The 53,761-nt window shown below is 67.8% G+C and carries 53 protein-coding genes, 1 tRNA gene and 1 pseudogene (1 of these 55 cut by a window edge); 25 read left to right on the top strand and 30 right to left on the bottom strand.

All coding sequences use genetic code 11. The features are described 5' to 3' along the window. A protein-coding gene (gene dnaE / locus L0C60_RS07245) for a DNA polymerase III subunit alpha (protein ID WP_243092633.1) crosses the window boundary here: on the bottom strand, positions 1 to 4,860 show its 5' portion. It extends 84 nt beyond the left edge of the window; the window shows 4,860 of its 4,944 coding nt (coding positions 1–4,860); the start codon lies at positions 4,858 to 4,860; its stop codon lies beyond the left edge, outside the window. Positions 4,861 to 4,912: 52 nt separating this feature from the next. Between dnaE and L0C60_RS07240 the strand changes: the two genes are divergently transcribed. Then, complete coding sequence (locus L0C60_RS07240) at positions 4,913 to 5,473, top strand: 5-formyltetrahydrofolate cyclo-ligase (protein ID WP_234506859.1); 561 nt, start codon at positions 4,913 to 4,915, stop codon at positions 5,471 to 5,473. Here L0C60_RS07240 and L0C60_RS07235 read toward each other — a convergent pair. Together L0C60_RS07235 and L0C60_RS07230 are read right to left on the bottom strand one after the other, a co-directional pair. After that, a complete protein-coding gene (locus L0C60_RS07235) occupies positions 5,460 to 5,780 on the bottom strand; it encodes an FUN14 domain-containing protein (protein WP_234506861.1) in 321 nt (106 codons plus the stop codon). The genes L0C60_RS07240 and L0C60_RS07235 overlap by 14 nt on opposite strands. Before the next feature lie 36 nt (positions 5,781 to 5,816). After that, positions 5,817 to 6,368, bottom strand: coding sequence for an HD domain-containing protein (locus tag L0C60_RS07230; RefSeq protein WP_234506862.1), 552 nt, complete (start codon positions 6,366 to 6,368; stop codon positions 5,817 to 5,819). 16 nt (positions 6,369 to 6,384) lie between these two features. Between L0C60_RS07230 and ispF the strand changes: the two genes are divergently transcribed. Further along, positions 6,385 to 6,843: a 2-C-methyl-D-erythritol 2,4-cyclodiphosphate synthase gene (gene ispF, locus L0C60_RS07225; protein WP_234506864.1), complete on the top strand. Its 459-nt coding sequence runs from the start codon at positions 6,385 to 6,387 to the stop codon at positions 6,841 to 6,843. Next, positions 6,836 to 7,437 (top strand): annotated as a pseudogene (locus tag L0C60_RS07220) (trimeric intracellular cation channel family protein). The gene ispF and the pseudogene L0C60_RS07220 overlap by 8 nt, the downstream one beginning before the upstream one ends. A 3-nt stretch (positions 7,438 to 7,440) precedes the next feature. Here the strand turns inward: L0C60_RS07220 and L0C60_RS07215 are convergent. Continuing rightward, positions 7,441 to 8,142, bottom strand: a complete 702-nt coding sequence (locus tag L0C60_RS07215) for a tetratricopeptide repeat protein (protein ID WP_234507175.1) — start codon at positions 8,140 to 8,142, stop codon at positions 7,441 to 7,443. A gap of 57 nt (positions 8,143 to 8,199) precedes the next feature. On the opposite strand from L0C60_RS07215, the gene L0C60_RS07210 reads away from it, so the two are divergent. Next, positions 8,200 to 9,660 (top strand): tetratricopeptide repeat protein, encoded by a 1,461-nt coding sequence (locus L0C60_RS07210; RefSeq protein ID WP_234506865.1) that lies wholly within the window; start codon positions 8,200 to 8,202, stop codon positions 9,658 to 9,660. A 1-nt stretch (position 9,661) separates the two neighbouring features. Then, complete coding sequence (locus L0C60_RS07205) at positions 9,662 to 10,444, top strand: SAM hydrolase/SAM-dependent halogenase family protein (protein ID WP_243092632.1); 783 nt, start codon at positions 9,662 to 9,664, stop codon at positions 10,442 to 10,444. Here the strand turns inward: L0C60_RS07205 and surE are convergent. The 3 genes from surE to L0C60_RS07190 all read right to left on the bottom strand — a co-directional run bounded on the left by surE (position 10,431) and on the right by L0C60_RS07190 (position 12,025). Further along, positions 10,431 to 11,180 carry a 5'/3'-nucleotidase SurE gene (surE, locus tag L0C60_RS07200; protein WP_243092631.1) on the bottom strand — a complete coding sequence of 250 codons (750 nt, stop codon included), beginning with the start codon at positions 11,178 to 11,180 and terminating at the stop codon, positions 10,431 to 10,433. The genes L0C60_RS07205 and surE overlap by 14 nt on opposite strands. 56 nt (positions 11,181 to 11,236) lie before the next feature. After that, entirely contained in the window at positions 11,237 to 11,443 is a 207-nt protein-coding gene (locus L0C60_RS07195) for a cold-shock protein (RefSeq protein WP_016330342.1), read from the bottom strand. 114 nt (positions 11,444 to 11,557) lie between these two features. Next, positions 11,558 to 12,025, bottom strand: a complete 468-nt coding sequence (locus L0C60_RS07190; protein WP_071676999.1) for an FKBP-type peptidyl-prolyl cis-trans isomerase — start codon at positions 12,023 to 12,025, stop codon at positions 11,558 to 11,560. A gap of 81 nt (positions 12,026 to 12,106) precedes the next feature. Between L0C60_RS07190 and cysK the strand changes: the two genes are divergently transcribed. Further along, entirely contained in the window at positions 12,107 to 13,021 is a 915-nt protein-coding gene (gene cysK / locus L0C60_RS07185; RefSeq protein ID WP_243092630.1) for a cysteine synthase A, read from the top strand. Here the strand turns inward: cysK and L0C60_RS07180 are convergent. Genes L0C60_RS07180 through L0C60_RS07160 form a run of 5 tightly spaced genes read right to left on the bottom strand, consistent with a single transcriptional unit; the run spans position 13,018 to position 16,996 of the window. After that, the gene (locus L0C60_RS07180; protein ID WP_234506874.1) at positions 13,018 to 13,665 is read right to left on the bottom strand and encodes an outer membrane lipoprotein carrier protein LolA; all 648 of its coding nucleotides are present in this window, start codon (positions 13,663 to 13,665) and stop codon (positions 13,018 to 13,020) included. The two genes, cysK and L0C60_RS07180, sit on opposite strands and share 4 nt — an antisense overlap. Beyond that, positions 13,662 to 14,453 (bottom strand): hypothetical protein, encoded by a 792-nt coding sequence (locus L0C60_RS07175; protein ID WP_234506876.1) that lies wholly within the window; start codon positions 14,451 to 14,453, stop codon positions 13,662 to 13,664. Before L0C60_RS07175 ends, L0C60_RS07180 begins: the two co-directional genes overlap by 4 nt. Continuing rightward, positions 14,450 to 15,571 carry an ABC transporter permease gene (locus L0C60_RS07170; protein WP_234506878.1) on the bottom strand — a complete coding sequence of 374 codons (1,122 nt, stop codon included), beginning with the start codon at positions 15,569 to 15,571 and terminating at the stop codon, positions 14,450 to 14,452. The genes L0C60_RS07175 and L0C60_RS07170 overlap by 4 nt, the downstream gene beginning before the upstream one ends. Then, complete coding sequence (locus L0C60_RS07165; RefSeq protein ID WP_243092629.1) at positions 15,568 to 16,425, bottom strand: ABC transporter ATP-binding protein; 858 nt, start codon at positions 16,423 to 16,425, stop codon at positions 15,568 to 15,570. Before L0C60_RS07165 ends, L0C60_RS07170 begins: the two co-directional genes overlap by 4 nt. Further along, positions 16,412 to 16,996 (bottom strand): TetR/AcrR family transcriptional regulator, encoded by a 585-nt coding sequence (locus L0C60_RS07160; RefSeq protein WP_234506882.1) that lies wholly within the window; start codon positions 16,994 to 16,996, stop codon positions 16,412 to 16,414. Before L0C60_RS07160 ends, L0C60_RS07165 begins: the two co-directional genes overlap by 14 nt. Positions 16,997 to 17,060: 64 nt before the next feature. On the opposite strand from L0C60_RS07160, the gene L0C60_RS07155 reads away from it, so the two are divergent. From L0C60_RS07155 to L0C60_RS07125, 7 genes are all read left to right on the top strand, one after another. Continuing rightward, positions 17,061 to 17,723: a PspA/IM30 family protein gene (locus L0C60_RS07155; protein ID WP_234506884.1), complete on the top strand. Its 663-nt coding sequence runs from the start codon at positions 17,061 to 17,063 to the stop codon at positions 17,721 to 17,723. A gap of 62 nt (positions 17,724 to 17,785) precedes the next feature. Beyond that, complete coding sequence (locus tag L0C60_RS07150; RefSeq protein ID WP_234506887.1) at positions 17,786 to 18,430, top strand: hypothetical protein; 645 nt, start codon at positions 17,786 to 17,788, stop codon at positions 18,428 to 18,430. A gap of 7 nt (positions 18,431 to 18,437) precedes the next feature. Next, a complete protein-coding gene (dxs, locus tag L0C60_RS07145) occupies positions 18,438 to 20,285 on the top strand; it encodes a 1-deoxy-D-xylulose-5-phosphate synthase (protein ID WP_234506889.1) in 1,848 nt (615 codons plus the stop codon). Beyond that, entirely contained in the window at positions 20,272 to 20,886 is a 615-nt protein-coding gene (locus L0C60_RS07140; RefSeq protein WP_234506891.1) for an MBL fold metallo-hydrolase, read from the top strand. The genes dxs and L0C60_RS07140 overlap by 14 nt, the downstream gene beginning before the upstream one ends. Then, positions 20,883 to 21,872 (top strand): DUF4139 domain-containing protein, encoded by a 990-nt coding sequence (locus L0C60_RS07135; protein WP_234506893.1) that lies wholly within the window; start codon positions 20,883 to 20,885, stop codon positions 21,870 to 21,872. Before L0C60_RS07140 ends, L0C60_RS07135 begins: the two co-directional genes overlap by 4 nt. Before the next feature lie 37 nt (positions 21,873 to 21,909). Further along, on the top strand, positions 21,910 to 22,980 hold the full coding sequence (locus tag L0C60_RS07130) for a TIGR04053 family radical SAM/SPASM domain-containing protein (protein ID WP_234506895.1): 1,071 nt from the start codon (positions 21,910 to 21,912) through the stop codon (positions 22,978 to 22,980). A 28-nt stretch (positions 22,981 to 23,008) separates the two neighbouring features. Beyond that, complete coding sequence (locus L0C60_RS07125; protein WP_234506897.1) at positions 23,009 to 23,437, top strand: c-type cytochrome; 429 nt, start codon at positions 23,009 to 23,011, stop codon at positions 23,435 to 23,437. 46 nt (positions 23,438 to 23,483) lie between these two features. Here L0C60_RS07125 and pyk read toward each other — a convergent pair whose 3' ends face one another. From pyk to dnaA, 4 genes are all read right to left on the bottom strand, one after another. Next, positions 23,484 to 24,908, bottom strand: coding sequence for a pyruvate kinase (pyk, locus tag L0C60_RS07120; protein WP_234506899.1), 1,425 nt, complete (start codon positions 24,906 to 24,908; stop codon positions 23,484 to 23,486). After that, on the bottom strand, positions 24,895 to 26,163 hold the full coding sequence (gene eno / locus L0C60_RS07115; protein ID WP_243092628.1) for a phosphopyruvate hydratase: 1,269 nt from the start codon (positions 26,161 to 26,163) through the stop codon (positions 24,895 to 24,897). The genes pyk and eno overlap by 14 nt, the downstream gene beginning before the upstream one ends. Positions 26,164 to 26,213: 50 nt before the next feature. Then, positions 26,214 to 27,329 (bottom strand): DNA polymerase III subunit beta, encoded by a 1,116-nt coding sequence (gene dnaN, locus L0C60_RS07110; protein ID WP_234506903.1) that lies wholly within the window; start codon positions 27,327 to 27,329, stop codon positions 26,214 to 26,216. 301 nt (positions 27,330 to 27,630) lie between these two features. After that, a complete protein-coding gene (dnaA, locus tag L0C60_RS07105) occupies positions 27,631 to 28,944 on the bottom strand; it encodes a chromosomal replication initiator protein DnaA (protein WP_234506905.1) in 1,314 nt (437 codons plus the stop codon). Here dnaA and mnmG point away from each other — a divergent pair. From mnmG to L0C60_RS07085, 4 genes are read left to right on the top strand one after another with little or no spacing between them, the layout of a single operon-like run. Then, entirely contained in the window at positions 28,841 to 30,799 is a 1,959-nt protein-coding gene (gene mnmG, locus L0C60_RS07100; RefSeq protein ID WP_341474658.1) for a tRNA uridine-5-carboxymethylaminomethyl(34) synthesis enzyme MnmG, read from the top strand. The two genes, dnaA and mnmG, sit on opposite strands and share 104 nt — an antisense overlap. Before the next feature lie 28 nt (positions 30,800 to 30,827). Continuing rightward, a complete protein-coding gene (rsmG, locus tag L0C60_RS07095) occupies positions 30,828 to 31,553 on the top strand; it encodes a 16S rRNA (guanine(527)-N(7))-methyltransferase RsmG (RefSeq protein WP_243092636.1) in 726 nt (241 codons plus the stop codon). After that, positions 31,547 to 32,296 (top strand): chromosome-partitioning ATPase Soj, encoded by a 750-nt coding sequence (gene soj, locus L0C60_RS07090; RefSeq protein ID WP_234506909.1) that lies wholly within the window; start codon positions 31,547 to 31,549, stop codon positions 32,294 to 32,296. The genes rsmG and soj overlap by 7 nt, the downstream gene beginning before the upstream one ends. After that, positions 32,280 to 33,086: a ParB/RepB/Spo0J family partition protein gene (locus L0C60_RS07085; protein ID WP_234506911.1), complete on the top strand. Its 807-nt coding sequence runs from the start codon at positions 32,280 to 32,282 to the stop codon at positions 33,084 to 33,086. Before soj ends, L0C60_RS07085 begins: the two co-directional genes overlap by 17 nt. Here L0C60_RS07085 and L0C60_RS07080 read toward each other — a convergent pair. From L0C60_RS07080 to L0C60_RS07070, 3 genes are read right to left on the bottom strand one after another with little or no spacing between them, the layout of a single operon-like run. Beyond that, positions 33,074 to 35,107 carry a DNA internalization-related competence protein ComEC/Rec2 gene (locus L0C60_RS07080; RefSeq protein WP_234506913.1) on the bottom strand — a complete coding sequence of 678 codons (2,034 nt, stop codon included), beginning with the start codon at positions 35,105 to 35,107 and terminating at the stop codon, positions 33,074 to 33,076. The genes L0C60_RS07085 and L0C60_RS07080 overlap by 13 nt on opposite strands. After that, positions 35,094 to 35,402 (bottom strand): ComEA family DNA-binding protein, encoded by a 309-nt coding sequence (locus L0C60_RS07075; protein WP_234506915.1) that lies wholly within the window; start codon positions 35,400 to 35,402, stop codon positions 35,094 to 35,096. The genes L0C60_RS07080 and L0C60_RS07075 overlap by 14 nt, the downstream gene beginning before the upstream one ends. Then, positions 35,375 to 36,013 (bottom strand): YcxB family protein, encoded by a 639-nt coding sequence (locus L0C60_RS07070; protein ID WP_234506917.1) that lies wholly within the window; start codon positions 36,011 to 36,013, stop codon positions 35,375 to 35,377. The genes L0C60_RS07075 and L0C60_RS07070 overlap by 28 nt, the downstream gene beginning before the upstream one ends. Before the next feature lie 22 nt (positions 36,014 to 36,035). Between L0C60_RS07070 and L0C60_RS07065 the strand changes: the two genes are divergently transcribed. From L0C60_RS07065 to pfkA, 5 genes are all read left to right on the top strand, one after another. After that, positions 36,036 to 36,665: a glycerophosphodiester phosphodiesterase gene (locus L0C60_RS07065; protein ID WP_234506919.1), complete on the top strand. Its 630-nt coding sequence runs from the start codon at positions 36,036 to 36,038 to the stop codon at positions 36,663 to 36,665. Positions 36,666 to 36,675: 10 nt separating this feature from the next. After that, positions 36,676 to 37,203 carry an inorganic diphosphatase gene (locus tag L0C60_RS07060; RefSeq protein ID WP_234506921.1) on the top strand — a complete coding sequence of 176 codons (528 nt, stop codon included), beginning with the start codon at positions 36,676 to 36,678 and terminating at the stop codon, positions 37,201 to 37,203. A 73-nt stretch (positions 37,204 to 37,276) separates the two neighbouring features. Further along, a complete protein-coding gene (locus tag L0C60_RS07055; RefSeq protein WP_243092627.1) occupies positions 37,277 to 37,771 on the top strand; it encodes a TFIIB-type zinc ribbon-containing protein in 495 nt (164 codons plus the stop codon). A gap of 1 nt (position 37,772) precedes the next feature. Continuing rightward, positions 37,773 to 38,570: a 16S rRNA (cytidine(1402)-2'-O)-methyltransferase gene (gene rsmI / locus L0C60_RS07050; protein WP_234506924.1), complete on the top strand. Its 798-nt coding sequence runs from the start codon at positions 37,773 to 37,775 to the stop codon at positions 38,568 to 38,570. Continuing rightward, positions 38,567 to 39,535 carry a 6-phosphofructokinase gene (pfkA, locus tag L0C60_RS07045; RefSeq protein ID WP_234506926.1) on the top strand — a complete coding sequence of 323 codons (969 nt, stop codon included), beginning with the start codon at positions 38,567 to 38,569 and terminating at the stop codon, positions 39,533 to 39,535. The genes rsmI and pfkA overlap by 4 nt, the downstream gene beginning before the upstream one ends. On the opposite strand, the gene L0C60_RS07040 is transcribed toward pfkA, so the two are convergent. The 4 genes from L0C60_RS07040 to L0C60_RS07025 are packed head-to-tail and all read right to left on the bottom strand — an operon-like array spanning position 39,503 to position 44,071. Then, a complete protein-coding gene (locus L0C60_RS07040) occupies positions 39,503 to 39,976 on the bottom strand; it encodes a sodium/proton-translocating pyrophosphatase (RefSeq protein ID WP_234506928.1) in 474 nt (157 codons plus the stop codon). The two genes, pfkA and L0C60_RS07040, sit on opposite strands and share 33 nt — an antisense overlap. A 9-nt stretch (positions 39,977 to 39,985) precedes the next feature. Next, the gene (gene pheT, locus L0C60_RS07035) at positions 39,986 to 42,334 is read right to left on the bottom strand and encodes a phenylalanine--tRNA ligase subunit beta (protein ID WP_234506930.1); all 2,349 of its coding nucleotides are present in this window, start codon (positions 42,332 to 42,334) and stop codon (positions 39,986 to 39,988) included. Further along, complete coding sequence (pheS, locus tag L0C60_RS07030; protein ID WP_234506932.1) at positions 42,331 to 43,386, bottom strand: phenylalanine--tRNA ligase subunit alpha; 1,056 nt, start codon at positions 43,384 to 43,386, stop codon at positions 42,331 to 42,333. The genes pheT and pheS overlap by 4 nt, the downstream gene beginning before the upstream one ends. A gap of 25 nt (positions 43,387 to 43,411) precedes the next feature. Beyond that, positions 43,412 to 44,071 carry a DUF5639 domain-containing protein gene (locus tag L0C60_RS07025; protein ID WP_234506934.1) on the bottom strand — a complete coding sequence of 220 codons (660 nt, stop codon included), beginning with the start codon at positions 44,069 to 44,071 and terminating at the stop codon, positions 43,412 to 43,414. 105 nt (positions 44,072 to 44,176) lie between these two features. Between L0C60_RS07025 and L0C60_RS07020 the strand changes: the two genes are divergently transcribed. Continuing rightward, entirely contained in the window at positions 44,177 to 44,524 is a 348-nt protein-coding gene (locus L0C60_RS07020) for a phage holin family protein (protein WP_234506935.1), read from the top strand. On the opposite strand, the gene L0C60_RS07015 is transcribed toward L0C60_RS07020, so the two are convergent. From L0C60_RS07015 to L0C60_RS07000, 4 genes are all read right to left on the bottom strand, one after another. Further along, positions 44,521 to 44,952, bottom strand: coding sequence for a CBS domain-containing protein (locus L0C60_RS07015; protein WP_234506937.1), 432 nt, complete (start codon positions 44,950 to 44,952; stop codon positions 44,521 to 44,523). The genes L0C60_RS07020 and L0C60_RS07015 overlap by 4 nt on opposite strands. A 49-nt stretch (positions 44,953 to 45,001) precedes the next feature. Then, entirely contained in the window at positions 45,002 to 45,808 is an 807-nt protein-coding gene (locus L0C60_RS07010; protein ID WP_234506940.1) for a universal stress protein, read from the bottom strand. Positions 45,809 to 45,817: 9 nt separating this feature from the next. Further along, a complete protein-coding gene (locus L0C60_RS07005; protein ID WP_234506942.1) occupies positions 45,818 to 46,951 on the bottom strand; it encodes an MFS transporter in 1,134 nt (377 codons plus the stop codon). A gap of 83 nt (positions 46,952 to 47,034) precedes the next feature. Further along, positions 47,035 to 47,111 (bottom strand) — tRNA-Arg (locus L0C60_RS07000). A gap of 44 nt (positions 47,112 to 47,155) precedes the next feature. Between L0C60_RS07000 and L0C60_RS06995 the strand changes: the two genes are divergently transcribed. After that, the gene (locus tag L0C60_RS06995) at positions 47,156 to 48,961 is read left to right on the top strand and encodes a peptidylprolyl isomerase (protein ID WP_234506944.1); all 1,806 of its coding nucleotides are present in this window, start codon (positions 47,156 to 47,158) and stop codon (positions 48,959 to 48,961) included. Between the two features lie 55 nt (positions 48,962 to 49,016). Continuing rightward, positions 49,017 to 50,591: a phosphoglucomutase gene (locus L0C60_RS06990; protein ID WP_234506946.1), complete on the top strand. Its 1,575-nt coding sequence runs from the start codon at positions 49,017 to 49,019 to the stop codon at positions 50,589 to 50,591. Here the strand turns inward: L0C60_RS06990 and L0C60_RS06985 are convergent. From L0C60_RS06985 to L0C60_RS06975, 3 genes are read right to left on the bottom strand one after another with little or no spacing between them, the layout of a single operon-like run. Further along, entirely contained in the window at positions 50,588 to 51,430 is an 843-nt protein-coding gene (locus tag L0C60_RS06985; RefSeq protein WP_234506949.1) for a carbohydrate ABC transporter permease, read from the bottom strand. The genes L0C60_RS06990 and L0C60_RS06985 overlap by 4 nt on opposite strands. Next, a complete protein-coding gene (locus L0C60_RS06980; RefSeq protein WP_234506951.1) occupies positions 51,427 to 52,302 on the bottom strand; it encodes a carbohydrate ABC transporter permease in 876 nt (291 codons plus the stop codon). Before L0C60_RS06980 ends, L0C60_RS06985 begins: the two co-directional genes overlap by 4 nt. Positions 52,303 to 52,352: 50 nt before the next feature. Next, positions 52,353 to 53,642, bottom strand: coding sequence for an ABC transporter substrate-binding protein (locus L0C60_RS06975; protein ID WP_234506953.1), 1,290 nt, complete (start codon positions 53,640 to 53,642; stop codon positions 52,353 to 52,355). Between the last annotated feature and the right edge of the window lie 119 nt (positions 53,643 to 53,761).

The following is a 53,761-nucleotide window of genomic DNA, read 5'->3' as shown; positions in this document are numbered from 1 at the left end:
GAAGCCCTCGGCCTCGAGGGCCCTAAGGGCCTCCTCCGCCACCCGGGCCTCCCGGAGGGCGAAAAGGGCCTCGCCAAAGGGCCCCTGGACCTTCACGTAGAGGGGAAGGGTCCCCGGGTGCTCGTCCAAAAGGCTCTTGAGGTGGGTAATCCCCTTCTCGTCCAGAAGGGCGTGGTCCACCTCCACCTCCAAGGCCTTGGGGGCCTCCGCCACCTCCTCGTGGGTCCAGACCGCCTGGGCGATGACCCTAAGCCCCCCCTCCTCCCGCTCCACCTCCGCCAGGACCAAGAGGGGCATATCCTCTTTGAGCTTGGGGGAAACCCCCTCGTAGGCCCGGCCGAAGGCCACCACCTCCAAGGCCCCGGTCTCGTCGGAAAGGGTGAAGCGGGCCATCATCCCCCCGCTTTTGGTGGGCTTGCGCACCACCTCCTCCACCATGCCCGCAAGGAGCACCTTGGACCTCGGGGGAAGCCCCCGGGTGAAGGGCTCTAGCTCCTCCAAGGCGCAGCTTGCCGCCTCCCTAAGCCCCGGGTAGCGGAGCACGGGGTGGCCGGACACGTAGATGCCCAAGGCCTCCTTCTCGTAACGGAGCCTGGTGATCTCGTCCAAGGGCTCGGCCTCCGCCAAGGGGGGCTCTTCCACCTCGGCGAAGAGGCCCAGCATCCCCGAGCGGGCCCGCTCCCGGCTTTCCGCCGCCCAGCGCAGGAGGGGCTCCAGGGAGGCGAGGAGGCGCGCCCGGTCCCCAAAGGCGTCAAAGGCCCCCGCCTTGATGAGGGACTCGAGGGTGCGCTTGTTCACCACCTTTTCGTCCAGGCGCTTCAGGAAGTCCCCCAGGCTCTTAAAGGGCCCTCCCCGCTCCCTTTCCTTCAGGATGGCTTCCGCCGCAGCGTCCCCCACGTTCTTCACCGCCGAGAGGCCGAAGAGGATCTCCTCCCCCACCACCTTGAAGTCAAAGCCCGAGCGGTTGATGTCCGGGGGCAGGACGGGGATGCCCATGGCCCGGGCATCCCGGATGTACTCCGCCACCTTGTCCGAGTCACCCCGTTCCACGCTGAGGAGGGCGGCCATGAACTCCACGGGGTAGTGGGCCTTCACGTAGGCGGTCTGGTAGGAGAGGAGGCTATAGGCGGCGGCGTGGGAGTTGTGGACGATGACGTCCTGGGCCACGAAGGTGTGGGTGCCCTCCACCGTGAGGTCAAACACCTCCTCCTCGCCCAAAGCCTCCAAGGCCTCCACCCGGTCCCAGTAGATCTCGGCCGCAGCCAGGCGCCAAAGGGCAAGGCTTTCCGTGAGGGTGGCCAGGCGCTTGAGCGTGGCCTGGGATAGGCCCCTCCGCCCCTTACCCGGGCGCAGGAGTCCTTGGGCCAAGCCCCCTTTCGCCAGAAAGGCCCCCACACCCTGTGGGGAAGCCTGCGCCACCGCCTCCCGCACCAGGGGCAAGAAGGCGAGGGGAAGGACGTCCTTCGTGCTCCGCCCGCCCTCCTCCCAAGCGGAGAGGAGTTCCTCCAGGTCCCGGGCCCGCTTGCCCACCAGGTAGGGCCCCACCCAAAGGGCGAAGCGGCGGGCGGCCTCGAGGCCCCCCAGCAGGTAGACCACCCACCCCTTGCGCCCCTCCCGGTAAGGAAACTCCTTGGCCACCAACCGGCTCTGCAAACCCAGGCGCAAGAGAAGGTGCTGCACCCCACGGGCCAAAGCCTCCGAGGCGGTGGCGTAGTGGATGAGCCGCCCTTTCTTGTCTATCCCCCCATCCCCGACCCAAAGCCGGCCCAGGAAGCGGGCCACCTCCCCTGGGGGAAGCCCATAGACCTCCTCGGGAAGGCGCTTTTCCCGAGCGGAAAGGCCGAGAAGGCCCAGCCTCGCCAAAAACTCCACGGCCTCCGCCGGGCGCCTCCGGTCCTCCCGCCCCACGTAAACGTGGGCCACCCCCCGCCGCCAGGCCACCTTGGCCCGGGTGTTGGCGAAGGCCTCTAGGGCCGTCAGCATAGCGCAGAGCTCCTCCTCCGAGGAGGTATAGAGGTAAAACCCCGAAGGGTGGCGCAGGTTACCCTCGGCGAGGGCGAACCCCAGGAGGTCTAGCTCGTGGGGCTTGAGGCTCGTGGAAGGGAGGTAGGGCAGGTGGCGGGGCAGGGCCACGAAGTCCCCGGGCTTGAGCGCTCCCAAGGGACGCCAGCCCTCGGGGGTGTAAAGGGGGTGGTTGGCGGTGGCCTCGAGAACCCGCCCCGTGGCGGTGCGCAGGCGGAAGACCTGGGCCCGGCCGCTAGAAAAGGCCGCCACCACGGGCCGGGGCACCAAGCGGAGGGTCTCCTCGTCCAGGGAGGCCACCCACACCCCCCTTGCCTCGCCCCGAACGATGGCCCCCACGGAAACCAGCTTTCCCGTGCGGTAGTCCACCACCTGCGCCCGCGCGGGGAGGCACTTATTAAAGCCATAGTTGGCGAAGGCCTCCAGCATGTCAAAAAGCCGGTTGGCCTCCTCCTCCGGCACCCCCCGCTCCTTGGCCCCCCGGACGAAGCGCTCCCGGTGTTTTTGCATTTCCTCCAGCTTCTTTTTGCCCATGGCCCTCCTCAGAAGGTCCGCCTCCCCCAAGGAGTACCCGGCCACCGCGGAGGCGATCTGCATGATCTGCTCCTGGTAGACGGGGATGCCGTAGGTCTCGTCCAGGATGGGCCTTAGGTACTTCTCCGCATGGGGAAACTCGGCGTAGCGCACGGGTTCTTGGCCGTGGTGGCGCCGGATGTAGGTGGGGATGTGCTCCATGGGGCCGGGGCGGTAGAGGGACACCAGGGCGATGATGTCCTCAATCCGCCTGGGCTTAAGCCCCCGCACCGTGTTGGTCATGCCCCCAGACTCCAACTGGAAAACCCCCTTGGTCTCCCCCCGGGCAAGGAGCTCAAAGGTCTTGGGGTCGTCCAGGGGAAGCGCATCGTAGTCCAGCTCCACCCCCTTGGACTCCCGGACGATCCGCTTGGCCTCCTCCAAGAAGGTGAGGGTGCGGAGGCCCAGGAAGTCCATTTTCAAAAGGCCCAAGGCCTCCACCGCCCCCATGTCGTACTGGGTCACGGGGCGGCCCTCCTGGTCTCGCATGAGGGGCACCAGGTCGGTGAGGGGCTCGGCGGCGATCACCACCCCGGCGGCGTGCACGGAGGCGTGGCGGTTGAGGCCCTCGAGGCGCATGGCCACCTCTATCACCTCCCGTATCTTGGGGTCCTTTTCCATCTCCGCCTTGAGCTCCGGCACCACCTGGACAGCCTCGGCCAAGGGCTTGGGCTTGCCGAACTGCACGGGGATGAGCTTGGCCAGCTCCTCCGCCTTCTTGTGGGGGATGCCGTAGACCCGGGCCACGTCCTTCAGGGCCGCCTTGGAGGCCAGGCTCCCGAAGGTGCCGATCTGGGCTACCCTATCCGCTCCGTAGCGCTCCCGCACGTGCTGGATGACCATGTCCCGCTTGCGGTCGGAAAAGTCCGTGTCTATGTCCGGCATGGACACCCGCTCGGGGTTTAGGAAGCGCTCAAAGAGAAGGCCAAAGCGCAAGGGGTCAATGTTGGTGATGCCGACGGCGTAGGCCACGAGGCTCCCCGCCGCCGAACCCCGCCCGGGGCCCACGGAAATGCCATGCTTCTTGGCCCAGTTGATGTACTCCTGGACGATGAGGAAGTACCCGGGGAAGCCCATGCGCTCAATGACGCCGAGCTCATAGAGGGCCCGGTGGAGGATGGCCTCCGCCGTCCACTCCCGCACGCCCTCCAGAGGGGGAAACCCGGCCAGGAGCTTTTCCCAAGCCTCCTTCTCCACCTGGGCCAAGGCCTCGGCCAGGGCCTGCCCGTCCCCGTGGGGGGGGATCTTCCCCAGGCGGCGGAAGACCTCCCGGTAAAACTCCGGGGTGATGCGGTCGGGGTAGCGGTCCAGGAGGCCCTTTAGGGTGAGCTCCATGAGGTACTGGGCCTCCGTGCGGCCCTCGGGGAGGGGGAAGCGGGGGATGCGGTAGACCATCTTGTCCCCGATGGGGAGGTCCACGTTGCACATGCGGGCGATCTCCACCGTGTTATCAAAGAGCTCGTCCCCCCACTCCGCCTCGGGGAGCATGGCCCGCATCTCCTCGGGGGTCTTCACGTAAAACTCGTCGCAGGGGAAGCGCCAGCGTTCGGGGTCGTCCAGGGTGCTCTTGGACTGGATGGCCAGGAGCACCTCGTGGGCCCGGGCATCCTCCTTCCGCACGTAGTGGCCGTCGTTGGTGGCCACCAGGCCCAGGCCGTACTTGCGGGCGAACTCCTTGAGGACCTCGTTGACCTTCTTCTGCTCGGGAAGGCCGTGGTTTTGAATCTCAATGAAGAAGCGGTCGCCGAAGATGGAAAGGTACTCGTTGAGCCGGGCCTCCGCCAGGTCCAGGCGGTCCTGGAGGATGAACTGGGGGATCTCCGCCCCCAGGCACCCGGAAAGGGCGATGAGGCCTTCGGCGTGCTCCCTAAGGATCTCCCGGTCAATGCGGGGTTTCTCGTAAAAGCCCTCCAGGTAGGCCCGGCTCGCCAGGCGCACCAGGTTCTGGTAGCCCTTGAAGTCCTTGGCGAGGAGGGTGAGGTGGAAGTACCCCCCGTCCAGGCCCTTGCCCCGCTTGCGGTCGTGGCGGCTTTCCGCCGCCACGTAGGCCTCGTACCCGATGATGGGCTTCACGCCCATTTCCGTGGCCTTCTTGTAGAACTCCACCGCGCCGAAGAGGTTCCCGTGGTCGGTGATGGCCAAAGCGGGGTCCTCGGGGGAGACCTCCTTGACCCACTTAAGGAGGTCGGAAAGCTTGGCCGCCCCGTCCAGGAGGGAATACTGGGTGTGCTGGTGTAGGTGGGCGAACCGGAGTCTGCGGCCCATATCCTCCCATCCTAGCTTGACGCCCCCCTGCCCAGGGGGCAAAGTGGGGGAGATGACCTTGGGGGAGCTGCGGGAAGAAGTCTGGAACGCCCTCGCCCGCTACGGGCTTGCCCTCCACCCCACCCCGCCCCACGGCCACCACCCCAACTTCCTGGGGGCCAAAAAGGCAGCGGAGCGCCTCCTAAGGACCCCGGAGTTCCTGGGAGCGCGGCGGATCCTCGCGGGCATGGACGCCGTGCTCAAACCCTTGAGGGAGGAGGCCTTGCGCCAAGGGAAAGACCTCCTCCTCCCTCATCCGGACCGGCCGGGGAAGTTTTTGCTCCTGAAGGACCTGGACCCCAGGCGGCTCAAGCGGGTGCGGGAGGCCTACCGCTACGGGGTGCCCGTGGCCCTCGAGGCCCAGGCCATAGACCTCGTCCTCATCGGGGCGGTGGCGGTGGACGAAGAGGGGGGTTGGGTGGGGAAGGGCTACGGCTTTCCCCAAGCCTGGCTCAAGCTGGAGGCCCCCTTCGCCACCCTGGCCCACCCGGTGATGGTCTACCCCAAGCTCCCCGTTCCCCCCGAGCGCCGGGTGGACCTCATCGCCACGCCCCAGCGGCTCATCCGGCCCTAAGGCCCAGGATAAGCCCGCCCACGAAGCTCGCCCCGAAGGGCAGGTTATAGGTGAGGGTGGAAACAAGCCTCTCCCAAAGGCTCTTCAAGCCAGGCTGCTGGAGCAAAGGCTCCACGTCCCGCTGGATGCGGGTCCAGTCCACCTCCACGTAGCCCGCCTGGGCGAGGAGCTGTAGGCCCACGAAGAGAAGCCCCAAAGCGAGGGCGAGAAGGCGGCCCACCTTCTTCAAGGCATAGCCCACGGCATACCCCGCTAGGCCGCCAAAGGTCATCTGCCCGAGGTAAGGGGTGAGGTCGGGAAGCTCCACGCCTCCCACCCTAGCGGGGATGGCGCAAAAGGGCAACTATGCGAGGCCCAGGAGGTGGGCCTCCCGCTTCATGGCCTCCAACACGAAGGCCAGGTGCTCGTCCAAGGACACCCCCAGTTCCTCCGCCCCCATGCGGATCTCCTCCCGGTTTACCCCCTTGGCGAAGGCCTTGTCCTTGAACTTCTTTTTCAGGCTAGGGAGCTCCAGGCCCAGGATGGAACGGTCCGGGCGCACGTAGACCGCAGCGGCGATGAGGCCCGTGAGCTCGTCCACGGCGAACAGGGCCTTGGCCATAAGGCTTTCCCGGGGCACCCCGGTGTAGCTGGCATGGCCCAGGATGGCCTTTAGGACCTCCTCGGGGTAGCCGAGGCGCCTGAGCTCCTCCACCCCCCGGTAGGGGTGTTCCTCCGGGTACTTCTCGTAGTCCATATCGTGGAGCACCCCGGCCATGGCCCAAAGCTCCTCGTCCTCCCCGAAGCGGCGGGCGTAGGCCCGCATGGCCACCTCCACCGCCCGCATGTGCCGGCGCAAGGACGGACTCTCCGTCCAGGCCTCCATGAGGGCCAGGGCTTCCTCAAAGCGCGGCATGCCCTAAAGTATAGCCATGCGCATCGGCTACGGGGAGGATAGCCACCTTCTCGCCGAGGGCAAGCCCCTCTACCTCTGCGGCCTAGAGATCCCAAGCCCCGTGGGGGCCGTGGCCCACTCCGACGGGGATGCCGCCCTCCACGCCCTCACCGATGCCCTCCTCGCCGCCTATGGCCTCGGGGATATCGGCCTCCTCTTCCCCGACACCGACCCCCGCTGGCAAGGGGTGCGGAGCGAGGTGTTCCTGAAGGAAGCCCTGGCCCGGGTGGCGGGCCTAGGGGGGAGGCTCCTCCAGGTGAGCCTGGTCCTCACCCTGGACCGGCCCAAGCTAAACCCCCACCGGGAGGCCTTGGTGGAAAACCTTTCCCGCCTCTTGGGGCTTCCCAAGGACCGCATCGGCCTGGCCTTCAAAACCTCGGAGGGCCTCTTCCCTTCCCACGTCCAGGCCCGGGCCCTGGCGCTTTTGGATGGTTGAGGTCCTGGTCTGGCTCGGCACCCTGGTCTTCGCCGCCACCGGGGCTCTGAAGGGGGTGGAAAAGGGGTTTGACCTCCTTGGGGTCTTGGTCCTGGCCACGGTGACGGCGGTGGGGGGCGGCTCCATCCGGGATGTCCTGGTGGGCACCCTCCCCCCCACGGCCCTCACCAACGAGCCCCTCCTTTGGAGCGTGGTGGGGGTGGGGGTTCTGGTCTTCCGCTTCCACCCCCGGGTCGGGTGCAGGCCCTGGAGAAGCCCATCTACTACCTGGACACCCTGGGCCTAGGCCTCTTCGCCGCCTTGGGGGCGGAAAGGGGGCTGGGGGCGGGCTTAGGGCCTTTTGGCGTGGCCTTGGCGGGGACCCTTTCCGGGGTGGGGGGCGGGGTCTTGCGGGATGTGCTCGCCGGCGAGGTGCCGGGCATCCTCTACCGGGCGGGGGACCTCTACGCCTCCGCCGCCCTGGTGGGGGCTTTGGTGGTCTATGCCCTTCACGGAAGCCACCCCGGGTTCTCCCTCTTCGCCGGGGCCTTGGCCACCGTGCTCCTCCGGGTCTTCGGCAGGCGGCTTGGCCTCAGGCTCCCCACCCCGCGCTAGGGCCTACTTGAGCTTGGCCAGCTCCTGGCGAGCCCTTTCCTGGTCGTAGCGGTCGGCGGCGGTCCGGGCGGGGAGGGAAAGGGCAATCTCCAGCTGTTTTCGCGCCTCCTCCTTCTTGCCCCAGGCGGCGAGCACCTTGGCGTACTCCACCCGGTGGATGATCCCATCGGGCTCCAGCTCAATGGCCTTCCGCATCAAGGGCTCCACCTTGCCCCCGTCCGCCCCCTGGGTGGCGGCCACCAGCCAGCCCTTCTGCACCAGCTCAAAGTGCCAAAGGGCCAGGGCCACCATGGCCCCGGCGTGGTCGGGTTTGAGCTTCAGGGTCCGTTCCAGGTCGTTGCGGATGCGGGGGGCAAGCCCCTCGGAGAGGGCCTCGAGGATCCCCTTGTACTGGGAAAGCCGCCCCAGGGCCCTTGCCCGCTCAAAGTAGCCCTCCGGGTAACCCGGGTCCTTGGCGATGGCCTGGGAGGCGGCCTTCTCCGCCTTCTCAAACCAAGCCCGCTTCTCCTCCGGCTTGGCCTCGTAAAGGGCGTAGAAGCTCGCCCCCTTGGCCGCCAGGGCCAGGGCCTCGGGGGTGCCGAGCTTGAGGCCCATCTCGTAGGCCTCCTGGAAGCGCCCCGCATCCACCAAGGCCGCCACCTGGGAGGCCTGGGCCATGGCCAGGGTCAAGAGGGCCGAGGTTAGGATTGCCGTCCATCGCTTCATGGGTTTCACCCGGGGCGATTATACCGGGTATAAGACGGAGGGCGTAAACTGGAAGCCATGAGGCTTATTTGGGGACTTTTGGTCTTTATGGGCCTGGTTATTCCTCCCCAGGCCTTGGCCCAAGGGGCCGAGGAGTATTTCGCCCGCTGCCAGAGGCTCTACGACCAAGGAGCCTTGGAGAGCGCCCAGATGACCTGCGAGCTCGCCCTGGTGAGCGACCCCAACCACGCCCCAAGCCTCCGCCTCCTCGCCCGCATCGCCTTGGAAAGGGGGGAGCTGGCCCAAGCGGCCACCTACCTGGAGCGCCTAGGGGACGACCCCGAGGGCCTGGTCCTCAAGGCACGGCTCCTTTTGGCCCAGGGGAAGCCGGCGGAGGTCCTGCGCCTCCCCTTGGGGCGGGATCCGGAGGCGAGGCTGGCGAGGGCCTTGGCCCTCGAGGCCCTAAAGCGCCCAGAGGCCGCCCTGGCCGAGGCCCAAACCCTCCCCCCCACCCCGGAGGTGCGCCTCCTCCTGGCCCGGCTCCACCTGGAGCTCGGCAATCCCGAAGCGGGCCTCCTGGCCCTGGGCTCCACCCGGGAGGAACGGCTAGCGCGGGGACGCCTCCTTTTCCTGGTGGGGCGGCCCGGGGAGGCCATCCCCCTTTTGGAAAGCCTCCTCCCGGAGCTTGCGGAAAGGCCGGACCTCAAGGCCCAGGCCCTCTCCACCCTGACCCTGGCCTACCTGGGCCAAGGGGACTTCGAGCGGGGCCTGGCGGCCCTGGGGCAACTTTCCCAGGTGGAAAACCTCCCCGGGCGCTTCCTCGCCAAGGCCTGGCCCTGGCTTCTCGCCCTCCTCGCCTTCTTGGTCCTGGTCCTCCTGGGGGAAAGCCGCATAGAGCCCTTGCGCACCGTGGAGGTGGTGGAAAACCCCTTGCCAGGGCCGGGAAGCCTCTACCTCTTGGCCCTCCTGGCCCTCCTCTTGGCCCTGGGCTTCGCCGCCCTGATGGGCAAGCTCCTCTTCGCCAACCTCCTCGCCTTCCTCACCCCCTACCAAGGGGAAAAGGTGCTCCCAAGCCTCTACCTGGCCTACGGGGCCTTCCTCCTCTTGGGCCTCCTCTTCTGGCAAAGGAAGCGGCTACCCGCCCTCCTGGGCCCCTGGGGAAGCTGGGTGGAGGGGTTTTGGGTGGGGCCGGCCTTGGTCCTCCTCCTCTTCGCCTACGGCCTCCTGCGCCCCTTCCTCGGCCTATCCACCCTTCCCCTAAACCTCCTCACCTTCCTGGGCCTGGCCCTGATGGAGCCCTTCTTCCGCGGCTTGGTTCCCTGGGTCTTTAAGGAGCGCTACAAGGACCTCTCCCCCGCCCTTTCCGCCCTCTTCTTCGCCCTGGTGGTGCCGGGGCCCACCCTCCTCCTCCTCCTCGTGGGCGCCGGGCTTTTGTGGGCCAAGGAGCGGGCGGGGAGCGTCTTGGGCCTTGGCCTGGGCTGGGTGGTGGCGGGGGTGGTCCTCGCCCTCTTCCCCCCCGCTTGGCTGCGGCGCTTCTAGGATGCGCCCCGTCTTCTTCCTCTCCGACTTCGGCCTCGAGGACCCCTACGTGGGGGTGGTGAAGGCGGTCTTGGCCCAAAAGGCCCCCGGAATAGGGGTGGTGGACCTGGCCCACGACCTCCCGCCCCAGGACCTGCGCCGGGCGGCCTACGCCCTCTTTGAGGCGGTGCCCTACCTGCCCGAGGGGAGCGTGGTCCTAGGGGTAGTGGACCCCGGGGTGGGGACAAGGAGGCGGGCCATCGCCGCCTTGGGCCGGCGGGTTTACGTGGGCCCGGACAACGGCCTCTTCACCCTGGCCTGGCTCCTGGACCCGCCCCGGCGGGCCTACGCCCTGGAAGGGGTGGCGCCTCCCAGGCCCCAGGGCCTGGACCCCTTACCCGGGTGGCGCCCCGGGGCGTTCACCTTCCACGGCCGCGACCGCTTCGCCCCCGCCGCCGCCCACCTGGCCCTGGGGCTTCCCCCGGAGGCCCTGGGGGAGGAGGTGCCGGTGGAAAGCCTCCAAAGGCTTCCCCTGGCCCTCACCCCGGGGCCGGAAGGGGAGATCCTCACCTTTGACCGCTTCGGCAACGCCATCACCACCCTCCTCCAGGCCCCTTTGGGGGGATGGGTGGAGGTGGCGGGGCGAAGGGTACCCATCCGCCGCACCTTCGGCGAGGTGGAAGTAGGGGAAGGGGTGGCCTACTTGGGAAGCGCAGGGCTTTTGGAAATCGCCCTCAACCGGGGAAACGCCCGGGAGGCCTGGGGCCTAAAGGAGGGCCTGCCCGTGCGCCTCACAGGTCCTTGAACCAGGCCTCCACCTCGGCCAGGTACTCCCGGGCGGTGAAGTCCAGGCTCACGGGGGTGACGGAGATGTACCCCTGGCGCACCGCCCAAAGGTCCGTCCCCTCCTCCTCCTCCCCCACGGGGGTGCCGGCGATCCAGTAGTAGGGCTTCCCCTCGGGGTCAAGCCGTTCCACCACGGTGTCCTCAAAGTGGTGGGTGGAAAGCCGGGTGACCTTGACCCCCTTGGGCGGGCGGGCGGGGAAGTTCACGTTGAGGAGGACCCCTTTGGGCAGGCCCTTCTCCGCCACCCGGCGGGCGATCCTTACCGCATGGCGGGCGGCCTCGGCGAAGTCCAACTCCTCCCCGGAGGTGTCCAGGCTGAAGGCGATGGCGGGGATGCCCAAGGAGGTGGCCTCGAGGGCCGCCGCCACCGTACCCGAGTGGGTGAGGTCTAGCCCCAGGTTCACCCCGATGTTGATGCCGGAAACCACCAGGTCCGGCCGGCCTAGAAGGTGCACCCCCAGGACCACGCAGTCCGCCGGGGTGCCGTCCACCCGGTAGGCGGGGATCTCCCCAAAGCCGGCGCTTTGCGTGTGCTTGAAGCGCAAGGGGCGGCGCACGGTGATGCCGTGGCCCACCGCCGACTGCTCCACGTCGGGGGCCACCACGTACACCTCGCCCAGGGCCCGCATGGCTAGGCCCAAGGCCTTGATGCCCGGGGAGAAGATGCCGTCGTCGTTGGAAACGAGGATGCGCATGCCCTAAGCCTAAAGCAAAGGAAGCCCCCAAGGGGGCTTCCTTTGGCCATCCTCCTTTAGATGCGGCGGACCTTCTTGGCCTGGGGGCCCTTGCCGCCCCGGCCCGGCTCCACCTCAAACTCCACCCGCTCCCCCTCGTTCAGGGTGCGAAACCCTTCGGCCTCGATGGCCGAGAAGTGCACGAACACGTCCGGACCCTCTTCCTGCTGGATGAACCCGTAGCCTTTTTCCGCGTTGAACCACTTAACGGTACCCTTCTTCATGCTTCTCCTTCATCCCGAAAACCCACTTGGCTTTCCAGGGACTCCCCACTATCCCACGGGGGGAGGAAAAAGTCAAGCCCCCCCAGGGAACCCCTGGGGAGGCCTGGCCCACGCCTAGTGGGAATGCCCGCCCTCGTGCACGTGGCCGTGCAGGAGCTCCTCGGGGGTAGCCTCCCGCACCTTCACCACCTCCACCTGGAAGTCCAGGTCCTTGCCCGCCAGGGGATGGTTGAAGTCAATGGTGACCTCCTCCCCCTGGACCTCCACCACGGTGAGGGGCATGGGGTTCCCCTCCATGTCTTGGGCGTAAAACTGGGCCCCCGGGGCCACCTCAGCGTCCTCGGGGAAGGCGGAGAGGGGCACCACCTGCACCCCTTCCGGATCGTGGGGGCCGTAGGCCTTCTCCGCCGGCACGTGGGCCTGGAAGGCTTCGCCCTCCTCGCGGCCCTCCAGGGCCTCCTCGAGGCCCCGGATGAGGTTGCCGTGCCCGTGCAGGTAGGAAAGCTCCCCCTGGTCCAAAACCTCCCCCTCCACCTGGAGGGTGTAGCGAATGGTGACCACCTTGTCCTGTCCTACTTTCATGTTCACCCTTCCGCAAGCTTGGGGCTTGCTCCTTTCAGGTTAGCAGATGCCCCCCGCCAAGGAAACCCCTATAGTGAGGGTATGCGGGTGGAAGGGGTCATCGGCAAAACCCCCGTGGTGCGCCTCGCCAAGGTGGTGGAGCCGGGCATGGCCGAGGTCTGGGTGAAGCTGGAGGGGCTAAACCCAGGGGGCTCCATCAAGGACCGCCCCGCCTGGTACATGATCAAGGACGCCGAGGAAAGGGGGATCCTAAAGCCGGGCTCGGGCCAGGTAATCGTGGAGCCCACGAGCGGCAACACGGGCATCGGCCTCGCCATGATCGCCGCAAGCCGGGGCTACCGCCTCATCCTCACCATGCCCGCCCAGATGTCCGAGGAGAGGAAGCGGGTCCTAAGGGCCTTGGGGGCGGAGCTCGTCCTCACGGACCCGGAAAGGCGGATGCTGGCGGCCAGGGAGGAAGCTCTCCGGCTTAAGGAGGAGCTGGGGGCCTTCATGCCCGACCAGTTCAAAAACCCCGCCAACGTGCGGGCCCACTACGAGACCACGGGGCCCGAGCTCTACGAGGCCTTGGAGGGGCGCATAGACGCCTTCGTCTACGGCTCGGGCACGGGGGGGACCATCACCGGGGTGGGGCGCTACCTCAAGGAGCGAAACCCCAAGGTGAAGGTCATCGCCGTGGAGCCCGCCCGCTCCAACGTCCTCTCCGGGGGGAAGATGGGGCAACACCAGTTCCAGGGCATGGGCCCGGGCTTCATCCCCGAGAACCTGGACCTAAGCCTCCTGGACGGGGTCATCCAGGTGTGGGAGGAGGACGCCTTCCCCCTGGCCCGCAGGCTCGCCCGGGAAGAGGGGCTTTTCCTGGGGATGAGCTCGGGGGGCATCATCTGGGCCGCCCTTCAGGTGGCGCGGGAGCTCGGCCCCGGCAAGCGGGTGGCCTGCATCAGCCCCGATGGGGGGTGGAAGTACCTCTCCACCCCCCTCTATGCCGAAACCTAGCGGCGCACCACCTGGGCGTCCTTGGGATAGCGCTTGAGCTGGGCGGGGGTGAGGCTTGCCCGCTTGAACTCCACCACCTTGAGGTCCGCCAAAACCTTCCCCCCCTCGTCCAGGAAGAGGAAGCGCAAAGGCCTTGGGTCCGCCTTCAGGACATAGAGCTCCAAGCGGGCGAAGCCCTGGCCCTCCTTGGCCTCGCCCACGAGCTTCCAGGCCACCCCTTCCGGCAGGCGCTCCTCCCCCGCCAGGCGGAGGTTTACCCGCTCGCTCAGGGCCTTCAGGTCGCCCAGGCCCTGGGGGCTAAAGCCCAGGCCCTGCACCTGGGCCTTCTCCTTGGGGCTGATGACGAGCTGGTTGGTGAGGTAGAGGTAGTTCCAGACCTCCTTCTCGGTGACCACGGTAAAGTTCCCCTCCAAGGAGCCCGGCTTGAGGAACTCTATGCGGTAGAGCTTCTCCTTGGGCAGGGCGTAGACCCGGGCCTGGAGGGTTTCCCGACCCCCTGGGCCCTGGATCTCCCCCTGCACCAGGGCCTGCCAGGGTTCGGCCAGGTTTTTCTCAACCAGGTCCAGGATCTGCGGGACCGACTGGGCCCAAGCCAGGGCCAAAAGGGCGAAAAATCCGAGGATCGTCAGGGCTCTTTCCTTCACGGCCACCTCCAAGCGTAGCGGACCCAGGCGTAGGGGGCCTTCCCGTAACCCGCCTCGAGGCCCAAGTCCCCAAGCCACACCACGAAGCTACCCGCCCACGGGTAGGAAAGGGTGAGATGGAGGCTAGCCTCCCCTAAGTAAAGCCCCGCCTCCAACCGGTTCACCCCGCCCAGGCGGAGGAGGAGGTCCAAAACCTCCCCTCCCTCCCCCACCTCCCCCTTCAGGCCCAAAAGGGCGTAGGGCCCGGGGGAAACCCCTAGCCCCAGGGTGTAGGCGGCCTCCTGCCGGAAGGCGTAGCTCCCTTCCAGGCGAAAGCCCCCTTCCCAACCCGGTTGCAGGCCGAAGGAGGGGGGGCGGGGAGGGGTGTTCTTTGCCACCTCCAAACCCCAGACCTCCCTAGGGGTGGCCCGGTAGCGCAGGGAAAGCCGCCCGAAAAACCCCGCCTCGGGGAAAAGGGGAAAAGCCCCTTGGGGCCTGTACCCAAGCCGCCCCTCCGCCGCCAAGGGTCCCGCCCCTCCCTCCAGGAAAAGGGCACCCCCCAGGCCCCCCTCCCCCACCTCCCCTTGGGCCCCATAGGCCAGAAAGCCCAGAGGCCCCAAGGAAAGGTTCCCCAGGTAGCCCAAGGCCCCCCGCCCGGGTTGCCCCCTCAGGTAAGCCTCCCCTTCCCCAAGGGCGAAGGCGGCCTCCAGGGCCGGGGTTACCCCGCCGGGGGCCCCGTAAAGGCCCGCCTCGAGGCGCCCCTGGGCCAAGGCCAGGGAAACGAGGAGAAGAAGCACCACCCCCCTCATACCGCCACCTGCCTCTGGAAGCGGGCCGAGGCCAAGAAGAGGACCAAAGCGGAGAAGAGGGCCAAGGCCAAGAGGTGGGGCCAAAGCACCCCAAGGCCCACCCCTTTGAGCATCACCCCCCGCAGGACCTCAATGAGGTAGCGGGCGGGCACCAGGTAGGAAAGCATCTGGAAAAGGCGGGGCATGCCGTCTATGGGGAAGACGAAGCCCGAAAGGAAGATGGTGGGAAAGGCATAGGCGTAGGTGCCGAAGACCGCCTGCACCTGGGTGCGGGCCAAGGTGGAGATCAAAACCCCCGCCGCCAAGGAGCCCAACACGAAGAGGAACATGGCGAAGAGCAGAAGGAGGAGGCTTCCCCGCACCGGCACCCCAAAAACCCAGTGCCCCAGGGCCAAAACCAAGATGGCCACGGCAAAGGCGATGACCAGATAGGGCAGGACCTTGCCCAGGACCATCTCGTGGGGGCGCAAGGGGGAGGCCAAAAGGCTTTCCATCATGCGGCTTTCCGCCTCCCGGACGATGGAGAGGGCGGTAAGGAGCACGGTGAACATGGTGAGGACCAGGCCGATGATGCCGGGGATCATGAACCAGGCGGTCTTGTTGTCCGGGTTGTAGAGGGTGTGGAGGGTGGGGCTCAAGGGGGGCAAGACCGCCTCCCCGGAAAGGGCCCGGCCCACCAGGATGCGGGCGTTCACCTCCTGGATGGCCTTGCGCAAGGCGGCCTGGGCCTGGAAGGCGAAGTTGGGGTCGGTGCCGTCCACGTAGACCTCCAGGTTCACGCTCTCCCCCCGGCGCACCCTTTCCAAGGCCCCTGGGGGCACCACCAGGCCCACCCGGGCCTGGCCCCGGTCCACCGCCCTCACCACCCCCTCGGGGCTTTCCGCCCTCACCGCCAAATGGAAGCGGTTTTCCCGGGTGAGCTCCGCCAAAAGGGTCTGGCTGATGCGGTCCTGGGAGGCGTCGTACACCGCCAGGGGGATGTTATCCAGGGTGAAGTTGATGGCGTAGCCGAAGAGGAGGAGCATCAGGGTGGGCAAAAGGACGATGAGCCGCGGGAGGACGTGGTCCCGCCGGATCTGCAAAAACTCCTTTTCCGCTAGGGCGAGGATGCGGCTCATGCTTCCCCCTTGGTGTAGACCAGGAAGACGTCCTCGAGGGTGGGCTCGGTGGGCGTGGCGGGAAAGGGCGGGACCACGCCCTTCCGCAGGATGAGGCGCACCCCGTGGCCGCTGGGCCAGGCGTCCCAAACCCCTTCCACCCGCCTCGCCTCGGCCAAGGTCACGGGGGCGAAGTAGAAATCCGCCCGCCCCCGGGCCTCGGCCTTGAGCTCCTGCGGCGTGCCCAGGGCCAGGACCCGCCCGGCGAAGAGGAGGGCCAGGCGGTGGCAACGCTCCGCCTCGTCCATATAGTGGGTGGTGACCAAGACCGCCGCCCCCCGTTCCGCCTCCTGGTGGATGAGGTCCCAGATGGCCCGGCGGGACACGGGGTCAAGCCCCGTGGTGGGCTCGTCCAAGAAGAGGACCTCCGGGCGGTGGACCACCGCCTGGGCCAAGGCCAGCCGTTGCCGCCAGCCCCCGGAGAGGTGGCCCGCCAGGGCCTTGGCGTAGGGGAGAAGGCCAAAGCGCAAAAGGGCCTCTTCCGCCAGGGCCTTCGCCTCCCTTGGCCGGTAAAGGCGGGCGCGGAAGCGGAGGTTTTCCTCCACGGTGAGGTCGCGGTAGACGCTTTGCTCCTGGGTGGCGTAGCCGATCCGGGCCTTGACCGCCCAAGGCTCCCGCAACACATCTAGCCCCGCCACCACCGCCCGCCCCCCATCGGGGCGGAGAACCCCGGTGAGGACCCGCACCAAGGTGGTCTTCCCCGCCCCGTTGGGGCCCAAAAGGCCGAACACCTCCCCTGGGCGCACGGAAAGGCTCACCCGGTCCAGGGCCTTGAGGCTGCCGAAATGCCGCGTCACCTCCTCAGCGTGCACCATAGCGTCCCTCCAGATACCCCCGCACGTAGGCCTCCCGGTCCAAGGGCAGGCGCACCCCCAAAACCTCCCCCAGGAGGAAGCGGGCGAAAAGGGGACCCACGAAGGCCAGGGCCAGCTCCTCGGGGGGCTCGTCCGGCCGCAAAAGGCCCGCCTCCTGTTTGGCCCGGAAAAAGCCCACAATCCTTCCCAAAGCCAGCCCGAGCCCCCTCGGGGGGCCTTCCGAAAGGAGCTCGGGGTGGCGCAACAACTCTGCCAAGAGCTTGGGCAAAAGAACCTGATGGGCCTTGAGAAGCTCCAGATAGGCCTCCAAGAGGGCGGAAAGCCCCTCTGCCAAAGGGGCCCCTTCCTCGGGAAGCCGCTCCAGGAAGCCCTGAGGGAAGAAGGCGACCACGGCCTTCCGGAACAAAGCCTCCTTGCTCCCATAGCGGCGGAAAAGGGTCACCTCGCTCACCCCCGCCCGCCGGGCCACCTCCTTGGTAGTGGCCCCGCGGTAGCCCCGCTCCGCCAAAAGCTCCAAAGCGGCCTGGAAGAGGCGGGCCTCGAGGGGGTCGGCTTCCGTAAGTAAGCGCATACTTGCAGGGCAAGGCTACCCCAGGCCCAAGGCGCCGTCAAGGTATACTGGACCCGGAGGCAGCATGAACCTACTAGACCGCCTGGGGCGTCTCATCCGCGCCAACCTGAACGAGCTCTTGCGCCGGGCCGAGGACCCGGAGAAGATCCTGGAGCAGGCCCTCTTGGACATGAAGGAAGCCCTCAAGGAGGCCCGGGAACAGGTGGCAGCGGCCATGGCCGAGGCCAAGCGCCTGGAGCGGGAGGTGGAAAGCCACGAGAAGGAGGCCGCCCTCTGGGAGGAAAAGGCCAAGGAAGCCCTTAGGGCCTCCCGGGAGGACCTGGCCAAGGAGGCCCTGCGGCGTAGGAAACGGGCTTTGGACCTGGCGGAGGGCTTCAAAGCGCAACTCGCGGAGCACCGGGCCCTCACCGAGCGGCTCATGACCCAGCTCAAGGCCCTGGAGGCCAAGATTGACGAGGCCGAGGCCAGGAAGAAGCTCCTTTTGGCCCGGAAGAAGGGGGTGGAGGCGGCGGAGGCGGTGCGCCGGATGGAGTCCCGCTTGGACAGTCACCCCGCCCTCGAGGCCTTTGAGGAGATGGAGGCCCGCATCCTGGCCCTGGAGGACCGGCACGAGGCCCTAAAGGCCCTGGACGGCCAGGACCTGGAGAAGGAGCTCGCCGCCTTGTCCGGGGAAAAAGAGCTGGAGGAGGAACTCCTTCGGCTCAAGCGGGAGTTGGGCCAAGGCTAGCCGGGCCCCAGAACCTAAAGTGTTGGCCAGCCCACGGCGGGAAGCGGGGTAAACTCCCTAACATGAGGCGGTCCCTTATGGCCCTCTCCCTCCTCCTCGCCGCCTGCGCCCCCCAGGTGACCCAGGCCCCCGAGGCCCGGCCTTTCCTCCGAAGCGAGGCCTTCTACCCCACCGCCACGGGGCTGGAGTGGGTCTACGTGCCCGAGGGGGAGCCCCTCTCCTCCCCGCCCTACCGGGTACGGGTGGAGGGCCCCGCCCTCTACGAGGGCCAGGAAGCCCTCCGCTTCCGCGCCTATGGCCGGGGGGAGGACCGGGTCTACTACCGCCAGGTGGGGGCCTTCGGCGTGCGGCTTCTCGGCTTCCAGGACCCCTCGGCCCGGGTGGTCTTCACCCCGCCCGTCCTGGAGTACCCCCCGGAGGGCCTCCTCGCCCCGGGCTACCGCTGGGGGGGAAGGGTGGAGGTGAAGGTGGAGCTCCTCTCCCCCACAGGCCGGGAGCCTTTGGCCCAAGGCCGTCTGGACTACAGCATGGAGGTCTTAGAGGAACGGGAAGTGCGCCTTCCTGCGGGGAGTTTCCGCATCCTGCGCATCCGCCAGGTCTACCAGGACCAGGCGGGCCAGACCGCCTACGAGGTCTGGTTCGCCCCCCGGGTGGGGGAGGTGCGCACCCGGGAGGGGCGCATCCTGGTGGAGCGCAACTTCCAGTGAGGTGGGTATGGTCCTGGATAGGGTAAACGACCCCGAAGACCTGAAGCGGCTTAGCCTGGAGGAACTCCAGGAACTAGCCGAGGAGATCCGGAGCGAGATCATCCGGGTCACGGCGCAAAACGGCGGGCACCTGGCAAGCTCCCTGGGGGCGGTGGAGCTGATCCTGGCCCTACACCGCGTCTTCCACTCCCCCAAAGACCGCATCCTCTTTGACGTGGGCCACCAGGCCTACGCCCACAAGTTGGTCACGGGGCGGAAGGACCGCTTCCACACCCTGAGGCAGGAAGGGGGCATCTCCGGCTTCACCAAGGTTTCCGAGTCCGAACACGACGCCATCACCGCTGGCCACGCCTCCACCTCCTTGGCCCACGCCCTGGGCATGGCCATCGCCCGGGACCTCCAGGGGGAGGACTACCACGTGGTGGCGGTGATCGGGGACGGGGCCCTCACCGGGGGCATGGCCCTTGCCGCGCTGAACAAGATCGGGGAGCTGCAAAAGCGGATGCTCATCATCCTGAACGACAACGAGATGAGCATCTCCGAGAACGTGGGGGCCCTCAACAAGTACTTCAAAGAGCTCCAAATTAGGAAGTGGGTCCACGACATGGAAAAGCTGGGGAGAAACGTCCTAGAGCGCATCTCTCCCCAGCTTTTTGGCCTGGTGGACCGGGCGAAGGAAGCGGCCAAGCTCATCCTCCACCAGGAAAACCCCTTCTACGCCTGGGGCCTGCGCTACATCGGCCCCGTGGACGGCCACGACCTGAAGGGCCTCGTGCACATCCTGGAGCACCTCAAGGCCCTGGAGGGCCCCACCCTTCTCCACGTGGTCACCAAGAAGGGCAAGGGGTACAAGGTGGCGGAGGCCGACCCCATCTACTGGCACGGCCCCCCAGGGTTTGACCCCAAGAAGCCGGAGAAGGTTTCCAAGGGCTACTCCTGGAGCCAGGCTTTCGGGGACGCCGTCACCGAGCTCGCCCACCTGGAGCCCAGGCTCTTCGTCATCACCCCGGCCATGCGGGAGGGGTCGGGGCTCGTGCGCTACTCCCTGGAGCACCCCGAGCGCTACCTGGACGTGGGCATCTGCGAGGACGTGGCGGTGACCACGGCAGCGGGCCTGGCCCTAAGGGGCATGAAGCCTGTGGTGGCCATCTACTCCACCTTCCTGCAACGGGCCTACGACCAGGTGATCCACGACGTGGCCATAGAAGCCCTCCCCGTGGTCTTCGCCATAGACCGGGCGGGCATCGTGGGGGCGGACGGGGCCACCCACCACGGGGTCTTTGACATCGCCTACCTGCGCACCATCCCCAACCTGCAGATCGCCGCCCCCAAGGACGCCCTGGAGCTTCGGGCCATGCTGAAGAAAGCCCTGGAGGTGGGAGGCCCCGTGGCCATCCGCTACCCCCGGGACAACGTGGAAAGGGCCCCGGAAGGGGTGTGGCCGGACATCCCTTGGGGGAAGTGGGAGGTGGTGAAGGAGGGAAAGGAAGCCTACATCCTCGCCTTCGGCAAGACCCTGCGGTACGCCCTCGAGGCCGCAGGGGACGACCCCCGGGTGGGCGTGGTCAACGCCCGCTTCCTCAAGCCCCTGGATCGGGAGATGCTGCGGCGGCTCGCCCGCTACAAGCTCCTCACCGTGGAGGACCACCAGAGGATGGGTGGCTTTGGGAGCGCCGTTCTGGAGGCCCTTAACGAGATGGGCCTAAAGCCCGAGGTCAAGGTCTTGGGGCTTCCCGACCGCTTCTTTGAGCACGGGACCATCCCGAGCCTGCACCGCCAGGCGGGCATTGACCCCGAAGGGATCCGCCGGGCCCTGGCGGAGATGGGCCTCGCCCCCGTCCATGAACGGGCCTGAGCGCCTGGCCTTCGCCGCCAACCTTTACCGCGTGGAGGCGGAGGGGGGCTACTTCCTGGTGGACGCCGGGCTCCCTTGGGAGGCGGGGAAACTCCTCTCCCTCTTAGGTTCCCCGCCCCTTTTCCTCTTCCTCACCCACCACCACCTGGACCACGCCGGGGGGGCGAGGGCCCTTTGGGAGCAGTATGGGGTGCCCGTGTTCGCCCACCCCCTGGAGTGGCCCTACCTCACGGGAGAAAAGCCCCGCCCGCCCCTTCCCATCCCCCTCCTGGGCCGCCGGCTCGCCAACCTGGCCCCCCCTCTCCCCAAGGAGGCCCTCCGCCCCGCAGAGGAAGGGACGGCCCTTGCGGGCTGGCGGGTGGTCCACCTCCCCGGCCACACCCTGGGGCAGGTGGGGCTCTTCCGGGAAGGGGTGCTTTTGGCGGGGGACGCCTTAAGGGGCAAGGGCCTCCCGCCCCGCTTCATCAACGAGGACCACGCCCTGGCGAAGAGAACGGTGCGCAAGATCCTGGACCTGGGGGCCCAGCGGGTCTACCCCGGCCACGGGGAGCCGCTTCCCAGGGAGCGGGTGGAGGCCTTGGCCCGTAAACTGGGGGTATGAGAAAGCTCGCCGCTTTAGGGCTCTTCCTCCTTGGAGCCTTGGCCCAGGAGGTGGTGGTCTACCCCGGTTTTGCCGAGGTGAAGGAGCCCGTGCTCCTTCCCCCTTCCGCCTGGGTGTACCTGGCGGGGGAAAAGCTTGGCCGCATGGTGCCGGGCTCGTTGCGCCTCCTCGGGGTGGAGGAGGAGGAAAGGCTTTTCCAGGGTACGGCGGTGCTTTTCCGCTACCGGGGGGAGGGGAGGGCCTGGCTCCGCTATCTCTACACCGGGCTTTCCGGGGAGGTCTTCTACACCCTCGAGGAGGGCAGGCTCACCGCCTGGGCCAGGCTTCGGCTGGAAGGGGAAGCCCTGCCGGCGGAACGCCTCGTCCTTCTGGCGGGGGAGGTGAACCTCCTTCCGGCCAAAGCCCTCCCCGAAGCCGCCTTCCGCACCTTCGGGGAAGCCCAGGAAAGCCCCTTCGGCCTCTTCCGCTACGAGCTTATGCCGAGAAAGCTTCTTCCCGGCACCACGGAAATCCCCTTCCGAAGGGCCGAGGTGGCCCCCACCCGGCTCCTCCGCTACCAGGGCCCCTTCCGCACCGAGGCCTCCATCCCCCTGGAACGGGGCTACCGCTTCAAAGCCCCCTTTCCCTTGGCCCCTGGGGCCTTGGAGGTGGTGGAGGAGGGCCTTTTCCTGGGCCAGGGCCGCCTTCCTGCCACCCTCGAGGGCAACCAGGCCGAGATCTGGCTTGGGCAGGACCTGAGGGCGCGCCTTGGGCGCGCCGTCCGCCTCCTCGCCCAGTCGGAGAAGGAGGCCACCTACCTGGTGGAAACCCGCCTGGAAAACCCCTATCCCTACCCCCTCACCCTATTCCTTGCGGAAACCTTTCCCAAACCCTTCCGCCTGGACTTCCCCGGGGCCACCCTCCTGCCCGAGGGCTACCGCCTGGAGCTTCCCCTAAACCCTCACGAAGCCAAGACCCTCACCTACCGCCTCACCCTTCCCCGCTAGGGACACCTGCCCTTCTCCCCTGTCCTAGGCTAAGGGCATGAAGCCCGACCTCCACCGCTTCCCCCTCTTGGTGGCCTGGGAGATGACCCGGGCCTGCCTCCTCGCCTGCCAGCACTGCCGGGCCTCCGCCGTGCCCGAACCCCTCCCCGACGAGCTCTCCACCGAGGAGGGCCTTAAGCTCCTCCGGGAACTCGCCACCTACACCCCCAAGCCCATCCTCCTCCCCACCGGGGGCGACCCCCTGGCCCGCCCCGACCTCTTCCTCCTCCTGGAGGAAGCCCAGCGCCTAGGCCTCAAGGTGGGCATCACCCCCGCCGTCACCCCGAGGCTCACCCGGGAGGTGGTGGCCCGCTTCCGGGAGCTCGGCGTCCACCAGATGGCCATTTCCCTGGACGGGGCAAGCCCCGAGGCCCACGACGGCTTCCGCGGGGTGCCGGGCACCTTCGCCCTGGCCCTAAAGGCCCTGTCCTGGGCCCAAGAGGTGGGCCTCATGACCCAGGTGAACACCACCGTGACCCGGCGCACCGCAAGGGAGCTTCCCGGGATCGCCGAGATCCTGGCGGAAAAGGGCGTGGCCACGTGGGAGGTCTTCTTCCTGGTGCCCGTGGGCCGGGGAGCCTTGCTGGAGCAACTCTCCCCCGAGGAGTACGAGGAGGTGATGCACCTCCTCTACGACCTCTCCCGCCTTTACCCCTTCAAGGTGCGCACCACGGAAGGCCCCATGTTCCGCCGCCTCGTTCTAGAGCGCCGAAGGAGGGAGGGGGGAGAGGACGGGGCCTTGGTGGGGGAAGGGCGGGGCGTCCACCTTTCCGATGGCTTCGGCTTCGTCTTCGTGGCCGCCAACGGGGAGGTCTACCCCTCGGGCTTCCTCCCCATTCCCGCCGGAAACGTGCGGGAAAAGCCCCTTTTGGCCATCTACCGCGAAAGCCCCCTCTTCCAGGCGCTACGCAACAAAGCCCTGCTCAAGGGCAAGTGCGGGGTTTGCGAGTACCGGGAGATTTGCGGGGGTAGCCGGGCCCGGGCCTATGCGGAAACCGGGGACTACCTGGCCTCGGACCCCCGTTGCGCCCACATCCCCAAAACCTGGGGACAAATGCCCCTGGCGTAGGCCGGCGCAGTCCTCCTATCCTGGAGCCATGCGGCGCCTTTTGCCTCTTATTTTCCTCGCCGGCCTATTCGCGCTCGGGCAAAGCCCGGGGGCCAAGCTCTACTCCGCCAACTGCCAAAGCTGCCACCAGGCCACGGGCCAGGGCATCCCCGGGGCCTTCCCGCCCCTCACCCACCTGGACAAGGTGGTCCAGGCCAAGGGGGGCCGAGAGTACCTCATCCGGGTGGTCCTCTACGGCCTCCAGGGCCCCCTCGCCGTGGAAGGCAAGGCCTACAACGGGGTCATGCCCCCCTTCCGGCAGCTGAAGGACGAGGAGGTGGCGAACCTCTTGAACCACGTCCTCACCACCTTCGCCAAGTCCAAGGCCAAACCCATCACCGCCCAGGAGGTGAAGGCCCAAAGGGCCAAACCCCTCTCCCCGCAGGAGGTGCTCAAGTCCCGTCCCCCGGTCAAATAGACCGGTGTAACTCCCTCCCCCCGGGGCCCCTTGGCCCCGGGCCCTTTTAGCTCACCCGCTCCACCCGGATCAGGTTGGTGGTCCCCCGCACGCCAAAGGGGACCCCGGCGGCGATGACCACCCGCTCCCCCACCTGAGCCAGGCCTAGGGCCTTCACCTCCCTCAGGGCAATCCGCACCATGTCGTCCGTGTCCTCTGGGTCCGGGGCCAGGCGGGGCAGGACGCCCCAGACCAGGGCCAGTTGCCGCTTCACCTCGGGGCTTGGGGTGAGGGCCAGGATGGGCACCTGGGGCCGGGTGCGGGCCACACGCCGGGCCGAGCCCCCGGTGGCGGTGAAGACCACCACGGCCCGGGCCCCCACCGCCTCCACGATGTCGTCCGCCGCCTGGGCGATGGCGTCTTGGGTGGTGGGGGTGGGTGCGGGGCGGAGCACGTTGAGCTTCTGCAAAAACTCCGGGGAAGCCTCCACCGCCCTGGCGATGCGGGCCATCATGGCCACCGCTTCCACGGGGTACGCCCCGGCGGCGGTTTCGGCAGAAAGCATCACCGCATCCGAGCCGTCAAAGATGGCGTTGGCCACATCCGAGGCCTCCGCCCGGGTGGGGCTTGGGTTTTGCACCATGGACTCCAGCATCTGGGTGGCGGTGATCACGGGCTTCCCGGCGGCGATGCACCTCAGGATGAGGCGCTTTTGCACGATGGGAACCTCCTCCAGGGGCATCTCCACCCCCAGGTCCCCCCGGGCCACCATGATGCCGTCCGCCTCCTCCAGGATCTCCTCAAAGCGCTGCACGGCGGAGGGCTTCTCAATCTTGGCCATGAGCTTGGCCCGGGAGCCGTAGCGGGAAAGGTAGTGCCGGGCGAGGAGGAGGTCGTCCCGGGTGCGCACGAAGGAAACCGCCACCCAGTCCACCCCAAGCTCGGCCCCCAGGGCCAGGTCCTGGATGTCCTTCTCGGAGAGGGCGGGGATGGAAAGGTCGGCCCCGGGAACGTTAATCCCCTTGTGGTCGGAGAGGACGCCCCCCACCTCCACCACGGTGTGGATCTCGTCCCCCTCCACCCTCTCCACCCGGAGGCGGATCCGGCCATCGTCCAGGAGGAGGGCCTGTCCGGGAACCACATCCTCGGGCAGGCCACGGTAACTGATGGAGACCTGGGTCTCGTCCCCCTCCACGGGCCTCCGGGTGAGGACGAAGGCTTGGCCCGCCTTGAGCTCCACCCGCCCTTTCTTGAAGCGGCCCACGCGGATCTTGGGGCCTTGGAGGTCCTGGAGGATGGCCAAGCTCTTGTCCAGCTCCTCCTCCACCTCCCGCACCAGGGCCACCCGCTTCCCGTGGTCCTCCGGGGTGCCGTGGCTGAAGTTCAAGCGGAAGACGTCCACCCCCGCCTCCGCCATGGCCCGGATCACCTCCTTGGTGCTGGAGGCAGGCCCCAGGGTAGCCACGATCTTGGTGCGCTTAAAAGGCCCCATAACCGAGGTAGCGGGCCGCCCCGCCCAGGGCCTCCTCAATGCGCAGGAGCTGGTTGTACTTGGCGAGGCGGTCGGAGCGGGAAAGGGAGCCCGTCTTGATCTGCCCGGCGTTCACCGCCACCGCCAAATCGGCGATGAAGCTGTCCTCGGTCTCCCCCGAGCGGTGGCTGATCACCGCCCGGTAGCCGGAGCGCTGGGCCAGGCGGATGGCCTCGAGGGTCTCGGAAAGGGTGCCGATCTGGTTCACCTTGACCAGGATGGCGTTGGCCACCCCCCGCTCAATGCCCTGGCGAAGCCGCTCGGGGTTGGTGACGAAAAGGTCATCCCCCACGAGCTGCACCCGGTTGCCCAAGGTTTCCGTAAGAAGCCGCCACCCCTCCCAGTCGTCCTCCGCCAGGCCGTCCTCAATGGAGCGGATGGGGTACTTCTCCACCCAGGAGGCCCAGAAGGCCACCATCTCCTCGGAGGTGAGGACCTTCCCTTCCCCTTCCAGGTGGTACTTGCCGTCCCGGTAGAACTCGCTCGCCGCCGGGTCCAGGGCCAAGGAAACCTCCTCCCCTGGGGTGTACCCCGCCCGCTCAATGGCGAGGAGGAGAAGCTCCACCGCCTCTTCGTTGCGCTTTAGGTCGGGGGCAAAGCCCCCCTCGTCCCCCACGTTGGTGCTGTAGCCCCGCTCCCGCAAAACCCCCTTGAGGGCGTGGAAGACCTCGGCCCCCATCCGCAAGGCCTCGGCGAAGCTTTCCGCCCCGGCGGGAACCAGCATGAACTCCTGGAAGTCCAGGCGGTTGTCCGCGTGCTTTCCCCCGTTGATCACGTTCATGAGGGGAACGGGCAGGACCACCCCTTGGATCCCACCCAAATAGCGGTAAAGGGGTAGCCCCAAAGCCTCCGCCGCCGCCCGGGCGGTGGCCAGGGAAACGGCCAGGATGGCGTTCGCCCCCAGGTTGGCCTTGTTGGGGGTGCCGTCCAGCTCCAGCATGGCCCGGTCCACCCCTTCCTGGTCCAAGGCGTCCCGGCCGATCAGCTCGGGGGCGATGCGCCCCTCTATGTTCTCCACCGCCCGGCGCACCCCCTTGCCCAGGTAGCGCCTCCCTCCGTCCCGAAGCTCCAAGGCCTCGTGGGTGCCCGTGGAGGCCCCGGAGGGCACCATGGCCCGGCCCCGGGCACCCCCTTCCAGCTCCACCTCGGCCTCCACCGTGGGAAAGCCCCTGGAGTCCAACACTTCCCGCGCCTTGACGCTCACGATCGTGGTCATGGGTTTCCTCCTGCGGCGTGGAAGCGTTTCACGCCTCCTTGGCCCTTAGCTTACACCCTCAAGGGAACCACCACCGCCTGGTACCCTCCTTCCTCCGCCGGGCGCACCAAGCTCGGGCTCGTGGCCCCGGAAAGCCAGAGGGCGGCCTGGCCCGAGATGGGCCCTAGGGCCTCGAGGAGATACCGGGCGTTGTAGGCCACGGCGAGGGGCGTTCCCTCCAAGGCCACGGGAAGCTCCTCCTGGCCCTTGCCGTAGTCCCCTTCAGCGGACAGGAGGACCCGCCCTTCCTGGAAGAAGAGGTCCACCCGGTGGTTCTGCCTGTCCGCCAGAACGCTCACCCGCCGCAAGGCCTCGCGGAAGGCCTCGGCCTCGAGGGTGGCCTTTAGGGGAAACTCCTTGGGGATGACCCGCTCGTAATCGGGGAACTCCCCCTCCATGAGCCTCACCGCCAGGCGCACCCACCCCTCCCCTTCCCGCACCGCCAAGCCCAGGGTGCCTGGGCCCAGGGCCAAGACCACCTCCCCATCCCCCACCCCTTTGAGAACCCGCGCCACCTCGTCCACGCTGCGGGCGGGGACCACCGCCTTCTTCTGGAAGGGCTGGGGCCTTTCCAGCTGGTAAAGGGCCAGGCGGTAGCCGTCCGAGGCCACGCTCCGCACCCCCCTTTCCGAGAACTCCAGCTGGACCCCGCGGAAGATGGCCCGGTACTCCTCGTGGCTTGCGGCGTAGCGCACGTGGGTAAGGGCACGGAGGAGGTCTTCCACCGGCAAGGCGGTCTGCCAAGGGTACGCCTCGGAAGGGCTAGGCTCGGGGAAGGAAAGCTCGGGGTAGCCCTCGGTGGGGGCCAGGGCGAGCCGGGTACGGAAGGTGCCGGACACCAGTTCCAGATCACCCCCCAAGACCAGCTCCACCTGCTCCCCGGGGAGGCTTCGGACCAGTTGGAAAAAGGGCTGGGCGGGCACCAGGTAGCGCCCCTCCCCCTGGACCTCGGCCGGGAGGCCGGCCTCGAGGTCCACCTCCCCGTTGCTCCCGAAAAGCACCAAGGCGTCTTGGCCCAAAGCAAGGCCCAGGTAGGTGAAAAGGGGGTTGGAGCTACGCGAAGGGATGACCCTCTCTAGGAAAGAGAGGCGTTCAGCCAGCAGGTTTTTGGGAAGGACTACACGCATTACCCGTTCCTCCTTTTTCTGCTACTACGACTTTCTTTTTTTAAAGACTTAAAAGGATCGTAGTCGTAGTAGTAGGGCCTGTGGATATGTGGATAAGAGGGTAAAAACCGCGTCCTGTACGGAAAAGGGCTTGTGGATAACTCCTGTGGATAAATGGCCCTGGCCTGTGGATAAGGTGTGGATAACTGGCCAGTTATCCACAGGCCCCAGGAGGGCCCCAGTTTTCCACAAGTTGTCCACAGTGTTATCCACAGGAAAAGCCCGGTTATCCACAGGGTTATCCACAGGTTATCCACAGGGGTCATACCAAGGCCTCCTTAAGCCGGCGGAGGAGGCTTTGCACCTCCCGGTCGCTCTCCGAGAGTTCCTGGATTTTCTGGATGGCGTAGAGGACCGTGGTGTGGTCCCGTCCGCCGAAGAGCTGGCCGATTTCCGGCAGGGAGGAGCGGGTGAGCTCCCGCACCAGGTACATGGCGATCTGCCGCGGGAGGACCACCTCCTTCCGCCTGCCGCCCCCCAGGAGGTCTTCGGGGCGGAGGGCGAAGTGCTCCGCCACCTTGCGCACGATCTCCTCTGGGGCCACCGCCACCTCCCGGGGGGCGAAGATCTCGGAAAGGGCCTTGGCGGCCACGGCCCGGGTGAGCTCCACCCCGTTTAGGGAGGCGTAGGCGATGGCCCGCATGAGGGCCCCTTCCAGTTCCCGGATGTTGGAGGTCACCTGGCGGGCGATGTACTCCAAGACCTCCTCGCTCACCCGTAGGCCCCGTTGCTCGGCGTTCATCTTCAGGATGGCGATACGGGTTTCCAGGTCGGGGGGTTGGATGTCCGTGATGAGGCCCCACTCAAACCGGCTCCGCAGGCGGGCCTCGAGGGTGAGGATGTCCTTGGGGGGGCGGTCGGAGGACAGGATGATCTGCTTGTGGGCCTCGTAAAGGGCGTTGAAGGTGTGGAAGAACTCCTCCTGCGTGCGCTCCTTGCCGGCGATGAACTGGATGTCGTCCACCAAAAGGAGGTCCACGGAGCGGTAGCGCTCCCGGAACTCCGTCATCCGGTCCTCGCGGATGGCGTTGATGAGCTCGTTGGTGAAGGTTTCCGTGGAAACGTATTCAATCTTCAGGTGGGGGAAGCGCTTGGCCACGGAGTGGCCCACGGCGTGCATCAGGTGGGTCTTCCCCAGGCCCACGCCCCCGTAGATGAAAAGGGGGTTGTAGGCCCGCCCGGGGGACTCGGCCACCGCCACCGCCGCCGCATGGGCCATGGAGTTGTTGGGCCCCACCACGAAGTTCTCAAAGGTGTACTTGGGGTTTAGCTTGGGTTGGACGGGTTCGGGAGAGGGGGCGGCCTGGAAGATGTCCTCTTGCACCGGGGTTCCCGGTACCACCTTGAGCTCAAACCGGGGGGCCTGGGCCCCCAGGAGGCTTAGGCCCTCCTGGATGAGCTCGGCGTAGTGCCGCCGGATCCAGTCCATGGCGAAGGAGGTGGGCACCGCCAATTCCAAGACCCCGTCCCGGATGCCCAGGGGGCGGATCCGCTCAAACCAGGTGTGGTACTCCACCTCGGTGATGTTGCGGCGGATGTGCTCCAGGACGTGTTGCCAAACGGCCTCGTGGGTCAAGGCTACCCCCCAGCGTTCCGAGGGTACATTCTACGCCAGGGCCTGGGCTAAAGTGGAGGGCAGGATGGGGTACGACGTGGTGGTGGTGGGTGGGGGGCACGCCGGCCTCGAGGCCGCCTGGGCCGCGGCGGCCTTGGGGGTGCGGGTGGCCCTGGTCACCGTGAACCCGGAGCGCATCGGCACCATGCCCTGCAACCCCGCCGTGGGGGGGCCGGGCAAGAGCCAGTTGGTGGCGGAGGTGGTGGCCCTGGGAGGGCTCATGGGCCGGGCGGCGGACGCCACGGCCATCCACACCCGCACGCTTAACCGCTCCAAGGGGCCTGCGGTGCAAAGCCTTAGGGTCCAGGTGGACCGGGACCTGTACGCCCTTAAGGCGCAGGAGATCCTGGCCGAAAGGCCCATAGAGGTCCTGAGGGGAGAGGTGGCGGCCCTCTGGGTGGAGGGGGGGAGGCTCCTTGGGGTGCGCACCGTGGACGGCCGGGGCATCCCCGCCAAGGCGGTGGTGGTGGCAGGGGGTACCTTTCTGGGCGGGGTGGTCTGGTACGGGCGGCGCTCCCGGCCTGCGGGCAGGCAGGGCGAGCCCCCAGCCCGCTTCCTCTCCCAAAGCCTAAAGGCCGTGGGCCACACCCTCCGCCGCTTCAAGACGGGGACCCCCCCCAGGATCCGGGCGGACTCCGTGGATTTTGAGCGTCTGGAGGTGGTCCCCCCCGAGGTGCCGCCCGGGAGCTTCACGGGAAACCCAGGGCCCCACGCCGCTAGGCTTCCCACCTGGCAGACCCGCACCACGGACAAGACCCACCGGCTCATCCGGGAAAACCTCCACCTCTCCCCCCTCTACGCCGGGGACATCGTGGGGATCGGCCCCCGGTACTGCCCCTCCATAGAGGACAAGGTGGTGCGCTTCGCCGACAAGGAAAGCCACCTCCTCTTCGTGGAGCCCGATGGCCTCGCCACCAGCGAGGTCTACCTCCAGGGGTTTTCCTCTAGCCTTCCCCCCGAGCTCCAGGAGGAGATGGTGCGAAGCCTCCCCGGGTTTGAGGGGGCGGTGATCCAGCGCTACGCCTACGCCGTGGAGTACGACAGCCTGGACCCCACGGAGCTTACCCGGGGCCTCCAGTCCCGCTTCCTCCCCGGGCTTTTCGCCGCGGGCCAGGTGAACGGCACCTCGGGCTACGAGGAGGCGGCGGCCCAAGGGCTTTTGGCGGGGCTCAACGCCGCCCGGTACGCCCTGGGCCTTCCCGAGGTGCACCTCCCGCGGGAAAGCGGCTACATCGGCGTCCTGGTGGATGACCTGGTGGGCCGGGGCACGGACGAGCCCTACCGGATGATGACCTCCCGGGTGGAGCTCCGCCTCCTCTGCCGGGCGGACAACGCCGACGAGCGCCTCACCCCCTTGGCGGTGGCTTGGGGCCTGAGGCCCAGGGAGGACCTCGCCCGGGTGGAGGCCAAGTACCGGCGGGTGGCGGAGGAGCTAAAGCGCCTGGAGGCCTTGCGGATAGATGGGGTAAGCGGCCTCCAGTGGCTCAGGCGGCCGGAGAACACCTACGAAGCCCTGGCGGAGCGCTTCCCGCCCCCCTCTCCCCTGACGCCGGAGGAGGCCTACCAGGTGGAGGTGCGGGCCAAGTATGCGGGCTACATTGAACGGCAGGAGAGGCTAAGGGAGAAGATGCGGGACCTCGAGGCCCACCCCATCCCCGAGGGCCTGGACTTCCCCAAGGTGCCGGGGCTTTCCCGGGAGGCGGTGGAGAAGCTTTCCCGCCTCCGTCCCCGCACCCTGGCCGAGGCCGCCCGGGTGCCGGGGATCCGCGACTCCGACCTCACCGCCCTCCTCGTCCACCTGCGGAGGCTCGCCTGATGTTTCCCGTGAAACAAGGGGGTGGGTGGTGGGCCTGAGCCCGGAGGGCGTGCGGCTTCTCCTGGAAGGGGGGGAGGCCTTGGGCTTGGACCTAAGCCCCCACGTGCCCGCCTTCTCCCGCCTCTACGACCTGTTGCTGGAGGGGAACCGCCGCGCCAACCTCACCGCCTTGCGCACCGAGGGCGAGGTGGTGGTGAAGCACTTCCTGGACTCCCTCACCCTCCTTGTCCTGCCCCTTTGGGAGGGGCCCTTGCGGGTCCTGGACCTGGGCACGGGGGCGGGGTTTCCCGGCCTGCCCCTGAAGATCGTGCGTCCCGAGTTGGAGATCGTCCTCCTGGACGCCACCAGGAAGAAGGTGGACTTCGTGGCGGAGGCGGTGGCCGCCCTAGGGCTAAAGGGGGCCAAGGCCCTTTGGGGAAGGGCGGAGGTCCTGGCCCACGAGCCTGCCCACCGGGAGGCCTACCACCGGGTGGTGGCCCGGGCCGTGGCCCCTATGTGCGTGTTGGCGGAACTGGGCCTTCCCTTCCTCGCCCTGGAGGGGGCCATGGTGGCCCAGAAGGGGCCCAGGGTGGCGGAGGAGCTAGAACCCCTCCCCAAAGCCCTTTCCACCTTGGGCGGGCGCCTGGGGGAGGTGCGGCGCCTTGCCCTCCCTGGGGGGGAGGAGCGGTGCCTGGTGGTCCTCCACAAGGAGGCCCCCACCCCGCCCCGCTACCCCCGGCGTCCCGGCGTTCCCGAGAAGCATCCTTTATGCTAAGGGCCAAGGTGCGGCGGATCGCCTTGGTCAACCAGAAGGGGGGCGTGGGGAAGACCACCACCGCCATCAACCTGGCCGCCTACCTGGCCCGCATGGGCAGGCGGGTGCTCCTGGTGGACCTGGACCCTCAGGGCAACGCCACGAGCGGCCTGGGGGTGCGGGCGGAGCGGGGCGTCTACCACCTCCTCCAGGGAGAAGCCTTGGCGGAACTGGTGAAGGAGGTGGACGGCTTCCACCTCCTTCCCGCCACCCCCGAGCTGGTGGGGGCCACGGTGGAGCTCGCCGAGGCGCCCACGGCCCTAAGGGAGGTCCTGGAGGACCAGGCCTACGAGTTCACCCTCCTGGACGTTCCCCCAAGCCTTTCCCCCATCACCCTGAACGCCCTGGCGGCGGCGGAGGGGGTGGTGGTGCCGGTGCAGGCGGAGTACTACGCCCTGGAGGGGGTGGCGGGGCTTCTCGCCACCTTGGACGAGGTGCGGAGCCGCCTCAACCCCTCCTTGCGCCTCCTGGGCATCCTCATCACCATGTACGATGGCCGCACCCTGCTTTCCCAACAGGTGGAGGCCCAACTAAGGGCCCACTTCGGGGAGAAGGTGTTCTGGACGGTGGTCCCCCGCAACGTGCGCCTGGCGGAAGCCCCTAGCTTCGGCCGCACCATCGCCCAGCACGCCCCCACCTCCCCCGGGGCCCACGCCTACCGCCGCCTGGCCGAGGAGGTGATCGCCCGTGTCCAAGAAGGCTAGCGGCTTAGGGAAGGGCCTCGAGGCCCTCCTGCCCAAGTCCTCAGGAAGCGCCGTGCGCCTTCCTTTAACCGCCATCCGCCCCAACCCCCAACAGCCAAGGCGCCGCTTTTCCGAGGAAAGCCTAGCGGAGCTCGCCGCCTCCATCCGGGAAAAAGGCCTCCTCCAGCCCCTCCTGGTGCGGCCCAAGGGGGACGGGTACGAGCTCGTGGCCGGGGAAAGGCGGTACCGGGCGGCCCTCTTGGCGGGGCTCACCGAGGTGCCCGCCCTGGTGCGGGACCTCACGGACCAAGAGGCCCTGGAGCTCGCCCTGGTGGAAAACCTGCAACGGGAGGACCTCACCCCCTTGGAGGAGGCCCGGGGCTACCAGGCCCTTTTGGGCATGGGCCTCACCCAGGAGGAGGTGGCCAAGCGGGTGGGGAAGGCCCGCTCCACCGTGGCCAACGCCCTTAGGCTCCTCCAGCTCCCCGAGGAGGTCCTGGCGGCCTTGGAGGAGGGGCGGATCACCGCAGGCCACGCCCGGGCCCTCCTGATGCTGGAGCCCGAGGACCGGCTTTGGGGGCTTAGGGAGATTTTGGAGAAGGGGCTTTCCGTGCGCCAGGCGGAGGCCCTGCGGGAGCGGCTTGCCCGGGAGCGGAAAACCCCCGAGCCTTCCCCCTTGGCCTTGGAGCTTTCCCGGCACCTGGGCCTGCCCGTGCGGGTGGTGGGGGGGAAGCGGGGCAAGGTGGTGATCCACTACCGCTCCCCGGAAGAGCTCGCCGCCCTTTTGGAGCGGCTCGGCTACCAGGCGTAGCCGAAAAGGACCCGCACGGCCCCATCCCGGTCGGTGCGGAAGACCTGGACCCCGTGCGCCCGAAGCCGCTTTAGGACCTCGAGGTGGGGGTGGCCAAAGGGGTTTTGGCCCACGCCGACCAGGGCCACCTTGGGCTTGGCCCGGGAAAGCAGGGTTTCGGAGGTGCCCGTGCGGGAGCCGTGGTGGCTCACCTTGAGGACGTCCACCGGGTCCACCCCCAGTTCCCGTTCCACCTCCGCCGGAAGGTCGGCGAGGAGGAGGGCCCGGCCCAGGCCGAAGTCCAGGAGGAGGGCGAGGCCGTCCTGGTTGTCCTCCCCGCTCAGGCGGGCGGGCCAGAGGACCCGGACCTCCCCCTTTCCCACCCGGAAACGGCTACCCGCTCCCGGGTAGAGGGTGGGCACGCCCCGCGCCTTCAGGGCCTGGACCAGGGGGTGGTCCTGGGGGAAGGCGGGGGAGAGGAGGGCGAGGCCTACGGGGAGCTCGTCCACCACCTGGGGAAGGCTTCCCACGTGGTCGGCGTCGGGATGGGTGGCCACGAGGAGCTCCAAGGCCTCCACCCCCAGGGCGCGGAGGGCCCTGAGAAGCTTTTCCGCCTGCTCGGCCCGCCCGCCGTCCACCAGGACCTCCGCCCCGCCCATGCGGGCGAGGAGGGCGTCCCCCTGGCCCACGTCCAGGAGGTGGAGGTCTAAGGGCTTGGGCCAGGCGGCGAGGAGGCTTGCCAGGACGGGGAAGGAGGCGAGGAGGAGCGCCTTGCGCCCCGGCATCCGGCCGTGGAGGGCGAGGAGGAGGGGCGAAAGCCCCAGGTAGTAGAGGGCGAAGCCCAAGGGGGAAACCTCCCCCCAGCGCAAGAGGGGGCCCTTGGCCCCTATCTGGGCGAGGTAGAGAAGGGCCTGCCCTAAGGGCTCCATCAAGGGAGCGAGGAGCCCCCCTAGGAAGAGCTTGAGGAAGCCCAAGGGGACCAGGAGGGCCACCAGGGGAAGGGCAAGGAGGTTGGTGAGGGGGGAGAGGAGGGGCAGGAAGCCGAAGCGGTGGAGGAGGAGGGGGACGAGGAAGGCTTGGGCGGCCAGGGAGGCTGCCAGGGCCAAGGCCACATAGCCTCGAGGCCCCGAAGGCCGCCCCAGGGCGGGGAGGACCAGGGCCAGGCCCAGGACCGCCAGGTAGGAGAGTTGCAGGCCTAGGCTTAGGAGGGCGTGGGGGGCGAGGAGGAGCTGGAGGAAGAGGGCCAGGCCCAGGGCCTGGAGCACCCCGGCCCTCCCTAGGCCGAGGAAAAGCCCCAGGAGGGAGAGGCCCGCCATGAGGCTAGCCCGCACCAGGGAGGGGCTTGGCCCGGCGAGCCAGAGGTAAAAGGGCAGGAGGAGAAGGGCCAGGAGGTACCGCCACCGCCCCAAGGGGAGGAGGAGGACCGTTCCCAAGAGAAAACCCACGTGGAGGCCCGAAAGGGCGAGGAGGTGGGCGAGGCCCGCCTTCTGAAACCCTTCGTAGGCCGCCTCGAGGCCCCGCTTGTCCCCCAGGACGAGGCCCTCGGCGAGCTCCGCCACGGGCGGGGAGAGCCCCTGGACGAGCCGCCTTCGCCAGGCCTCCCGGGGGTCGGGCAGGGGGCTTAGCGCCTCTTGCCGTTCCACGTGAAACACCCCCCGCACGCCCAAGCCATGGAGCCAGCCCCTTTGGTCAAACCCTCCGGGGTTGCGCTTGTCCTCCGGCGGGGCGATGTACCCAACGAGGCGGTAAACCCCGTCGGCGAGGGGCGGGTAGTGGCGCACGTAGAGGCGGTACCCCTCGGCGGAGGCGAAGCCGCCCCGCACGGCAAAGGTCCCCTCTAGCCTCGTCCCGTAGGGGGGCTCGGGGAGGGGGAAGAGGAGCCCCCGGAGGAGCACCAGGGCGAGCCCCGCTGCCAGGGGCAGGCGGAAGAGGGGGAGGAGGGGAAGGGCGAGGAGGAGGGTCCAAGGATGAAGAAGCCCTAAGGCGCCCAAGACCCCGCCTAGGCCAAGCCCCAGGCCCAAGCCTCCCCTAGGGGCGGACATAGGGCCTCAAGCGTTCCAGGGTGGCGGGGCCGATGCCCTTCACCTTGAGGAGATCCTCCACCCGCTCGTAGGGCCTGCCTGCCGCGATGCGGCGGGCCAGGACCGGGCCCACGCCGGGGAGGGACTCCAGCTCCTCGAGGCTCGCCCGGTTGAGGCTAATGGGTTCGGGCGGTGGTGGGGTGAAGGCGGCCTGAACGTAGGTTTCCACCCGCACCGCCTTGGGGCTTGGGACCACCTTGGGCCAGAGGCTGAGGAGGGCCAAGAGGGCTACCGCGAGGAGGTAGCCAAGGACCACTCCGTCAAGGCGAGACCGAGCCCTCCGAGCACCACCCCGGCCAAGGCCCAAGGGTCGGCCCCGGGGTTTAGCGCCACGAAGGCCACGGTATAGCCCAGGGTGAGGAGGGCGAGGACCCGCAGGGGCAGGGCCAAAGGGGTGGCCCGCCTCCTCGGCGCCGCTAGGGAAGGGGTTTCCTTGGGCTCTTCGGGTTCTGGGGCGAGCTCCACGGAGGCCCGTTTGGGGGGTGCCTCCTCTTCCCAAAGGGCGGGTTTTGGGGGTTCAGGAGGGGGGCTGGGCTCGGGGGGTTTGGGCGGCGTAGGGGGTGGGGCGCTCGTGGCCTTGCGGGCCCGGGCCACGTGGGGCTTTAGCCCCTCCAAAAAGGCCTTAAGGTCTTCCAAGGGGAAGGCCTTCAAGGGAATGGGCAGGGAAGCTTCCTCCCCCTGGACCAAGAGGGTGCCCTCCTCCCCCCGGCCCACCCGGCGGATGCGGGCGAGTTCCAAGCGCTTCACGCCCCCTTCGTCCACGAAAACCAGGTGCGTTTCGGTGACCGCCAGGAAACCTCCCGGCCCCTCGAGGCGGGCCAGGGCCTTTTCGCCCAGGCGGGAAAAGGCTTCTTCATACTTGCCCATGGCCCCATTGTATACTCCCCCCGTGCCCTTGCGTTTAGGCCACCGCGGCGCCCCCCACCTTGCCCGGGAGAACACGCTAGAGGCCTTTCGGAAAGCCTTGGAGGCGGGGCTGGATGGGTTTGAGCTGGACGTCCAGTTCACCCGGGACGGGGTCTTGGTGGTCCACCACGACTTCTCCTTGGACGGGGTCCCCTTGGCCCAGCTTAGCCGGCGGGAGCTGCCCGCCTATGTGCCCACCCTGGAAGAGGTCCTGCGGGCCTTTCCCGGGGCCTGGATCAACGTGGAGCTAAAAAGCCTTCCCCCTGAAACCGATGGCCGGGAGGAGGCCCTGGCCAGGCTCCTCGCCCGCTATCCCTCGGGGAGGCTTTGGGTGAGTTCCTTTGACCCCTTGGCCCTGGTGCGCCTAAGGCGTCTTGGGGTGGGCCCCTTGGGCCTCCTCTATGAGCGGGAGGAGGCGGAGGCCCTGGCCCCTTGCCTGGGGGTGGAATGGCTCCACCCCGAGGCCTCCCTCCTCACCGAGGAGAGGGTGCGGGCGCTCAAGGGCCGTTACCGCCTCCTCGCGTGGACGGTGAACGAACGCTCCCGGGCCCAGGCCCTGGCCCGCTGGGGGGTGGACGCCCTGGTGGGGGACTTCCCCGAGGCCCTCGTATAATGGGGGGGCTATGGCGAACCTGAAGACCCTCCCCGTGGGCGAGAAGGCGCCGGAAGTGGTGAACATGGTCATTGAGGTTCCCCGCGGCTCCGGGAACAAGTACGAGTACGACCCCGAACTTGGGGTCATCAAGCTGGACCGGGTCCTACCGGGCGCCCAGTTCTACCCCGGGGACTACGGCTTCATCCCCTCCACCCTGGCCGAGGACGGGGACCCCTTGGACGGCCTCGTCCTCTCCACCTACCCCCTCTTGCCCGGGGTGGTGGTGGAGGTGCGGGTGGTGGGCCTCCTCCTCATGGAGGACGAGAAGGGGGGAGACGCCAAGGTTATCGGGGTGGTGGCGGAGGACCAGCGGCTAGACCATATCCAGGACATCGCCGACGTTCCCGAGGGGGTAAAGCAGGAGATCCAGCACTTCTTTGAAACCTACAAGGCCCTCGAGGCCAAGAAGGGCAAGTGGGTCAAGGTCACGGGCTGGCGCGACCGGGCCGCCGCCCTGGAGGAGGTTAAGGCCTGCATCGCCCGCTACGGGAAGTAAGCCTCCCACGCCCTTTCCGCCCGGCCCCCGGGGCCGGGCCTTTTGCGGCATAGAATGGCCCTAGGAGGGGTTTATGGTCTGCCCGGTGTGCGGGGAAACCCTGGACCTAGAGGGGTACGAGGCGGGGGATCTTTTGGACTGCGAGGCCTACGGGGCCGTTTTGCGCCTCCTTTCCGACGGCACCCTGGAGGTGGTGGAGCTTCCAGAGGAGGAGAAGGAGCCCCTTTGGGGTCTTTCCGCCTACGGCGAGGGGGAGGAGGCGGTCTTGGTCTTTTCCGATGGCACCTTGGAGGAAGAGGTGCGGGTGCCCAAGGCGGCGCTTGGGGATGCCCTCCGCCGCCTGGAGGAAGGGGTGGGGGAAGAGCCCCCGAAGGAGGCGGAGGACGAGCCCAACCTGGAGCCCGATTACCTCACGGTCCACCTGGAGAGCGACCAGGGCGTCTTGGCCCTAAGAAGGGTGGTCTTCCCCGGAGCCCAGGACCTCCTGGAGTTCACCCTTCCCTCGGGCTCGGTCTACGAGCTCCCCTTCCGCCAGGTCCTGGCCCTTCTGAGGCCCATCCTCCTCTAGCGTGCGCCTCGTCCTCGTTCCCACCCCCATCGGCAACCTGGAGGACATCACCCTCCGGGCCCTAAGGGTGCTGAAGGAAGCGGAGGTGGTGGCCTGCGAGGACACGCGGCGCACGGGGCTCCTCCTCCGCCACTACGGCATCCCCACCCCCACCCTGAGGCTAGACCAGCACACCCTGGGCCGGGCCAAGGACCTCCTAGCCCCTTATACCTACGTGGCCTACGCCACGGACGCCGGCACCCCGGGCATCTCCGACCCCGGGGCGGAGCTGGTGCGCCTGGCCTTAGAATGGGGCTGGCGGGTGGAAGCGCTTCCGGGCCCCACCGCCCTCATCCCCGCCTTGGTGGCCTCGGGCCTGCCCACCCACCGCTTCACCTTTGAGGGCTTCCTGCCCAAGGCGGGGAAGGAGCGCAAGGAGAGGCTTTTAGCCCTAGCCCGGGAAGGGAGGACGGCGGTGCTTTACGAAAGCCCCCATCGCCTGGCCAAGACCCTCCAGGACCTCGTGGAGGTCTATGGCCCCGGGCACCCCGTGGCCGTGGCCCGGGAGCTTTCCAAGGTGCACGAGGAGATCTTCCGGGGAACCTTGAGGGAGGCCCTGGAGCGCTTCCGGGAGCCTAGGGGGGAGTTCGTCCTGGTCCTCGGGCCCAAGGCGGGCCCGCCGCCCATGGGGGAGGCCTTGGCGCGGGAGCTCCGGGCGGAGGGGCTTAAGGGGAAGGCCCTGTTCCAGGCCCTTCGGGAGCGGGGGGTTCCCCGGAACGAGGCCTACCGGCTTTCCATGGAGGAGGTGGAGGAGGGATGAGGCGCATCGGGGTTTTCACCAGCGGGGGGGACGCCCCCGGCATGAACGCCGCCATCCGGGCGGTGGTGCGGCAGGCCTACGCCTTGGGGATTGAGGTCATCGGCATCCGGCGGGGCTACGCCGGGATGATCCTAGGGGAGATGGTGCCCTTGGGGGTGCGGGACGTGGCCAACATCCTGCAACGGGGGGGGACCATCCTCCTCACGGCCAGGAGCCAGGAGTTCCTCGCCCCTGAGGGCCGGGCCAAGGCGGCGAGGAAGCTTCTGGAGGCGGGGATTGAGGGCCTGGTGGCCATTGGGGGGGATGGCACCTTCCGCGGGGCCATGCGGCTCATGGAGGAGCACCGCATCCCCGTGGTGGGGGTGCCCGGCACCATTGACAACGACCTCTACGGCACGGACTACACCATCGGCTTTGACACCGCCGTGAACACCGCCCTCGAGGCCATTGACCGCATCCGCGACACGGCGGCGAGCCACGAGCGGGTCTTCTTCATAGAGGTCATGGGGCGGAACGCCGGCTTCATCGCCTTGGACGTGGGCCTGGCGGGGGGTGCGGAGGTCATCGCCGTGCCCGAGGAGCCCGTGGACCCGAGGGCCATCGCCGAGGGGCTTCTGGAGTCCCAGCGGCGGGGCAAGTCCAGTTCCATCGTGGTGGTGGCCGAGGGGGCTTACCCTGGAGGGGCGGCGGGGCTTCTTGCCGCCATCCGGGAGCACGTGGCCGTGGAGGCCCGGGTCACGGTCCTCGGCCACATCCAGCGGGGCGGGAGCCCCACGGCCAAGGACCGGATCCTGGCAAGCCGCCTGGGGGCGGCGGCGGTGGAGGCCCTGGCCGCCGGGACGAGCGGGGTCATGGTGGGGGAGGTGGAGGGGGAGGTGGAGCTCACCCCCCTCAAGGAGGCGGTGGAAAGGCGCAAGGACATCAACCGCTCGCTACTTTCCCTTTCCCGGGTGCTGGCCCTCTAGGGCCAGGGCCTTGCGGAGCCAGGGGGTGCTCCAGGCCAGGCGGAAGGCCTCCCGGGCGAAGGGGCTTTGCGCCACCCCTTGGTAGATGGGGGTGGGGAGGGTGGCGGCGGGGTAGCGGAGGGTTCCCGCCCCTGTCCTTTCCCAGGGGTAGCCCGTCCAGAGGCTTAGGGCGAGGAAGAGGCCCAAAAGAAACCCCCCGAGCGTGCCCAAAAGGGCCTCGAGGCCCCGGGAGAGGCGGGGCAGGGGTAGGCTCTTGCCCAATAGCCCCGCCCCCAGGCCCAGGGCCAAGGCCACCCCCCACCCCGAAAGCCCCAGTTGGGCGAGGAGGACGTAAAGCGCCAGGCCCGCCCCCATGAAGCCCATCACCACCCCACCCCGGAAGCCCAAGGCCAGGCCCAAGGCCAGGCTGAAAAGGGCCAGGAGGTCCACCCAGGTGAGCATGGATAGAGTCTACCCCCTTATCTCCCAGCCCCGCTCCCGCACCGCCTGGAAGACCTGGGCCATGGCCTGGTCCACTTCCTCGTCGGTGAGGGTGCGTTCGGGGTGGCGGAAGCGCAGGTGGAAGGCCAGGCTCTTGGTGCCGGGCTTGAGGGGCGGCCCCTGGTAGAGGTCAAAGAGGGCGAGGCTTTCCAAATAGGGCCCCGCCGCTTCTAAAAGGGCCCGCTCCACCTCTAGGTAAGGGGTGGCCTCGGGCACCACCACCGCCAGGTCCCGCAGGGCCAAGGGGTAGCGGGAAGGGTCTTGGAAGCGGAAGGCCTTCTCGGGAAGGGGCAGGCGGAGCTCAAAGACCCAGGCCCGGGGAAGCTCCAGCTCCTTTAGCACCTCAGGGTGGACCTCTCCCAGAAAGCCCCGCTCCTCCCCCTGCAAAAGGAGGCGGCCCGAGACCCCAGGATGGAGGAAGGGGTAGGGGTGGGCCTCCACCTCCGCCCTTAGACCCAGCCGGGCGAAAAAGGCTTCCAAAAGCCCCTTGAGGAGGGGGTAGCCGGAAAGCCTTTCCCCAAAAGGAAGCCCCACCCCGTCGCCAAAGAGGAGGCCCGCCAGGTGGGTTTCCTCCCGCACCAAAGCCCCTTCCACCCCGTAGACCCGGCCCACCTCAAAGAGGAGGGCCCTTTCCGGCTTGTCCAGGGCCAGGTTCTCCTTCAGGACCTTGAGAAGGCCGGGGAAGAGGTGGGTGCGCAGGGCGGCCTTCTCCGGGCTCAGGGGGTTTAGGAGCCGCAAAGGGGGTGGGGGAAGGCGGAAGCGGGGGGCCTCCTCGGGGTCAAAAAAGCTATAGGTGTAGACCTCCTGGAAGCCGAGCCCCGCCAAAAGCTCCCGCAGGCGGCGTTCCCTTTGGTAGGGCCTGCCCACCCCCCGGTTGTCGGGGGCGGGGAAGAAGGCGGGGAGGGAAAGGGGGATGGTCTCGTACCCCTGGATCCGGGCTACCTCCTCCACCAGGTCCTCCTCGAGGGTGAGGTCCAGCCTGCGGCTTGGCGGCGTCACCCGGTAGGGGCCTTCCCCCTCCACCCGGCAGCCCAGGCGCCTCAGGATGGCGAGCTGCTCCGCCTCCGGATAGGCGGTGCCCAGGAGGCGGTTGGCGTAGTCCGGGCGGAAGGGGATGGGTTTGGGGGGCGTGGGGTTTCCCGCCTCGAGGATCCTCTCCGCCACCCTGGCCCCCGCCAGGGCCTGGAGGAGGCTTAGGGCCCGCTTTTGGGCGGGAAGCTGCCCCAAGGGGTCCACCCCCCGCTCAAAGCGGTGGCTGGCCTCGGTGCGAAGCCCATGGCGCCGGGCGGTCTTGCGGATGGAAACGGGGTCAAACCGGGCCACCTCTAAGGCGATGGCCTCCGTGTCCGCCCGCACCTCGCTTTCCGCCCCGCCCATGACCCCGGCAAGGCCCAAGGGGAAGCTCTCCTCCCCCCGGTAGCCGGCGATGACGAGGTCCTCGGGGTGGAGGGTCCTTGCCACCCCGTCCAGGGTGCGAAGCCTCTCCCCGGGCCTTGCCCGCCGCACCAGGATGCCCTCGCCAAGGAAGCGCAGGTCAAAGGCGTGCATGGGCTGGGCCCTTTCCAGCATCACGTAGTTGGTCACGTCCACCACGTTGCTGATGGGCCGCATCCCCGCGGCGAAAAGGGCCCGTTGGAGCCAAAGGGGGCTTGGGCCCACCTGGAGCCCAAAGGCGTAGCCCAGGGTGAAGTGGGGGGCGCCTTCCGGGTCCTCCACCCTAAGCCCGAAGGGGAGGGGCACGGCCTCCGCCTTCAGGTCCGCCTTGGGCTCCTCCAGGGCGTAGCCCAGGGCGTGGAGGTCGTAGGCCAGGCCCAGAAGCCCCAGGGCGTCGGGGCGGTTGGGGGTGACCTCGAGGTCCAACACCACCTCCTCGGGCCAGGCCTCCGCCAAGGGGGTGCCGGGGGGGAGGGCCTCCCAGGGGAACTCCAAAAGCCCCCCGCCGTACTCCCCCACCCCGAGCTCCTTGGGGGAGAGGGCCATGCCGAAGGAGACCACCCCCTGGATGCTCCTTTCCCCGATCCGCATCCCCCCAAGCTCGGTGCCGGGAAGGGCCAGGGCCACGCCGATGCCCTGCCGGGCGTTTTCCGCCCCCGAGACCACCTCCACCACCCTCCCCGCATCCAGCACCAGGCGCTTGAGCCCCGTGCCGGGGATGGGGCTTGCCTCCAGCACCCGGGCGAAGACCACGCCCTTGGGGATGGAGAAGATGCGCTCTATCCGGTCCGTCTCAAACCCAAGCCCCGCTAAGCGCTCCTCCAGGACCTCGGGGCTTTCCAGCTCGGGCACGTATTCCTTAAGCCAGGAGAAGGGCACCCTCATAGAACCCCCCTAAACTGCTCCAGGAACTTAAGCCTTCCCCCGAAGAAGTAGCGGATATCCGGGATGCCGAAGCGGAGCATGGCGAGCCTTTCCACGCCCAGGCCAAAGGCGAAGCCCGTGACCCCCTGGTAGGCCGGGGGGAGGCCCAGGCGCTCCCTGTAGGCGTCCACCGCCTGGAAGACCTTGGGGTGGACCATCCCCGCCCCCCCAAGCTCCAGCCACTTCCCCCCTTCCGGCCACCAGACGGCGAACTGGGCCCCGGGCTCCACGAAGGGGAAGTAGACGGGTTGGAAGCGCACCCGGGCCTCAGGGCCGAAGAGGGCCTGGGCGAGCTCTAGGATGGCCCCCTTCAGGTGGGCCATGGCGATGCCCTCCCCCACCACGAGCCCCTCCAGCTGGTGGAAGACCGCCTCGTGGGTGGCGTCCGTCTGTTCAAAGCGGAAGACCCGCCCGGGCACCACGATGCGGAAGGGGGGGGTGTGGGCCACCATGTAGCGCACCTGCATGGGGGAGGTGTGGGTGCGGAGAAGAAGCCTCCCCTCCGCCTCCTCCCCCAAGGGGCCCGGCACCCGGTAGCTCCCTTCCAGCCAGAAGGTGTCCCACATGTCCCGCGCTGGGTGGTGCTCGGGGATGTTCAGGGCGTCAAAGTTGAAAAGCTCGCTCTCCACCTCGGGGCCCTCCACCGCCTCGTAGCCCAGGGCCTGGAAGATGCCCACGAGCTCCCGCTCCATCAGGGTGATGGGGTGGAGCCCCCCGGGGAAAAGCCGCACCCCCGGCAGGGAGACGTCTTGCCTCTCCCGCTCCAAAGCCTCCCTTAGGGCGGCTTCCTCTAGCGCTTTTGCCCGTTCCTCTAGCGCTTTCTCCAGGGCTTCCTTGAGGGCGTTGAGCTCCTGCCCCCGCCTTTTCCTTTCCTCTAGGGGGAGGTGGGCCAGGGCCTTCATGGCCTCGGTGAGGAGGCCTTTTTTGCCCAGGTACCGGGCTTTCAGGGTTTTTAGGGCCTCGAGGTCCTCTGCCTCGCGGATGGCGGCCAGGGCTTCTTCCAGCTCCCGCATCCCCTAGAGGATACCCCGAAAGCCCCTAGAGGGAGGCGGCGAGCCTTTGGAAGAGGGCCGGGGCCTCGGGGGCCTCGCCCCCGTCCCGCCAGGCGAAGCGGAGGTCCTTTAGGGGGCCTTCCCCGACCCCCATGCCCCGGGGGAAGAGGGGGCGAAGGTCCAAGGGCCCCGCTTCCTCCCCGCCAAAGGCTTCCTGGAAGCGGGCCACCTCCTTCTCGTGGCCGAAGTGGTAGGCGTAAAGCCACCAGGCCTCGCCCTCCTTTAGGGCGAAGAGGAAGCGGGGGGAAGGGGAAAGGGCGGGGAACTCCCCTAAAAAGGGGCGGCGGAGGAACAGGGAGGCCCGCCCCGGCCTTAGGCGGAAGACCACCTCCAAGGCCTCCCCTAGGAGGCCGAAGCTTCCCACGAAGGGGCGCACCAGGTCGTACCCCTGGACGTTTTTCACCACCACCCCCCCGGCCCGCACCACCCGGCCCTTGGGGGTGCGGAAGGTGAGGCCCAGGACCTCGGCGGGGAAGAAGAAGTTCTGGGCGAAGCCCCCCCGGGCCACGAGCCCTCCCACCCCCCCGGGGAGCTCCACCGGGGGAAAGGGGGGGTAAAGGCCCGTGCCCTCGAGGGCTTCGTGGACGGCGAGGAGGCCTACCCCCGCCTCGGCCACCAGGTACTGGTCGGCGGCGTGGAGCTTCATGAGGCTATGGTGCCAATTCTCCGCATCCACGTCCAGGGTTTTGGAAGGCGGGCCTTGCGCAGGGAAGCGGCTTGGAGGCCAAGGCCCCTTTGCTAGGCTAAGGGCATGCGCGGGCTTTTGGCGAGGCTTCTCCTGAACACCTTGGCCCTTTGGCTCGCGACCCTCGTTTACCCGGGGGTCCGGTTTGACCCTGGGGCGGGGCTTTTGGACTACCTGGTGGCGGGGGCCATCTGGGGGCTCGCCAACGCCCTCCTAAGGCCCATCCTCCTCTTCCTCACCCTGCCCCTCAACCTCCTCACCCTAGGGCTTTTCACCTTGGTGGTGAACGGGGCCGTGCTCTACTTGGTGGCGGAGGCCACGGCGCTTTCCGTGAAGGGCTTCGGCGAGGCGGTGGTGGGCGCTTTGCTCCTCTCCCTGGTAAGCCTCGTCCTCAACTGGCTCTTTCGGGACTAGCGGTTTTCCATCACGTAGCGGGAGAGCTCCCCGATGAGCACCTCCTGCTCGCTGATGATGGCCTTGACCACGTCCCCGATGGACACCACCCCCACCACCTTGCCCCCCTCCACCACGGGCAGGTGGCGCACCCGGTGCTCGGTCATGAGGCGCATGGCCTGGGACAAGTCCGCTTCCGGGGCGATGGTGACGGGGTTTGGCGTCATCACCTCCCCCACCCGGGTGTCCTTGGAGAAGCGGCCCAGGAGAACCAGCTTGCGGGCGTAGTCCCGCTCGGAGAAGATGCCCAAAAGCTTTTCCCCTTCCATGACCAGAAGGGCACCGATATCGTGCTCGGCGAGCTTTCTTAGGGCCTCCAGCACCGTGGCCTCGGGGTGGATGGCGTAGACCTCGCTCCCCTTACGGAGCAACACCTGGCGTACCGTCATGGGACCCCCTTTCCCTTTAGGGGTCCATTATACCAAGGGACCCTACCCCTTATCGCACGGTGAGGACCGGGCCCACGGCGTGGCGCACCACGTACTCCGCCGTGCTCCCCAGCACGAGCCGCCGCACCGGGGCTCCCAGGGCCAACAGGTCCTCCGGGCCCTGGAGGGAAAGGAGGTGCTCCGCCGGGTCGCCGGAAAAGGCCAAGGCCTCGGCGGGGATGCCCTGGTCCTTGAGGTAGGTTTCGGCCTCGAGGGCCCAGGCCGAGGCCTGCACCGGGTCGTCGTGCACGCTCACCACCCGCACGGCAAGCCCCAGGGGCTTGGCCAACTGGGCCAGGGTGTGCAGGGCGCGCACGGCGCTTTCCGATGCGTTGTAGCCCAAAAGGGCCCCCGTGAGCTCCACGTAGTCCACGGGGGCCAAAAGCACCGGGGTGGGGGAAGCCCTCAGCACCCGGTCCACGGTGCTCCCTAGGCCAGCGAAGCTTCCCCCGTGGGCCTCCCCGCTCCGCCCGAGGACGAGGAGATCGGCGGTGCGGGCGTGGCGGAGGATGGCTTCGTGGGGAAGCCCGGTTTCCATAAGGGTTTCCACGGGGATACCCGCCTCCTGGGCGCTTTGGGCCAGGCGGGCGAGGAGGGCCTCCCCTTTGGCAGTGAGGGCCTTTTCCAACTCCTCCCGGTAAACGGGCACGGGGATGGTGAGGGCGCCGAAGTCCAAAAGCTCCGGCACCCGCACGAGCCGCACATCCCGCACGAAGAGGATCACCAGCTTGGCACCGAGCTTGTAGCCAAGCCACTCCGCCAGCACCTCCGCTCCCCGGGCCTGGGGGGAGCCATCCGTGGCCAAGAGGATTCTCATAAAGCCATCTTACGCTTCCTGGGGCCTCACCCCCCGCACCCTCCGGGCGAGCTCCCAGGCGGGCAGGAGGAGGGCCCCCAAGGCCAAAAGGACGGGCATCACCCCAAAGCGCTCAATCAGGTGGCCGATGGGGGCGTAAAAAAGCCCGGCGAAGCCCCAGGTGAAACCCATGAGAAGGCCGGAAACCGTGGCGGTCTGGGTGGGCTCTAGCTCCTGGGCCAAGGCCACGGCCACGGGGATGCCGGCGTTCATCAGGGCCCCCGTGAGGGCGAGGAGCACCAGGTAGAGGGGGTTTTCCGGGGGCAAAAGGAGAAGGGCTAGGTAGAGGGGAAGGCCAACGCTCAGGGTGCCGGTGAGCACCGCCTTGCGCCCGAAGCGGTCGGAAAGCGTACCGCCCAAAAAGGCCCCTAGAGTGGCGGAAAAGCTATAGACCGAAAGGCTAAAGGCGGTGTAGGCATCGGAGAGGCCCCTTTGGGCGTACCAGTAGGGCAAGGTGGTGGAAAAGCTCATGAAGACCAGGCTCCGCAAGGTGGCCATGCCCCAAAGCCGGGCCACATCCCCCCGGAAGACCCGGAGGAAGTCCTTTAGCCCCGCGGGCTTTCCCCTCTGCCGCACCGGGGGGAGGCGGAGGAGGAAAAGGGCGGGAAGAAGGGCCAAGGGGGTGAGGAGGATGAGCCCTTTCAGCCCCCAGGCCCCCACGGCGAAAAGGGCCACCAGGGGCCCTAGGGAAAGCCCCAGGTACCCGGCGGAGCCGAAGAAGGAAAGCCAAAAGCCCCGCCTGTGGGCCGGGGCGAACTCCCCCACGAGGCTCGCCCCCGAGGCGTGGAACAGGGCCGAACCCAGCCCCGCAAGGCCCAGGACGAGGAGGAGGGCCTCAAACCTAGGCCAAAGCCCCAAGGAGCCCATCCCCAAGGCCACCAACACCGGGCCCAAGGCGGCGAGGAGCCTCCGGTCCACCCGGTCGGCCACCAGGCCGGCGAAGGGCTGCAGGAGGCTTCCCGTGAGGGAGTAGACGGAAACGAGAAGCCCCGCCGTGCCCAGGCCCACCCCGAAATGGGCCATGAGCTTGGGCAAAAGGGGGGTGAGGAAGTTGGAGAAGAGGTCGTTTACCGTGTGAAGCCAGGCGAGGAGGAGGGGCAACACCCCTCCATCCTAAACCCGTTTCTCACGGGAGGTGTGCTAAAATCCCTTCGTGCTACGGGCTTTCCGGGGTGGAAAAAGAAAAATGGCGCGCCCGAGAGGACTCGAACCTCTGACCTTCGGCTCCGGAGGCCGACGCTCTATCCAGCTGAGCTACGGGCGCACTCAGCGGGAGCTATCCTAGCACGCTAAGGAGGAGGCGGTCAAGTGTTTGGCATCAACAAACGGATCATCACCATCCTCTTCGGTCTACTGGCCTTGGCCTTCGCCGTGGGGGCCATCCTCCTCTTCACCCCTCAGGCGGGGCAGCAGGTGCGGGGCAAGCCTGTGCTATGGGTGAACGGGAAGGCGGTTTACGAGCTGGACCTCCTGAGGCTCCAGGGGAACGACCCCCTCTACGCCGCCAACCCAGAGGGGCTTTTGAAGACCCTGGTGGACACCCACTTCCTGGAACAGGTGATCTTCACCGAAGCCCTGAAGCAGGACGCCGCCCGCATCCGCGTGGGGAGCGCCGAGGTGCGCAAGGAGGTGGACCGCATCCGGGAGCAGTACGGCCTGAAGGAGAAGAAGGCCTACGAGCAGTTCCTCAACCAGATCGGCTTCACCGATGCGCAGCTTAGGGGAGAGATCAAGACGCAACTCCAGATCCAAAAGCGCCTGGAGCAGGTCCGGGCCAGCGCCAAGCCCACCCCGGAGGAGGTGCGCTTCTACTTTGAGGTCCACCAGGAAAGCTACAAGGGCGAGCCCCGGGTAAAGGCGCGGCAGATCGTGGTGGACGAGAAGAAGCTGGCGGAGGAGGTCGCCGCCAAGGCCAAGGCCGGGGAGGACTTCGCCGCCTTGGCCAAGCAGTACTCCAAGGTGGGGGCGGAGCAGGGGGGCGCCTTGGGGGCAGGCCCTGGGGAAACGGAGCCCAAGCCCGTGACCAAGGTGGTCTTTCCCGAGAAGGTGGCCGAGGCGGTCTTCGCCCTCAAGGGTCCGGGTCTGGTGGGGCCCATAGAGGCCGGGGGGCGCTACTACCTGGTCAAAGTAGAGGAGTACCTCCCCGCCAAGGCCCCGAGCTTTGAGGAGGTCAAGGACCAGGTGGAGAAGGATGCAGCCCAGGCCAAAGGGAACGGGGCCCTCGAGGCCTACCTGGAAGAGCTTCGCAAGAAGGCCCAGGTGCGCTTCGCCGAGGACAGCCCCTACGCCTACGAAAACCCCGTGGTGGCCAAGGTGAACGGGCAGGAGATCCTCCTCTCCCAGGTGCTCCAGCCCGTCTTCTCCAACCAGCAGACCGCCGCCCTCATCCAGCAGGGCCTGGGGGAGCTGGCGGTGCAGTTCTTCCTGCCCCAGACCCTGGAAAGCCTCATTGACCGGGAACTCCTGGTGGAGGAGGCCAAGAAAAGCGGCAAGCCCTTCATCGGCAGCAAGGACGAGGTCGCCCAGGCCTACGTGCTCTACGCCACCCGGGACGTGACCGCCACCGAGGAGGAGGCCCGTCGCTACTACGCCGAAAACCCCGCCCTCTTCACCGTGCCCGCCAGCGCCGAGGTGATAGGGGTGGTCTTCAAGAGCGAGGCCAAGGCCAAGGCCTTCCGCGAGGCCGCCTTGAGGGGCGGGGACCTGCAGGCCCTGGCCAAGGCCCAGGAGGGAACGGTGACGGAGTACGGCACCGTGAACCCCAACCAGCTCCCCGCCATCCTGGACCGCTTGGTCTTCAAGGTGAAGGAAACCTTCCCCGAGGGGCCTTTGGGCGAGGTGAGCGAGGTGGTAAAGCTGGAGGACGGCACCTTCGCCGTGCTCCTCATCAAGAACCGCCAAGCCGAGGTCCTGAAGCCCTACGCCCAGGTGGCGGAGGAGGCCCTCGAGGGGGTGATCGCCAGAAAGCGGCAGGCCAAGGCCCAGGCGCTTATCCAGGACCTCAGGAAGAAGGCCCAGATAGAGAACCGCCTGAGCCAGGTCCTGGCCGAACTCACCCCCAAAACGGAGGAAAAGCCCAAGGAGGCTCCGCAGGAAACCCCCGCTAAGCCCTAGGCCCTGGGGGCGGTCCTGGGGGGAGGCCTCGAGCCTCCCCCTTTAAGATGGGGCCATGGATCTTGTCCAACTCCTCACCCTGTATTACGAGGAAACCCCCGACCCGCAAGACCCCCTAAAGCGGGTGGCCTTCGGCACCAGCGGCCACCGGGGGAGTAGCCTCAAGGGCACCTTCACCGAGGCCCACGTCCTGGCCATCGCCCAGGCCATCGCCGACCTCAGGGCCTCCTTTGGGGCCACGGGGCCCCTTTTCCTGGCCAAGGACACCCACGCCCTTTCCACCCCCGCCTGGGCCACGGCCCTGGAGGTCTTCGCCGCCAACGGGGTGGAGGTGTTCGTGGAGGTGGGGGAGGGGTATACCCCCACGCCCCTCGTTTCCTTAGCCATCCTGGAGCACAACGCCCGCCACGAGGCCAAGGCGGACGGGGTCCTCCTCACCCCAAGCCACAACCCCCCCGAGGACGGGGGCTTCAAGTACAACCCCCCCACGGGCGGCCCCGCCGACACCCGCATCACCAAGGCCATTGAGGCCCGGGCCAACGCCCTTTTGGCGGAGGGGCTTAAAGGGGTGAAGCGGATCCCCCTCAAAGCGGCCAAGGAAAGGGCCAAGCCCTTTGACTTCGCCGGCCTCTACGTGGAGAAGGTGAAGGAGGCGGTGGACCTCGAGGCCATCCGGGAAAGCGGCCTAAGGATCGGGGTGGACCCCCTGGGCGGGGCAAGCCTCAAGGTATGGGAACGCCTGGCGGAGGCCTACCGCCTGAACCTAGAGGTGGTGAACCCCACCCTGGACCCCACCTTCCGCTTCATGCCGCCCGACCACGACGGCAAGATCCGCATGGACTGCTCCAGCCCTTACGCCATGGCGGGGCTTTTGGCGCTGAAGGAGCGGTTTGACCTGGCCATCGGCAACGACCCTGACGCCGACCGCCACGGCATCGTCACGCCCCGGGGCCTCATGAACCCCAACCACTACCTGGCGGCCGCCGTCCACCACCTCTACACCACCCGCACTTGGCCAGGGGCCAAGGTGGGCAAGACCGCCGTGACCAGCGCCCTTCTGGACCGGGTGGCCCAAGCCTTGGGCCGCGAGGTCTACGAAACGCCCGTGGGCTTTAAGTACTTCGTGGAAGGGCTTCTTTCTGGGTGGCTCGGCTTTGGCGGGGAGGAAAGCGCCGGGGCGAGCTTCCTGCGCTTTGACGGGAGGCCCTTCTCCACGGACAAGGACGGGATCCTCCTCGGGCTTCTTGCCGCCGAGCTCCAGGCCAAACGGGGCGAGGCCCCAGACCGCCTTTACGAGGCCCTCGCCGAGGCCTTGGGCCGGCCCCATTACGCCCGCAAGGACTTCCCCATCGCCCCGGAGGCCAAGGCCCGTCTGGCCCAGCTTTCCCCGGAGGAGATCCAGGACAAAGAGCTCGCCGGGGAGCCCATCCTCCAGGTGCTCACCCGCGCCCCCGGAAACGGGGAGCCCCTGGGGGGCCTAAAGGTGGTCACCCAAAGCGCCTGGTTCGCCGTAAGGCCGAGCGGCACCGAGGACGTGGCCAAGGTCTACGCCGAAAGCTTCCAGGGAGAAGCCCACCTGGAAGCGGTGCTCCAAGCCGCCTTGGAACTCCTAGAGCGGGCCTTGGCCTAGCCCTTCACCGCTCCCGCCGTGAGCCCCGCCACGATGCGCCCTTGGAAGATGAGGACCAGGACCACCAGGGGCACCGTGACCACCACACTGGCCGCCATGATGGAGCCCCAGGGGATTTCAAAGGGCGTGGCCCCGCCGAAGCTGGCGATGGCAGGGGGCACGGTCTTCACCGCATCCCCCACGGTGAAGGTGAGGGCGAAGAGGTACTCGTTCCAGGCGGCGATGAAGGCCAACAATCCCGTGGTCACCAGTCCGGGCCCGGTGAGGGGGAGCATCACCCGAAGGAGGGTCTGCAAGGGGGTAGCCCCGTCCACGTAGGCCGCCTCCTCCAGCTCCCTGGGAAGCCCCCGGAAGTAGCCTACCAGCACCCACACCGTGAAGGGCAGGGTGAAGAGGAGGTAGGTGAGGATGAGGCCCAGGTGGGTGTTGAAAAGCCCGGTTTGCCTTAGGAGCATGAAAAGCCCCCCCAGGACCGAGATCTGGGGAAACATGGTCATGGCGAGGACGATGTAAAGCACGGCGTTTTTGGGGGGGAAAGGGAGCCGGCCCAAGGCGTAGGCGGCCAGCACCCCAAGCACCAAGGAGAGCAGGGTAGCCCCTCCGGCCACGATGAGGGAGTTTAGGAGGTTGCGGCCAAAGTTGGCCTGGAGGAAGACGTTTTTGTAGTGCTCCAGGGTGAAGGGAAGGGGCAAGAAGCTCGGATCGGGTGAAAAGAGGGCATCCGAGGGCTTGAAGCTGGAAATCACCGCCCAGTAGAAGGGGAAGACGCTGTAGACCACGATGAAGACCACCAGGAGGTAGAAAAGCCCCCGGTTCGCCACGCGCCAAAGGGCTTTCATTTGAGGGCCTCCCTTCCTAAGGTGCGCATGTAGAGGAGGACGAAGGCGAAGATGAGCGCCAAAATGGCCACGCTGATGGCCGAGCCGTAGCCCAGGTCTTGGAAGTCAATGAGGGTCTGGCGGTTGTAGACGGCCAAGGAACGGGTGGCAGGGTTCGCCCCGCTCATGACGAAGATCACGTCAAAGACCCGGAGGGCATCCAGGGTGCGGAAGATGAGGGCCACCACCAGGGCGGGGGTGAGGAGGGGCAGGGTGATGGTCCAGAACTGCTGCCAACGGGTGGCCCCGTCAATGCTGGCCGCCTCGTAGAGCTCCTCGGGAATAAGCTGGAGCCCGGCCAGGAGGAGAAGGGCCATGAAGGGTGTGGTCTTCCACACGTCCACGGCGATGATGGAGGGGAGGATGAGCTCGGGACGGGCCAGAAAGGCCACCTTCTGCGAGAGGAGGCCGAGCTTGACCCCCAAGACGTTGATGACCCCGTAGACGTCGTGGAGCATCCACTGCCACATCTTGGCGGAAACCACCGTGGGGATGGCCCAGGGGATGAGGATGGCGGCGCGCACCAGGCCCCGGCCCCTAAAGTTGGAGTGGATGACCAAGGCGATGGCCAATCCCAGGATGGTTTCCAGGCTCACGGATATTAGGGTGAACTTCAGCGTGTTCCAAAGGGCCTGGCGGAAATCCGGGTCCTGGAGGAGGAAAACGTAGTTTTCCAAGCCCACGAACTCCGGGGGCTCCACGAAGGCGATGTCGGCCTTGAAAAAGGACCAGTAGAAGACCTGGGCCAGGGGATAGCCCGCCACCAGGACCACTACCAAAAGGGTGGGGAGGACCAGGAGCCAGGCCAGGCGGACCTGCCTTTGGGTAAGCATGGCTTTAGGGTAAACCCGGGGGGCTTACCGCCCCCCGGGAAAGGGGCTTCCTACCGCAGGATGCGGCGCAGGCGGGCCTCGAGGTCCCGCACCGCCGCCTCGCCCGTCTTACGGCCGGTGAGGGCGCTGTGCACCTCGGTCCAGATGGCCTCGGAAACCTGGTTGTACTTGGCCCCGGCCACGTCGGAGGGACGGGAGACGGCGTTTTGGAAGACGGGCAGGAGGTTCCGGAACCACGGGTTCTTGGCCAAAACGTCCTTATCCGTGTAGAGGGCGGGCCGGGTGGGCAGGCGGGAAAGGCGCACGGCGTTGTCCTTCTGCACCTCGTAGGAGGCCAGGTACTTGACCAGGTCAGCGGCCTCCTTGGGGTAGCGGCTGTAGGCGGAAACCATGAGCTGCCATCCGCCCAGGGTGGCGGCGTTGGGGGCGTCGGCGGCGCCCTTGGGCAACACGGTCACGGCGAACTTGCCCCGGATGGGGCTCCCTTCCGCCTGGCCCAGGGCGTAGGCGTAGGGCCAGTTGCGCATGAAGAGGGCGTTGCCCTGCTGCCAGACGTTCCTGGCCTCCTCCTCGGCGTAGGAGGTGACGCCCTGGGGGGCGATGGTGCCCACGTAACGGCGGACCGTGTTCAGGGCCAAAGCGGCCCGGCCGTTATTTACGCTGATGGTGCCATCGGGCTCTACGATGCGCCCGCCCTTGTGGGAGTAGATCCATTCCAGGGCGTCGCAGGTGAGGCCCTCGTAGGGCTTGCCCTGGAAGACGAAGCCCCAGAAGTCCCGGTTGCCCGCCCTGCGCTCGCCTTCCATGACCTTCTGGGCCATCTGCTCCAGCTCGGCCCAGGTACGGGGCGGGTTCTGGAAGCCGTACTTCTGGAGGAGGTCGGTGCGGTAGTAAAGGATGCCGGCGTCGGTGAAGAAGGGGATGGAGGTGAGCTTGCCCCGGATGGTGTTGTTCTGGACGATGCGGGGGAAGAACTCCTTAAGCTCGGCTTCGCTAAAGTACTGCTTCAGGTCCAGGGCGTGGGGGGCCACGATGCCCGGCCAGATGACGTCAATCATGTAGACGTCCACATCGGGGCTTTTGGCCGCCCAGTACTGCTGGTAGAGGGCCAGGCGGTCGTTGGTGTCCGCGGGGGAGTCAATGTACTCCACCCGGGTGCCCGTCTTCTTCCCCCAGGCCTCCACCATCTCCTTCATCCAGCGGCCGCCCTCCCCCACGGCGGTGGAATCGCCCGCCACCCGGATGATGGGCCCCGCTTGGGCCCGCACCACGGACGGGCCCAACACCAAGCTCACCGCTAAACCCACGCCCGCCTTCTGGAGAAACTCCCTGCGCCTCATATGGAACCTCCTATGGAAGCTTTTCCAAGCAGATTTTACCCCTTGGTTCCTGGGCCGTCAACCATCCTGAAGTGCTGCCCCAAATTTGGACCACCCCAAGAGAGAGGCCAAGGGGTGTA

This window comes from Thermus hydrothermalis (genome assembly GCF_022760925.1).
GTDB lineage: Bacteria > Deinococcota > Deinococci > Deinococcales > Thermaceae > Thermus > Thermus hydrothermalis.
Note: the sequence above shows the minus strand (reverse complement) of the source record. Positions and strands in the feature narration are given on the sequence as shown.

Excerpts from the sequence above, each read along its gene's own strand:
- L0C60_RS07240 (WP_234506859.1), top strand. The coding sequence starts at position 4,913 with ATGACCTTGGGGGAGCTGCGGGAAGAAGTCTGGAACGCCCTCGCCCGC.
- L0C60_RS07230 (WP_234506862.1), bottom strand. The coding sequence starts at position 6,368 with ATGCCGCGCTTTGAGGAAGCCCTGGCCCTCATGGAGGCCTGGACGGAG.
- ispF (WP_234506864.1), top strand. The coding sequence starts at position 6,385 with ATGCGCATCGGCTACGGGGAGGATAGCCACCTTCTCGCCGAGGGCAAG.
- L0C60_RS07215 (WP_234507175.1), bottom strand. The coding sequence starts at position 8,142 with ATGAAGCGATGGACGGCAATCCTAACCTCGGCCCTCTTGACCCTGGCC.
- L0C60_RS07210 (WP_234506865.1), top strand. The coding sequence starts at position 8,200 with ATGAGGCTTATTTGGGGACTTTTGGTCTTTATGGGCCTGGTTATTCCT.
- L0C60_RS07205 (WP_243092632.1), top strand. The coding sequence starts at position 9,662 with ATGCGCCCCGTCTTCTTCCTCTCCGACTTCGGCCTCGAGGACCCCTAC.
- surE (WP_243092631.1), bottom strand. The coding sequence starts at position 11,180 with ATGCGCATCCTCGTTTCCAACGACGACGGCATCTTCTCCCCGGGCATC.
- L0C60_RS07195 (WP_016330342.1), bottom strand. The coding sequence starts at position 11,443 with ATGAAGAAGGGTACCGTTAAGTGGTTCAACGCGGAAAAAGGCTACGGG.
- L0C60_RS07190 (WP_071676999.1), bottom strand. The coding sequence starts at position 12,025 with ATGAAAGTAGGACAGGACAAGGTGGTCACCATTCGCTACACCCTCCAG.
- cysK (WP_243092630.1), top strand. The coding sequence starts at position 12,107 with ATGCGGGTGGAAGGGGTCATCGGCAAAACCCCCGTGGTGCGCCTCGCC.
- L0C60_RS07175 (WP_234506876.1), bottom strand. The coding sequence starts at position 14,453 with ATGAGGGGGGTGGTGCTTCTTCTCCTCGTTTCCCTGGCCTTGGCCCAG.
- L0C60_RS07170 (WP_234506878.1), bottom strand. The coding sequence starts at position 15,571 with ATGAGCCGCATCCTCGCCCTAGCGGAAAAGGAGTTTTTGCAGATCCGG.
- L0C60_RS07165 (WP_243092629.1), bottom strand. The coding sequence starts at position 16,425 with ATGGTGCACGCTGAGGAGGTGACGCGGCATTTCGGCAGCCTCAAGGCC.
- L0C60_RS07160 (WP_234506882.1), bottom strand. The coding sequence starts at position 16,996 with ATGCGCTTACTTACGGAAGCCGACCCCCTCGAGGCCCGCCTCTTCCAG.
- L0C60_RS07155 (WP_234506884.1), top strand. The coding sequence starts at position 17,061 with ATGAACCTACTAGACCGCCTGGGGCGTCTCATCCGCGCCAACCTGAAC.
- L0C60_RS07150 (WP_234506887.1), top strand. The coding sequence starts at position 17,786 with ATGAGGCGGTCCCTTATGGCCCTCTCCCTCCTCCTCGCCGCCTGCGCC.
- dxs (WP_234506889.1), top strand. The coding sequence starts at position 18,438 with ATGGTCCTGGATAGGGTAAACGACCCCGAAGACCTGAAGCGGCTTAGC.
- L0C60_RS07140 (WP_234506891.1), top strand. The coding sequence starts at position 20,272 with ATGAACGGGCCTGAGCGCCTGGCCTTCGCCGCCAACCTTTACCGCGTG.
- L0C60_RS07135 (WP_234506893.1), top strand. The coding sequence starts at position 20,883 with ATGAGAAAGCTCGCCGCTTTAGGGCTCTTCCTCCTTGGAGCCTTGGCC.
- L0C60_RS07130 (WP_234506895.1), top strand. The coding sequence starts at position 21,910 with ATGAAGCCCGACCTCCACCGCTTCCCCCTCTTGGTGGCCTGGGAGATG.
- L0C60_RS07125 (WP_234506897.1), top strand. The coding sequence starts at position 23,009 with ATGCGGCGCCTTTTGCCTCTTATTTTCCTCGCCGGCCTATTCGCGCTC.
- pyk (WP_234506899.1), bottom strand. The coding sequence starts at position 24,908 with ATGGGGCCTTTTAAGCGCACCAAGATCGTGGCTACCCTGGGGCCTGCC.
- eno (WP_243092628.1), bottom strand. The coding sequence starts at position 26,163 with ATGACCACGATCGTGAGCGTCAAGGCGCGGGAAGTGTTGGACTCCAGG.
- dnaN (WP_234506903.1), bottom strand. The coding sequence starts at position 27,329 with ATGCGTGTAGTCCTTCCCAAAAACCTGCTGGCTGAACGCCTCTCTTTC.
- mnmG (WP_341474658.1), top strand. The coding sequence starts at position 28,841 with ATGCCCAGGGGGCGGATCCGCTCAAACCAGGTGTGGTACTCCACCTCG.
- soj (WP_234506909.1), top strand. The coding sequence starts at position 31,547 with ATGCTAAGGGCCAAGGTGCGGCGGATCGCCTTGGTCAACCAGAAGGGG.
- L0C60_RS07080 (WP_234506913.1), bottom strand. The coding sequence starts at position 35,107 with ATGTCCGCCCCTAGGGGAGGCTTGGGCCTGGGGCTTGGCCTAGGCGGG.
- L0C60_RS07070 (WP_234506917.1), bottom strand. The coding sequence starts at position 36,013 with ATGGGCAAGTATGAAGAAGCCTTTTCCCGCCTGGGCGAAAAGGCCCTG.
- L0C60_RS07060 (WP_234506921.1), top strand. The coding sequence starts at position 36,676 with ATGGCGAACCTGAAGACCCTCCCCGTGGGCGAGAAGGCGCCGGAAGTG.
- L0C60_RS07055 (WP_243092627.1), top strand. The coding sequence starts at position 37,277 with ATGGTCTGCCCGGTGTGCGGGGAAACCCTGGACCTAGAGGGGTACGAG.
- pfkA (WP_234506926.1), top strand. The coding sequence starts at position 38,567 with ATGAGGCGCATCGGGGTTTTCACCAGCGGGGGGGACGCCCCCGGCATG.
- L0C60_RS07040 (WP_234506928.1), bottom strand. The coding sequence starts at position 39,976 with ATGCTCACCTGGGTGGACCTCCTGGCCCTTTTCAGCCTGGCCTTGGGC.
- pheT (WP_234506930.1), bottom strand. The coding sequence starts at position 42,334 with ATGAGGGTGCCCTTCTCCTGGCTTAAGGAATACGTGCCCGAGCTGGAA.
- pheS (WP_234506932.1), bottom strand. The coding sequence starts at position 43,386 with ATGCGGGAGCTGGAAGAAGCCCTGGCCGCCATCCGCGAGGCAGAGGAC.
- L0C60_RS07025 (WP_234506934.1), bottom strand. The coding sequence starts at position 44,071 with ATGAAGCTCCACGCCGCCGACCAGTACCTGGTGGCCGAGGCGGGGGTA.
- L0C60_RS07020 (WP_234506935.1), top strand. The coding sequence starts at position 44,177 with ATGCGCGGGCTTTTGGCGAGGCTTCTCCTGAACACCTTGGCCCTTTGG.
- L0C60_RS07015 (WP_234506937.1), bottom strand. The coding sequence starts at position 44,952 with ATGACGGTACGCCAGGTGTTGCTCCGTAAGGGGAGCGAGGTCTACGCC.
- L0C60_RS07010 (WP_234506940.1), bottom strand. The coding sequence starts at position 45,808 with ATGAGAATCCTCTTGGCCACGGATGGCTCCCCCCAGGCCCGGGGAGCG.
- L0C60_RS06990 (WP_234506946.1), top strand. The coding sequence starts at position 49,017 with ATGGATCTTGTCCAACTCCTCACCCTGTATTACGAGGAAACCCCCGAC.
- L0C60_RS06985 (WP_234506949.1), bottom strand. The coding sequence starts at position 51,430 with ATGAAAGCCCTTTGGCGCGTGGCGAACCGGGGGCTTTTCTACCTCCTG.
- L0C60_RS06980 (WP_234506951.1), bottom strand. The coding sequence starts at position 52,302 with ATGCTTACCCAAAGGCAGGTCCGCCTGGCCTGGCTCCTGGTCCTCCCC.
- L0C60_RS06975 (WP_234506953.1), bottom strand. The coding sequence starts at position 53,642 with ATGAGGCGCAGGGAGTTTCTCCAGAAGGCGGGCGTGGGTTTAGCGGTG.